This is a genomic window from Pyrococcus woesei, from assembly GCF_050496105.1.
Classification (GTDB): domain Archaea; phylum Methanobacteriota_B; class Thermococci; order Thermococcales; family Thermococcaceae; genus Pyrococcus; species Pyrococcus furiosus.
Genome location: NZ_CP179867.1, coordinates 57,672 through 112,916, shown reverse-complemented (window position 1 = coordinate 112,916; position 55,245 = coordinate 57,672). Strand labels below are relative to the sequence as shown.

The following is a 55,245-nucleotide window of genomic DNA, read 5'->3' as shown; positions in this document are numbered from 1 at the left end:
GGCTTTTATCCCCTCCCTATCGGAAGGGGTCTTCCCGCCCGAATAGATAAAGCACATCTTATTTTTCTGAGGAGAAATATGAGTATTGAAGTGGAAGGGCTGTTTCGTAAATAGTTGAGATCGTAAGGTTTATGAGTCATACTTTATTAATGGAGTCTTTCTACCTTGTGCCCGATATGTGGGGTTTGATAAGCCCGAATGGGCACGGGATCCCGAAGATGTGGGGAGTCTCCGTTCCCCCCGAAAGCCAGCCAATGAAAATGGGAGGCTGGAAGGTTGGCCGTAACGACATTACACAAATCACGGCCAACCAGAACGGTTAAAATGGTGGGACTCCTTTAAGATAATGTAGTGGGAATAAAGGAGAATGAAGTGCTGATCTTGAATTTTAAGAGTTAGGTTATGTAAACCAAAAGCATATAAGGCATTGTTTGATGGGTTATCTTTAGGGTAGTGAATATGGAGGGTGAGAAAAAGAAAAAGCCAATTGACCAGTTACCTTGGCAGGAATATGATATAGAAGAATTTAGGCAACGCTTTCCTGCTCTTGCTCGTGAGTTAGAAGAGGATAGAGGGATAGAGATTAGTGGAATTAGGTTAGATGAGTATCAAGTCTTGGAGGAAGAAGAAGAGGAAGGAAAAATAGACTTTTCAGGATACAACCCCACAATAATTGACTTTTTGAGGAGATGTGATACTGACGAGCAGGCTCTTGAGATAATTAACTGGATGGAAGAGCATGGAGAAATAACTCCAGAAATGGCCAAAGAATTAAGGGTAACTTTAGTTCATAAAGGGGTTAGGGCTTTTGGACCAAAAAAAGAGTGGGGATGGTATGAGAGACATGGGAAACACTAGTGTTAGAGGTTTTCAATAACCTGCAAAACCATTCCCTCTATCTTTATGGGTTCAAGCCTTCTTGCAAGCACGATAGCTTTGTCTAGCCTACTTTCACTTTCTGCATGTATTGTGAATAGTGGATCGCCTTCTTTTACCTTGTCTCCCACTTTTACGTGAAGTCTAATTCCAGCCCCTTTATCTTCTGGGGCCCCAGCTTCTCTCGCTATTGCAGTAATCCCTCTGTTGTCGATTGCGGTGACATAACCATTCGTCTGGGCGTGAATTGTATATGTTTTATCTCCTATTGGAATGTCTTCTGGCTTTATGTCAGGATCTCCACCTTGTTCTTCTATAATCTCTCTCATCTTTTGATATGCTTTTCCTTTCTCTAGAATTTCCCTCGCAATGATTTTTCCCTTTCCTTTTGGAGCAGCTCCACCCATTTCCAAAAGTAGCCCAGCGAGTCCTATGGCCTTTTCTACTAAGCTTCCAGGCCCTCTACCTGTCATTAGTGTTTCGAGGGCTTCTTTAGCTTCTAGAGCCGGACCAACTGTATAACCTATGGGCTGGCCTCCGTAAGTAATTGCTACTTCAACGTATTGTCCTAATCTCTTCCCTAACTCTATGAAATCTCTTGCAAGTGATCTAGCCTCCTCCATGCTCTCAACTTTGGCTCCTTTTCCTGTGGGGATGTCAATGAGTATGTATTGACTTCCGATAGCATATTTCTTAGCCATTATACTTGCAAGCATAAGTCCCCTTGGATCCAAACTTAGCCTCCTTTCTACGTGTATCATCAAGTCATCTGCTGGGGCTAAATTTAGGGCACCTCCCCAAACTAGGCAGGCTCCAATTTTTTCCACTATTCTCTTTATTTCTTCAAGAGTCAGTGTAACGTTTGTTAAAACTTCCACCACATCGGCTGTTCCTGCTGCACTTGTAATTGCTCTTGAACTCGTCTTGGGAATTGTTAGGCCTGCAGCCGCCACTATGGGGACAACTATAACATTGGTCTTATTTCCAGGTACGCCGCCAATGCTGTGGATATCCATTATTGGCTTCCTTTCTATGTCCAACATATCTCCAGTTTCTGCCATTGCAATTGTTAAAGCGGCAATTTCCTCCATGTCAAGACCATTTATTTCTATTGCACTAACAAACGCGCTGATTTCGGTATTTCTAAGCTTTCTATCGACGATATCTCTTACAATTGTCTCAATTTCTACCTTTTTCAGTTTCTCTCCTCTCATCTTTTTCTTTATATACTTAACACTTTCAGGAGTTCCTGCAGGGCTTAAAGAAACAATTTCTCCATTTGAAAACTGATGAATTGAGAGAACATCCTTTGATATTCCAATTTCTCCCTTTTCAACAATGTTTCCTATAAAAGCACTTCCATAAATGTATCTCTTCCCGCTTTCAATTTTTACAAGGTCGTTTGGATGGATTCGCCATTGTTCTGCGTCTTCTGGATTTATAAAAATGGCAAGATTTCCTGTTTCTATATCTAAAATTTTAATTTTTCCCCTCATGTAATTCACCTCTCAAATTATGACTTTATCAAGGCAATTAGAAATCTTATGATGTCTTCAACTCTAAATTTCCCTGTTTTCAGGTCATATCTAGTTGAGACTGGAACTTCTGTAATTCTTGCACCTTTTTTCACGGCTTTAATTAACACTTCTGTTTCTACCTCATATCTATCACTGGTGATTTCGGGGACAAATTCTCTTCTTATTGCTCTAAATCCACTTTGGCTGTCCTCAATTCTCTGCTTGGTCTTTAGTCTAATTAAAGTTGTTGTTATAAAGTTGCTTAACTTCCTAGGTAGGGGTCTTTTTCCGGTTTTTATGATCCTTTTTCCTATTACAAAATCGGCCTTACCCTTGATTATGGGTTCTAGAAGTTTTGGTATTTCTTTAGGATTATGCTGGCCGTCTGCGTCCATAAAAACAATAATATCCCCACTTGCATGCCTAAGTCCCTCTCTAAGAGCAGCTCCTTTCCCCATATTTTTATTTAATCTTATTGCTTTGTCTGTATATCTTTTGGCTACTTCATAGGTGGCATCAGAACTACCATCGTCAATCACAATGACTTCATCAACAAAATCTGGTATTCTAGCCAGAACATTTCCTATTCGTTTTTCTTCGTTGTATGCTGGAATTATTACGGACACCTTGTATTTTCCAAACATGGAAAAGAATTTAATTGATGTAGTATAAAGGTTTAGTGGTGAGGGTTAATGAAGATAAAATTAATGGGGGTTTTTGCTCACCTTGCAGGCGCTGAAGAAGTTGAAGTTCGCATTGCTGGAAAAAGGCAGGTTGGGGAAGTTTTGAGGGAAGTGATTCCCAGATTTGATGAAATTAAGGAAAAGATAATAATAATCAATGGAAAAATTGCCAGAGAAGATGCTGAGGTTTCAGATAATGATGTTGTAAAGATAATGCCTGTTCCAAGTGGGGGGTTAGTATGGATTTAGAAAGGGCACTTAATGCTTTCCATTCAATGAAAGTTAACCAATTAACTCCACCTTGCTCTCAAATGCCTATAGTTGAGGAGGATTCTCCAATTATTGATGTTTTAAAGTTACTGAGGACAAGACACCATGTTTGGGTAGTTAACAATAGGAAAGATATGAAGCTGGTTGGGATAATTCGATATCTTGATATAATAGACATTTTCCTTCCTCCAAAAGGGGCAAGATTGGGTGCAGTAAGTTCAGTTTTTAAGTCAATCTTAAGTGGGGCCGAAAAAGCAGGAGACATAATGGAGAGAAATTTCCTGACGATAAATGAAGATGCAACGGTTCTTGAAGCTCTTGAAAAAATGAAAAGATACAAAATCCAAATTTTAGCCTTAATTGATGAAGAGGGGAAACTTAAGGGAGAAATTAGCTTAAGGATTCTAATAAATGAATTTCTCAGGCTAATAAGGGTAGGTGGCGGATAATGGAAGCAGCAACATGGATATTATTTACATTGGGTGTATCTCTTATTCTAGCTAAAATAGGAGACTCCCTAGTTGAAAGATTTGAACTCCCAGGAGTACTGGGAGAGTTATTGGTAGGAATTATTCTCGGAAATTTGGTGTATTTTGGGGTTATTAGTAGTGAATATTTACCAATAACAGCTGGTTCAAGTGAAGTTATAGATTTCATGGCAAAACTTGGAGTAGTGTTTCTGTTATTTTTGGGGGCTCTTGACACGGATCTTAACTTAATAAAAAGAACTGGAATAACGGCTGTTGTATCTACTATTCTGGGAGTTTTCGTTCCACTAATTCTTGGATACCTAGGACTTAGGTGGTTGGGATATGATAATAAAGAAGCATTTGCTGGGGGAGTCCTTCTTACCGCCACTAGTATAGGGTTAACGGTTAGGGTCATGATGGATCTAGGAGTTTTAAGAAGTGAAGTTGGGGCTGCATCATTAAGTGCGAGTGTTATTGATGATTTTCTAAGTATTGCTCTAATAATATTTGCCGTGGGCTCAGGTTCACTCCTGGGACTTGGGATAAAAATCATCATTTTCTTCTTAATTACGGGAGTTGTTGGGTGGTATTTTATTGACCACTATCTAAAATTTGCGGAAAGACTAGGAGTTGAAAAGGGCGTTTTAGGATTTGTTTTGGGAATGATGTTAATATTCTCAGCTTTGGCTGAGGGATGGTTTGCAGCTGCAATTGAAGGAGCATTTATGATGGGGTTAATACTCTCTAAGACTGCTGAAGGTAAGAGGCTTCTAGAGGAAGTGAGAAGCATTGGTTACGGATTCCTTATTCCAATATTCTTCGTCCATACTGGAGCAATGCTGAACTTTAAGGTTTTTGAGAATCTCGAAGCAATTAAGCTGGCTGTGGTTCTTAGTGTAATTGCAATAGTAGGGAAGGTGGCTGGAAGGGGGTTTGGAGCCTGGATAACTGCCTGGGGAAGAGGTAAGGATTTTCTCTTCACTAGGGAAAACTTCAGAATGTCTTTTCAAATGGGAATTGGATCTATTCCAAGAACTGAAGTTGCGTTAGTCGCTCTAATGGTAGCCATTCATGGTGGTGCAATTTCCCCTGATGATGCTCCAAAGTTTATAGCAGCAACTTTGATCTTCATAACAATTTCAGTCCTCATAACTCCTCCATTATTAAAGTGGGCATTCCGAGAAGAAATTTTAGCACAGAAAAAGTTATTACTTGAAAATAGAAAGGAGAAAATAGAGAGTAAAAAGAGAGGAACCCGATGATTGAAAATGGAGTGAGCTGAGTTAATGATGACCGACTTCCCACTGAGGGCCTCTAGAATGTTCAACACTATGGCTCTATTATGTGCATTGATGTATGTAAAATTGTTCGTATTTTTCCTTTTTTCTTGAAAATGTTTGAGGAACACCTTTATATTTTTGAATTTTAGATTCTTTGAGCCTAATCAAATAAACAAAAGGATTTCCACTCTTGTTTACCGAAAGCTTTATATAGGCTATTGCCCAAAAATGTATCGCCAATCACCTAATTTGGAGGGATGAACATGGTTGAGCAAGACCCCTATGAAATTGTTATTAAGCAACTTGAAAGAGCTGCCCAATATATGGAGATAAGTGAAGAAGCTCTTGAGTTCTTAAAGAGACCTCAAAGAATTGTTGAGGTCACAATTCCAGTAGAAATGGATGACGGTTCTGTAAAAGTTTTCACTGGATTTAGAGTACAACACAACTGGGCTAGAGGTCCAACTAAGGGTGGAATTAGATGGCATCCAGAAGAAACCCTTAGCACTGTTAAAGCTCTTGCAGCTTGGATGACATGGAAGACTGCTGTAATGGATCTCCCATATGGTGGAGGTAAGGGTGGAATAATTGTAGATCCAAAGAAGCTCTCCGACAGAGAGAAGGAGAGGCTTGCAAGAGGTTACATTAGAGCAATTTATGATGTTATTAGCCCATATGAAGACATTCCAGCACCCGATGTTTATACAAACCCACAAATAATGGCATGGATGATGGATGAGTACGAGACAATAAGCAGGAGAAAGACACCGGCCTTTGGAATTATCACTGGAAAGCCTCTTAGCATTGGTGGATCACTTGGAAGAATTGAGGCAACTGCAAGAGGTGCAAGTTACACAATTAGAGAGGCTGCAAAGGTTCTTGGATGGGACACCCTCAAGGGCAAGACAATAGCAATCCAGGGTTACGGTAACGCGGGTTATTATCTTGCAAAGATCATGAGTGAAGACTTTGGAATGAAGGTTGTAGCTGTGAGCGACAGCAAGGGTGGAATATACAACCCCGATGGTCTTAATGCTGACGAGGTTCTCAAGTGGAAGAATGAGCATGGAAGCGTTAAAGACTTCCCAGGAGCAACCAACATAACGAATGAGGAGCTACTTGAGCTTGAGGTTGATGTTCTCGCTCCGGCAGCTATAGAAGAAGTGATAACTAAGAAGAACGCAGACAACATTAAGGCTAAGATCGTTGCAGAAGTAGCAAACGGTCCAGTTACTCCAGAAGCTGATGAGATACTATTCGAGAAAGGAATCCTTCAGATCCCAGACTTCCTATGTAATGCTGGTGGAGTTACAGTCAGCTACTTCGAGTGGGTACAGAACATAACTGGATACTACTGGACAATTGAGGAGGTTAGAGAGAGACTCGACAAGAAGATGACAAAAGCATTCTACGACGTCTACAACATAGCAAAGGAGAAGAACATACACATGAGAGATGCAGCTTACGTAGTTGCAGTCCAGAGAGTTTATCAAGCAATGCTTGACCGTGGATGGGTCAAGCACTGATTCCTCTACATTTTTCTATTTCTCTTCTGAATTTTTGGGGCATAGCTTTATATATTCTAGTGCTGATGTTATACCTAGGTGGTTCGAAAAATGATTGATGAGAGAGACAAAATTATACTTGAAATATTGGAAAAAGATGCGAGAACGCCCTTCACTGAGATTGCGAAGAAATTAGGCATTAGTGAGACTGCCGTGAGGAAGAGAGTCAAGGCTCTTGAAGAAAAAGGGATAATTGAAGGTTATACAATAAAAATTAATCCCAAAAAGTTGGGTTACTCCCTAGTAACAATTACTGGAGTTGACACAAAACCTGAAAAACTCTTTGAAGTTGCGGAAAAACTAAAGGAATACGATTTTGTCAAGGAGCTTTATCTTTCCAGCGGAGATCATATGATTATGGCCGTCATATGGGCCAAGGACGGGGAGGATTTAGCGGAGATAATCTCAAATAAAATCGGAAAAATCGAGGGAGTTACTAAAGTTTGTCCAGCTATAATCCTTGAAAAACTTAAGTAAGGCTCAGTTGCGAGGGTACTCCTCATCTTATTTTTCGGCTAGCGAAATTATCTTCATCGCCCATTTTGAAGTAGAGTTAAAAGGTTTAAAAATGCATTCTTTCTTATGTATGGTGGGGAGTTAAAATGCCCGTGTATGAAATAAATGGTATAAAGCCAAAAATTCATCCTACAGCCTACGTTGATGAGAATGCAGTAATTATTGGGGATGTTGTGCTTGAAGAAAAGACGAGTGTATGGCCCTCGGCTGTGTTAAGAGGGGACATTGAGAGGATATACGTCGGGAAGTACTCAAACATTCAAGATAACGTGAGCATTCACACCTCTCACGGATATCCCACCGAGATAGGGGAGTATGTTACAATAGGACATAATGCAGTTGTTCATGGAGCAAAAATCGGAAATTACGTTATAATTGGAATGGGGGCAATAATACTTGATGGTGCAAAAATTGGAAACCATGTAATTATTGGCGCTGGAGCTCTAGTGCCACCAAACAAGGAAATCCCCGACTACAGCTTGGTAATAGGAGTGCCGGGTAAAGTAGTAAGGCAACTCAGCGAAGAAGAAATAGAGTGGACAAAGAAGAATGCAGAGGTATATGTGGAGCTCGCTGAAAAGCATATGAAGGGGAGAAAGAAGATATGATTTACAGAATAATTTCTCATATCCCTTCAATATTTTTCAAACCTGCATATGACTTGTACGAGAGATACCTCCTAGAGAAAGTTAAGGCTGGGGTTATCCCAAAACACGTAGCCATAATTATGGACGGAAATAGAAGATGGGCTCGAAAAAGAGAGAAACCCCCTTGGTATGGGCACTTTTTTGGTTCAAAGAAGCTTGAGGAAATAGTTGAGTGGTGTCATGAGCTGGGGATAAGGATATTAACGGTCTATGCATTTTCAACGGAAAACTTCAAGAGATCAAAGGAGGAAGTCGATAGGCTAATGAAACTCTTCGAAGAGAAATTTAGAGAATTAGTTACGGATAGAAGAGTCCATGAATATGGGATTAGGGTAAATGTTATGGGGAGAAAGGAGCTTCTCCCAAAGAATGTGAGAGAGGCTGCAGAAGAAGCGGAGAGGGTTACAAGGAAATACAACAATTACTTCTTAAACATTGCTTTGGCCTATGGGGGAAGAAGTGAAATTGTGGATGCAATAAAAGATATTGTTAACGATGTATTAGAAGGGAGATTAAAGCTTGAAGATATAAATGAAGAAATTGTGAGGAAGTATTTATATGTACCTAATATGCCAGACCCAGACATTGTTATAAGAACGGGAGGGGAAGTTAGAATAAGCAATTTCTTGCTATATCAAATCGCATATAGTGAACTGTTTTTTGTCGATGTGTACTTCCCAGAATTTAGAAAAATTGACTTTTTAAGAATAATTAGAGAATTTCAAAAGAGAGAAAGGAGATTTGGACGTTAGTCTTTTTCTTCATTCTTACAACCACAGAATTCTGGGAATAATTCCTCTAAAAACTGCAAGACTCTCTCTTTTGGCAGCTTAAACTGTCTTATTTTAATTAACCCCTTTTCCTGGGCTTCTTTGAGAAGCATCTCTGTTACTTCATTTGGGTACATCTCTTCGTAAACTATCTCCTTTATTCCTGCATTTATAAGTAGTTTAAAACAAGTATCGCAAGGGAAATGAGTCACGTATAGGGTAGCTCCTTCTAGGCTTATCCCCTTTCTGGCAGCCATAGCTATAACATTTTGCTCTGCATGAACTGCTCTATGACAATGCCCATTGACCAGTATACATCCCTTATCTATACAGTGATCCATGCTTCTTGGAGCTCCATTGTATCCAGTGGCCAGGATATATCCATCTTTTACTGCAACTGCTCCCACTCTTAACCTGGGACAAGTAGCTCTAAGTGAGACAAGTTTTGCTATGAGCATAAAGTATTCATCCTTTGTAGGTCGAATTTTTTTGATTTTCTCGGCTTTCTCCTTGTCGAGAAATATTTCAATGCTCATGTTTAAGCATAATTAAAGCAAATTAAAAATATTTTCCTAAATCTCTAAGCTTCTGTACATCTCAACTATTGCCATTATTTTTGCTATTCTTTCGTCATAGCTGGGGTGAGTACTTACAAAAGCCCAATATTGTCTCTGTTCTTCTTTTCTTTCGACGGAAGGTCTAATTGTTGGTAGTGGCAACCTTCCGCTAATAGTTTCTTCATAGTACTTTAGCTCCTCTAAAGCAGTTTTGAGGGCGTACGGAACTTCAGCTATTCTTAGAGCGACATGATCAGCTTTAAATTCTCTACTCCTAAAGAACTTATTTAGAAGCAGCACATAGGCAAGATAAACCAAACCAGCCAAGAATTTTATATGTTTACTCTCTATAAGAGCCATCGTTAGTATTGTTGTTCCACCCATAATGTATTTGTAGTATTTTGCTAGAGGAAATATCACTGTATCCCCATTCTTCAAGTGTCCAATTTCATGGGCAGCGACTGCTAATACCTCGTCCTCGTTAAGAATATCTAGCAAACCTGCTGAGATTACTATGGAGTTTTCAAAGGAATACGCTGCTGGAAGAGGATTATCTTCAATATAAATGTTTGGCATTGGTATTTTTGCACGATTTGCCATTCTAGCTATTCCATCATATAACCAAGGAATATCCTCCCATTGAATTTTTGAATACCTTTTTACAGGTAAATTAATTTTTAGGGAGATCTTATACATGAGAAATGCTAACAGGAGTGACAGCATGGTAATAAATAATCCCCTGAGAACTCCAAATGTCACAAGATTTATGACAATATGGAGCAAGAATATTGCCCATAATAATAACATATTATTCACTTCTTGTTGATTTTTGAGAGATAGGCAAATGTTGCTTCTCTAAAGTTCATCATAAGGGACTCAATAATCTTTTCAACAACTTTTCTTTCGAATTCTTCTCTTGTTGTAGTTATTGAGTATACGTATCTAATTCCACCCTTTCCCTTTTCCATTCTCCTCTTTAGGAGGCCTCTTTCACACAATCTATTCATTAATATACTCACAGTGGAGCGTCTAATTTCTGGATACTTTGTTTTCATGTACTCATAAACCTCTCCTGCCGTTGCTTCTTTAATTTCCCACATGTACTCCATAATCTCTGCTTCCATTGTAGGGAGAATCGATTTTATGCCTTTTTGATTTAGCTTAAATTCCACAGGTTCCATTTTTCATCCCTCACCTGCAGTTATCATTAGTTGTACAATCTTTTATTATTTTCTATCTTTCTCTAGCACTTCTTCAATTTCCTCAAGCTTAAATGCAATTTTTCTTGTCAACTTTGTTATTTCTCTTTCTAACCTGTCAATATCGAGATAGAGCTTGAAGAGTAACAGATAACTTCCTCCAATTCCCAGGACAAAGAGGGCATCAAGTCCTCTACCAAGGCCAAGTAAGTCTTTTATTTCCATGGATATCTTGACGGGTTCAAGAGCTATTATGAATAATATCCCAATAAAAAACAACCAAGTAACCAAGTCAAAAATTTCGAAATGTTTCTTGTAGTATTGATAAACAACCACTCCCGCCATCCAAATCAAAAATAGTATGGCAATTAGCTGGATAGCATACATTTTACTCACCTCCCTATTTCCTAAATATTTCAACAAATAAGTTAAAGGCTATCTTTATCCCTTCAAGCACGTTTGTTCCCTTTTTCTTTGAATATTCTGTGTATATTGCCTTTATAGGAACTTCCACAATTCTACATTTGTTTTTTGCAGCCTTCACTATTATTTCACTAGAGACTGCGTATCTGTCACATGTAATTTTTATCCTTTCTGCACAACTTCTAGAAAATGCTCTAAGGCCGCTCTGCGTGTCAGAGACATACTTTCCAGAAAATATTGCAGTGATTACATCAAGACCAATGTTCCCAATCTTCTTTACAAATGGCATTTGAGAGGTATCCCCCTTCAACCTACTCCCTATTGCCAGCTCGGCTTTTCCTTCTACCACGGGTTTCATGACTTTTAAAGCATCTTCGACAAGATGTTGACCATCTGCATCAAAAGTTACTATTATTTTTGCTCCTTTCTTTATAGCATACTCTATTCCAGTTCCAAGAGCTCCTCCAAGTCCCCTGTTAATTAGATGGGTTAAAACACGTACTCCCTTACTCTTTGCGATCTCTTCCGTTCTATCTTCACTTCCATCATTGACCACGATTATCCTTTCCCTGGGAAAAATCGCCAAAAGTTCGTCTAAGACCTTTCCTATAGTTTTTTCTTCATTGTATGCGGGGACAACTACGTAAGTGCCCAGGAGGTTGGAGAGAATGTTTTCAAGCTCTATAAGAGAGTTCCCCTCATATCTAATTCCTTGGAATTCGATGAAATATTCTCCTATTTTTGGAAGGCCTTCGTCTTTTCCGATTTTAATTCCTAATCGCCTCAAAAGGTTTATTATCTCTGGGTTGTCTGAAAGTAATTTGATTTCTCTCAGAATCATGCCTCCCACCAATGCCAAACCTTTATAAATCAGCCAATTTTTAAAGTTTTAGACGCGATAAAGAGGTTTAATGGGGTGAGAGTTATGACTTCTCGTGACGCTCAACTTTATGAATTAAAGAAAAAGATTGATGAGCTGAAAAAAATAAGAGGGAGGGGTACAGAGCTTATCTCTCTCTACATTCCAGCGGGATATGACTTAAGTAAAGTTATGCAACAGCTTAGAGAGGAATACAGCACGGCTCAGAACATAAAATCAAAAACAACAAGGAAAAATGTGCTAGGAGCTCTTGAAAGGGCAATGCAACATCTCAAGCTTTACAAGCAAACACCAGAGAACGGATTAGCTCTGTTTGTTGGAAACGTGAGCGAAATGGAAGGAGTTACTGACATAAGGCTTTGGGCAATAATTCCTCCTGAGCCGTTAAACGTAAGACTTTATCGATGTGATCAAACGTTTGTTACGGAACCTCTTGAAGAGATGCTGAGAGTAAAGGAGGCCTACGGATTAATAACAGTGGAAAAAAATGAAGCTACAATAGGAATTTTAAGGGGAAAGAGAATAGAAGTTCTAGATGAATTAACTTCGAATGTTCCAGGAAAGACAAGAGCTGGAGGTCAGTCAGCTCGAAGATATGAGCGAATTAGAGAGCAGGAAACCCACGAGTTCATGAAGAGAATTGGAGAGCATGCAAATAGGATATTCCTTCCTCTGTTAGAAAGTGGAGAGCTAAAGGGAATAATTGTAGGAGGACCAGGACCAACTAAAGAAGAGTTTGTAGAGGGGGATTATCTCCATCACGAGCTCAAGAAGAAAATAATAGGCATTGTAGATATAAGTTATCACGGAGAATATGGATTAAGAGAGTTGGTAGCAAAAGCTGCAGATATTTTAAGGGATCATGAAGTCATAAGAGAGAGAAATCTTGTCAATGAATTCCTAAAGCACATAGTAAAGGATACTGGCCTAGCTACCTACGGTGAGAGAGAAGTAAGAAAGGCCCTTGAGCTTGGAGCTGTGGATACGCTCCTTATCAGTGAAGGCTATGACAAGGTTAGGGTTCACGTCAAGTGTAATAATTGTGGATGGGAAGAGCTGAAGACAATGAGTGAGGAGGAGTACGAGGCATACAAAAAGAGAATACAAACATGTCCAAAGTGTGGAAGCCAGAATCTTACCTTCGAAAAATGGGAGGTAGCAGAAGAGTTAATAAAAATAGCAGAGGAAGCAGGGTCAAATGTTGAAATTATATCTCTCGACACTGAGGAAGGCCAACAGTTTTATAGGGCCTTTGGAGGTCTTGGGGCAATCCTAAGGTTTAGGATTCAAGGGGTTTGATATGGGAAGATCTTTAGGCTCGTAGTCTTGGAGCCTTCCCTCCAAGTATTCTTCGTATCCATGGAGATCTAGTAGGCCGTGGCCGCTTAAGTTGAACAAGATGACAATTTCTTTTCCTTCTCTCTTAGCCTCGATGGCTTTGTCTATTGTGGCCTTTATTGCATGGGCACTTTCTGGAGCTGGAACAATACCTTCAAGCTTAGCAAATAACGCTGCAGCTTCAAAAACTTCTGTTTGATGGTAAGCTATTGGCTTAACGATTCCATTGTTAACGAGTACACTTAAAGTAGGTGCAACTCCGTGATATCTTAATCCTCCAGCATGTATGGGGGGAACATGGTATCTATGCCCAAGAGTATGCATCTTTAACTTAGGGGTTAGCTCTCCAGAATCCCCAAAATCGTAAGTGTAGACTCCTCTAGTCATTGAAGGAGCAGCTTTTGGCTCTACTGCTATAAATTCGTATTCATTGTCTCCGTCAAGGACTTCTTTTACAAAGGGATAAGCAAGACCGGCAAAGTTGCTTCCTCCACCAACACATCCTATTATAACATCGGGCTCCTCAAACTCTTCCATTTGCTGCTTTGCTTCAAGTCCAATTACCGTTTGATGCATTAGTACGTGGTTTAGAACACTTCCTAGGGAGTATCTTGCCTTTTCATCTTTTAGTACATCTTCTATTGCCTCACTAATTGCAATACCTAAGCTTCCTGGGTGGTTTGGATTTTCACTTAGGAATCTTTTTCCTATTTCAGTATTCTCGCTGGGACTTGGGAATACCTCTGCTCCATAAATCCTCATTAAAACTTTTCTATATGGCTTCTGCTCGTAACTTGCTCTTGCCATATATACTCTAACCTTAATGCCCATCAAGGCTCCAGCCAAGCTCAATGCAGTTCCCCATTGACCAGCTCCAGTTTCAGTAACTAGCCTCTCTATTCCTTCCTTCTTTGCATAATATGCCTGAGCTAAGGCAGTATTGATTTTGTGGCTTCCTGTAACTGTTGCTCCCTCAAACTTGAAGTAAATCCTTGCAGGAGTATTTAGGTATTTTTCGAGGTTTGTAGCTCTGAAAAGAGGTGTAGGCCTCCCTATTTTAGAATACATCTTTCTAACTTCTTCGGGAATTTTTATGTATCTCTTTGTGCTCATTTCCTGCTTAACTAGTTCTTTCGCAAATATCCTCTCCAACTTCTTGGGGTCTACGGGTTCATTTGTCTCTGGATCCAATGGGGGAGCTAAGGGTTCCGGTAAATCGGGGAGTATATTATACCATCTCCTAGGTATTCTACCGTCTGGAAGAACTACCTTCATCTAAACTCCCTCCTAGAATTGGAGGCATGCAGTTGAAACAAGTTCACGATTCTACCAAAAACGACCACCCATAGACATCAAGAAATAACCAAAAGGAGAGAAATAATAAAAGTTTGGATAGGTAGACCTATCTAGACACGATGTAAGAAACCCCTGCAGCAGCTAATGTCAAAACCTCCATAATTTTGTATGCATCCTCTACAGTGTTTGCGGTGAATCGAATTGTTTTTCCATCTATTCTTTCAACACCTGGGAGAAGATCTGCAACTTCTGCATATGCACTATTGAGGAATCTTATCTCAACGTCAACTGGAGTTTCTATTTTAAAGGCCCTTAACTCTTTGTTGTTTAACTTTTCAACAGCTCTCTTAATCCCTGCTTTTAGCTCTTTCTCTATTGCTTCCATAGAGGGGCTCAGGGCCGAATACCTCCCACTAGCCTTTTTGAGGGGGATAAACTCAGCCCAGGGGACGTATTTTAAATCTTCTTTTAACGCCTCATCTCCTGCAACAAGCCCTATTGGCACTCCCCACTCTCCGAGCACCATGGAATTTAAAAGGAACTCACTAACTTCAATGCCGCTAATGATTATCTTGTCAATTGTGGCTCCACTGTAGGTGTGGTCAAAGGTTGCAAAACTCGTCCCGGCTTTGGCATGGTAACCCAAGAAGATTGCAATATCTGAGCCTTTTCCAAATGCCACCATACTTAAAGGCCTGGGAAATCCTCTAACTATGGAAACATAACTTGGCATTTCCTCAGGTATTATATTCACCATAGGGCCGTGAGAATCTGCTATTACTATCTCCTCAAATCCTTCCTCGTGTAACTTTTCTGCAGCAATTTTTGCAATTTTTGTGGCGATTTTTCGGGCCTCATTATATAGGGCTCCCTTTACAAATAGATGCTCCCTACTAACGATGTAGGGAAGCCCCTCTAAATCTATAGATATGAAGGCCTTCATGATATTTCACCGAAATAAATTATCTCTGTCCATTTTTATGTTTATCTTAGCGTTAAGGCATCTTCTATAATCTTAGCGTGGTCAAAAGCCAGCTTTGCTTTTATTTTTTCAATTTCTTCAATTGGGATTAGGTGAACTTTCTTTGCATCATCTCCAGCCTTTGGTTCTCCCAGGCCAATGGCCAAAAACGCAACCGTTATTGTATGACCCCTGGGATCTCGATTGGGATCTGAATAAACTCCTACAACTCTCAACAACTTAACATCTAATCCAGTTTCTTCTTTTGCTTCTCTTATTGCTGCTTCTTCCACCTTCTCCCCATACTCAACAAAGCCTCCTGGGAGTGCCAAATATCCCTTGTATGGGTCGTTTTTCCTCTCTATGAGGACAATGTTGCCATTGTGAATAATCACTATGTCTACTGTAACTCCAATGCACTTGTGTGCCTCTACTTTAAGCCCATAATCTTTTGCTATTTTTTCAACTTCCTCTCTAAATTTTGAAATATCATATTCCTTTGGAGCCTTCACAAGGAGCACATACCTATCCATTTTAATCACCGCTCAGCCAAGTCCCTCCCAATCATCAAATCAGCCAATCGAGGCTTCATCATTGCTCCTCTAAATACTTCTCTAGTCCTAACTTCAAAAACTTTGCAGTTTCATCCAGTGTAAATTCAATGGCCTTTTGTAAGTTATATCTTCTAGCACTATAAGCGAGAAGAGCTAAGAAGCAGTCGCCAGCACCAGTTGGGTCTTTAACATCGATTTGTTTTGGTATAAATTTAATTTTCTCACCTTTTGTTATTACTACTCCTTCTTTTGACCCATCCGTAATAGCTAAAATTTCTGGAGTTCCTGGGTTTTTTATCATTGAGTATTCTTCCTTTGAAGCATGAACAACAAACGCGTTTTCCAAAAATTTCCCTTCAATTCTTTTCAATGTTACAACTCTATCAAGCTGTCTAACGAATCCTTGGATATCTAAGGATGGTCTTTCAAACATATAAACATTTTTAGGTTTTATTTCGTTCGCGACCGGATTTATGATTACCTCTTTCTCACTGACTGTCTCAAGCTCCTCGTAAGTGAATTTATCTCCCTTAGAGACTACTTTAATCTCCCTTCTGTCCCCAGAATATAGGAGCTCAAAAGTTGTGGTTGAGCTTCCTTCAAATGGCACAACTTTGGTGAAGCTTTCTATATTTTCAATCCACTCTTTAGGGTATTCTGGCCCTATTTTTGTATATATCGTTACCTTCGCAAATTTCGATAATACTAGTCCAGAATAATATGCCCCTCCCCCAGGCTTTCTATTCCCATTAACTATATCGATTGTCAAGTTTCCTATTACTCCAATCCTCATGTCTACTCTTATTTGGCATTAGGTAAATTTAAAAGGATTCTTTTTAACACCACATCATGCCTTACCTGATAATTGAGCATTTAGAAAAGATAAGTGAGTGGTTACTGCTTGAGTATAGACACACTGCTCAGTGGTGGGGGGATAAGCTAATATTTACCAATGTTAAAGAGCCAGAAGAACGAAAGATTCTGGCCGAGATTGGTAGTGTTGTTGCTGAAAGCGTGACAAAGTTACCTTTTGACAAGTCCAAGCTAATCATTCTTGATCCATTTGCAGAAGAGGAACTAAAGCCTGAAGATATTGAAGAAGACTCCTTGATTGTAGTTGGAGGAATACTGGGGGATTTTGAATTTACAGGAAAAACTAAGGAATTCATAACATCTAAAATTGAAGGTGCAAAGGCGAGGCACATAGGAAGTGTGCAGTTCTCAATTGACGGAGCTTCAATAATTGCAAAGCTAATTTCTGAGGGGAAAAGACTTGAAGAGATAGAGTATGTAGAGAGTCCGACAATAAAGCTTGACGAGTTTAGTGAGATAACTTTGCACTATGCTGTTCCAAAAGTGAATGGGAAGCTTCTCCTGACTCCCGGATTAATAGAGCTCCAGAAAAAAGAGCTAGGATACATGGAAGAAGATGTTGAAGATGAAGAGTTAGAAAAACTCTTTGGAGGGAGTTAGCCGTTTCTTTTACATATTAAGCTTCCCCTGGGAACTTTTAACTCTCTAGCTACAGCTGGACACTTTGCTTTGAGCAGGAAGAATATTCTTTCATCTTTAACCTCACTTAAGGTTTCAAAATTTCCCTGTCCTTTCGCTATAATGACATCAGAATTCTCGTAAACTTCTCTAAATTCCTGGGAAACCTCATTTAAAGGTACTCCCACTATTTGAGTCCCAATAGATACTACCTTCCCCAAAGCTTCAAAACCATCTCGAATTAAATCTTCAACTGTTACGTCATTTATTATTGGCTTTTCCTTTCCAGCAATGTATATCTCAGCATTAGATGTTCTCTTTATTTCCTCTATTAAAATCTTGTCAAACAAATGCTCACCTACATTGTCTGTAAGGTATAGAATTTGTTTTGCTTTTCTCACTTCTTTTATTAACTCATCTCTTTCATCGATGTACAAGGGTTTATCTAGCATCTCCTCTATTTGTTTTTCAAGGTCTTCTGGGGAAAATCCAACGGCAAAATCTATCACATTTCCTAAAATTGCCAGCTTTATTGCCGTTTCTATGTCGATCTTTATCTTTGCCTTAAGAGTATCTACAACGATTTTTGCCTTTTTTCTGGATAGTTCCTTGTATTTCTTAAAGGGATCCTCACTTCCAAAGAATTTGTAGAGCTCTACAAAAATTCTACTACCAGCAATTGCTGGAATTGCTTTTTCATGATATTCATTAGCAATTAGCTTTGATGCGAGTATCATCCCTTGCTTTCTAAAATTTAAGTCTTCTGTTGCCATCTCGGCTATTCTTTGGCATTGATTTGCTATACATGCTAAGCATTCATACTGCACCTTCATTATTATCACCGAAAACATTTTTTTGTTGGGGAATCCTTCCTATTTGGGGGAGCAAAATGTTTGCAGGTAAAGTTCCACCAGAGGTACTTAAAGAAATCGTTTTTAAAAACTTGAACGTGGAAAAGGCTCATAGGCTAATAATTGGCCCAGGAGTTGGAATAGATGCTGCTGCTTTAGATTTTGGGGATTACGTAGTAGTTGCTTCAACTGATCCAATCACAGGTGCTGAGGAGAGAATTGGATTTTATGCTGTTCATGTAAATGCCAATGACGTGGCAACATTTGGAGCTAAACCTAAGTGGTTTCTTGTTAACATATTACTTCCAGAGGGAAGTGATGAGTCTACTTTAAGGGAAATCATGGATGAAATAAGAGAAGTAGCCTCTTCGCTGGACGTTTCAATAATTGGGGGACATACTGAGGTTACTCCAGGATTGAAGAAGCCAATAGTTGTTGGAACTATGCTGGGAGAAGTGGAAAAAGATAAGCTGGTAATTCCAAATCCCAGGCCAGGAGATGCTATAATATTAACTAAAGGAGTTGGAATTGAGGGGACTTCTATAATTGCTCATGAGAGGGAAAAAGAGCTGAGAAGTATATTTGGAAAAGAGTTTGTTGAGAGGGCCAAATCATACATCAATGAAATAAGTGTGGTTAAGGAAGCTTTAATAGCTAGAGAATTTGCAACTGCAATGCACGATCCTACAGAGGGAGGAGTTGCAAATGGGCTTCATGAGATGGCAGACATAAATGATTTGGGGTTTAGAGTTTTCAAGAATAAGTTGATAATTAGAGAAGAGACAAAGAGGATTTGCACATTTTATGACATTGACCCGCTGTCTCTGATAAGTTCTGGGGCTTTACTTATCTCTGTTCCCAGGGACAGCGCTCAGTTGGTTGTTCAAAAATTGCAAAGTAATGGAATAAAAGCAAGTATAATAGGAGAATTTTTAGCTGAGAAGAAGAGGGTCATAATAGAAAATGGTGTTGAGAGACCTCTTAGGCGTCCTGAGACTGACGAGCTTTGGAAGGTTGTGTAGTTTCTCTTTCTTCGATTTCTTTCCAAGCTTCTAGCAATGCTGAGAACAATCCTATTGATATGGGGCCCAGAAGAATGCCTACAGCACCAAAGGCCATTATTCCTCCAAATATTCCAACTAGAGCTACGACAGAGCTGACACTGGCTCTATTCCTGACTAATCTTGGTTTTATAAAATAATCTGGGAAGGGAGAAACTGTTAGAATTCCGTATAGTGCGAATAGTATCGCCAGCATTATTGATTTTTGCCATAGAATTATAGCTCCTACAATCCACATTATCCATCCTCCAAGGACTGGAAGTAGCTCTAGAATCATGCATAGTATACCTGCTGCTATTGATCCACCTACGTTACTTATGTCAAAAATATAAAATCCTAGTGCGAGGAATATTGCTTTAGCCGCACTAAAGAATAACCACGTTTTTAAAATGGCATCAAGTGTGTCCCTAGTTTTTTCTATTAGTTTCTTACCTAACTCATTGTTAGAGGAGGGCAGGAGGGTATAGATTTCTTTGCTCAGAAAGTCGGCATTAAGGAGAGAAGAGTAAAATACTGCTAGGAACACTATTAGCTGTAGGGCCAATTTGGGGAGAGAAAGTGTGTATTGTAAGAGAATACTCCTTAATTTTTCTGGAAAACTTTGGGCCAGAGCATCAAACAAGGCACCTAAAAAGCTTGGCATATTAAGGCCACTTAACCAAATAAAGAACCTATCAAGGTACAAGTATAGATTTTTTAAAGTATCCGTTATCCAAAGCGTGACTCCAATTAGAAAGAGAGTTGATAATACCGCAACAATTGCAAGAACTATTAATGTGGCCTTTTTCTCTCCAACTTTTTTGCTGAGTTTTCTTTGGAAGGGATATGCAATGTATGTCCCAGCTAGTCCAAATACTATTGGAGTAATTAGGTACTTAATCGTTTCCCAAACTAAAAATAATATCAAGAGAACTACTGCAATCCAAAATATTTTTTCCCTTTCCACACTCACCACTTCCAAATATATTTGAGTATTATTTCACCTACCTGTGGTTTATTGAAAACAAAGAGTCTCCCCTTATGATCTAAGAGAAAGTTCTTTCCCAAAACTATGTAGCCATCTTTTACTTTATAGATTGTACTTTTCTCTAGCTCAACTTCTATTGGCGCTTTGATATCTTCAAGCTCTTTCTCAATTTTGGACTTAACAGACTCACTAATGAACTTTAGTGGTTTAAGCTCAGCTTCTTCACCTTTAACTTCTGAAGAATCTAAGTAAATTCCCCAGAATTCTTTTGCACATTCAAAAGGATAGACGTACTCACTCCCGTATTCTGGGGAATAGAGCTCATAGATTAGTGCCAGAAGTACTTTTCTGCCATCTCCTCCATACACATGAATCTCTATGTTGTGCTTGTCGTCTTTAAATCCATTCTCAAAGACTTCTAGCTTCTCTTCGCACAACATACTACTCACCTTCTAATGTACTTGTAAACGTATTCTTGGGGGAGATACAGTGCTGAACTTCCCCTAATTTCAAAGTTTGATGGTTTTACGTCAAATATTACTATGTTTGCAGATTTAAGGTTTGCTAATTTTTTTGTCTCTTCTATCGCGTACTGCAAATCTCCTATGTCATCAATGAGGGTTCCATTGACTTCATATGCAAACCAAGCTCTCCCATCTGCATACTCTTTAACTTTAGTTTCGTTGAGGTTTCTTCCTTCCATGACTACATCTAGAAACGTCTTAAAGTAAACATCTATTTGCTTTTGTATAATTTCTCTCTCTTCAGGTTTTAATCCTCTCCAATCGGCTCCCATATCCTTATATGGCCCGGTTTTAAAGACTTCTACTTCTATTCCATTCATCTCATAGTATTTTTGAGCATTAAAATGAACGTAAATTACTCCAATGCTCCCGACCTGGGCATAGGGATCAGCGATTATTTTATCGGCTCCACATGCTATATAGTAGCCCCCAGATGTTGCGTAGCCACTAATGTATGCAACAATTGGTTTTATGTAAGCGAGTTCCTTTACCTCCTTGTATATAGCTCTGACTGGTCCTATATATCCTCCTGGGCTATCAATCCAGAGAAGAACTCCCCTTATTGATGGATCTGACTTTATAACCTCAAGTTTCTTAACTACCTCCAGCGCCATGTTTTCGTCTATTAATCCAAATATTGGGACTATTGCTAAACTTCCGTTAGCTGTTTCATTTTGTTTTTGAATATACGCTCTTAGATATTCAATTTCTTTCTTTAATTCCTCTATTTTTAGCTGCAGAGTTGTATAGTTTGTTGTTATATTTGTCTGGGATGGCAGAATTTTTTGTAGTTTATATGTAGTTGACTGGAGCTCCCCAACTTGAAGATACAAAAGCGCATTTGCTGCTATTGAAAAACTTAAGACTAGAGCTAAGATAAACGATATGTATTTCCACACACCCTCTGGCATCTTCTTTTCCCCTAATCCACTCTAACAAAATCAAAGTTTATAAGTTTGCAAGGTGTTGGTCATGTAATTGTGTGTCCTATGCAAAAATTTTTAAACACTCATGTGAAGAGAGAGACAGAAAAATTTTTGCAAAATTAGGAGGTGATGCTCATGCCTAAGAAAGAGAGGAAAGTTGAGGGAGAAGAGGTTATTAGAGTTCCTCTACCAGAAGGAAACCAGTTATTTGGGGTAGTAGAACAAGCCTTAGGGGCAGGATGGATGGACGTTAGATGTGAGGATGGGAAAGTTAGAAGATGCAGAATCCCAGGTAGACTAAGGAGAAGAGTGTGGATTAAAGTTGGTGACCTTGTAATTGTTGAACCATGGCCTGTGCAGAGTGACAAAAGAGGTGACATAGTTTACAGATATACCCAAACACAAGTGGAATGGTTACTTAGAAAAGGAAAGATCAGTCAGGAATTTCTCACAGGTGGCTCTCTGCTGCTAGAGTGATGGGACATGGAATGGCTAGATAAAGAAATTGCAGAAGTTCTTGGGTTAACTGAGAGGAGAGAGAAGGATAGTGAGCTCTTTAAAGTATTTAGTGAAGTATTTGACAGAACTACAGTAGAGACCATTAGCTATTTTTACAGAAGGGGGAAGATAGAACGTCTCTATGGAGTTCTAAGTACGGGAAAAGAAGCTAATGTGTTTGCTGGATTCGACTCAAAAGGAAACAGAATTGCCGTTAAAATATATCGGACTTACACTACCGAATTTAGAAGGATCTGGGAGTATTTGGCAGCAGATCCAAGAGTGGGCTACCTACCTAAAGACATTAGAAAGTTGGTGTTTGTTTGGACAAGAAGAGAGTTTAAAAATCTGCAAAGAGCCATGAAGTATGCAGTAAGAGCACCAGAGCCAATAGCGTTTAGAAATAATGTTCTTATAATGGAATACATTGGAGATGATCGACCAGCTCCCAGGTTAAAGGACATTGAGAAAGATTTGGAGCTTAAAGACTTTGAAGAGCTCTACGATTTTGCTATGGGGAGTATAGAGAAATTGTGGAAAAGAGGGGATATGGTTCATGGAGATCTGAGTGAATACAACATCCTTATCTGGAACGAACCTGTAATTATAGATTGGTCCCAAGCAACTGTAAAGAGAAATAGAATGAGCTTGACCCTCCTTTACAGAGATATTAGAAATATCACTAATTACTTCGGTAGAAAGGGTGTTAGCGTGGAAAATCCTGAGGAGAAATTCAGAGAGTTGGCGGGTGATGAGTTATGGGAGAGGACTTTGAGAAACTTATGAAAAAATTTGAGAAGGTTAGTAAAGATGGTGAGATTATTAAAGAGGAAGAGGATGAAGAGTGGGAAGAATTCTTCAAGCAAGAAGAATATGTTAAGATTCCAAAGGAGAGAATTGGTGTCCTTATAGGCAAAAAGGGGCAAACAAAAAGAGAAATTGAGAAAAGAACAAAGACAAAGATTGAAGTCGATAGTGAGACTGGTGAAGTCTGGATAACCTCTACAAAAGAAACTACTGATCCCCTGGCTGTTTGGAAGGCGAGAGACATTGTACTAGCTATAGGGAGAGGATTCTCGCCTGAGAGAGCTTTTAGACTACTAAATGAGGGCGAATACTTGGAGATAATTAACCTTACTGACATAATAATAGGAAATGAGAAAAATGCTCTCCCAAGGGTTAGAGGCAGGATAATAGGAAGAAAAGGACGGACAAGGGAAATAATAGAAGAGATGAGTGGGGCGAGTATTAGTGTATACGGAAAGACAGTTGCCATAATTGGGAATCCAATTCAGATCGAAATAGCAAGAACGGCAATAGAAAAGCTTGCAAGAGGCTCTCCCCACGGCACTGTGTATAGGTATTTAGAAAGAAGGAAGAAAGACCTTGAACTTGAAGGATCAATGTATTATGAAAACTTGTGAGGTGAGCATATGGCTGAAGCAAGGGATTTATTTAAGGAGTTTAAAGTTCAGAGTGTAAGTGAATTCTTCAGAAGAAATGCAGCAATGTTAGGATACACTGGAAGCATAAGGTCGCTAACTACAGTCATTCACGAGGCCGTTACAAATTCCCTTGACGCATGTGAAGAGGCAGGAATTCTCCCTTATGTTAGAGTGGAAATTGAAGAGCTTGGAAAGGAGCATTATAAAGTCATAGTTGAGGATAATGGACCAGGAATTCCAGAAGATTACATTCCTCATGTCTTTGGAAAAATGCTCGCCGGAACAAAGGCTCATAGAAACATTCAGAGCAGGGGACAGCAGGGAATTGGTATAAGTGGTGCTGTAATGTTTGCTCAAATTACAAGTGGAAAGGCTACCAGGGTAATAACCTCCACGGGTGACGATGAAATTGTTGAAGCTTGGGTGAAGATTGACGTTCAGAAAAATGAAGGTAAAATTGTGAAGAAGATAAAGCATCCAAATCCCAAAAGGTGGAGAGGAACAAGGATAGAGCTTGAAGTTAAGAACGTTAAATATGTTCGCTCAAAGCAGGGTGTTTATTGGTATCTAAAGTTAACTGCGATTGCAAATCCTCACGCTCATATAGAATTGGTTGAGCCGGACGGGAAGTTAATAGTCTTTCCCAGGTCGAGTGAGGACATTCCAGAACCACCAGTGGAAATGAAACCTCATCCTAAGGGTGTAATGACGGACGATGTATATACAATGGCCCATAGAAGTAAGAGGAGCACTGTAAGGAGATTCCTAGTAAGTGAATTTTCAAGAATAAGTGACAAAAAAGTTGACGAGCTGGTACTGTACATAGCTGCTTTGAGGCTAATAAACAGAGAGGTTACAGATCAAAACCTCAAGTCTCAACTCATTGAAAGGCTTGCTAATGGGGAGGTAGAGAAAGTTCTCAAGTCTTTTGGGAGAAAGTGGAAGAAAGTCGTTGAGGAAGTCGAGAAGATAATGGAGAAGCCTCCAGAGAAACTAACCTGGCATGAGGCGGAAGAAATAGTTGAGGCATTTAAGCTAATGAAATTCCTGGCTCCTCCTACCTATGGACTGAGGCCAATAGGGGAGGAAAACATAGAGAAAGGACTTTCATCAATTCTCAGGCCAGAGTTTGTAACGGCAGTGACAAGACCACCAAAGGTATATTCGGGTGGAATTCCCTTCCAGGTAGAGGTGGGAATAGCATATGGAGGGGAAATTACTAACTCAGAAATTTTGAGATATGCTAACAGGGTGCCGTTGCTGTTTGATGCGGGTTCATGTGTAATAACTTCAGCAGTCAGAAGCATAGACTGGAGGAGATATAGGGTAGAGTCCTTTGATAACGCTCCGCTTGTTGTCCTCGTTAATGTTGTAAGTGTTCACGTGCCCTATACTAGCACTGGCAAGCAGAGCATTGCGAGCATTGATGAGATTTACAATGAAATTAGGTTGGCTTTAATGGAAGCTGCTAGAAGGCTTGCAGCATATCTTGGTGGGAAATATAGGAGGTTATATCAGATTAGGAGAAAGAAAATCTTCGAAAAATACCTTCCTGAGATTGCAAGGTCACTTCACATTTTAACTGGCGAGCCTGAGGAGAAAATCAAGGAATATTTCCTTAGGTTGATAGAAAGCAAAATCACCGTTGCACAAGAGGGGGTGAGCGAAGTTGAAGTTGAAGAGGGGGAAGCCTAAAGAAAAATTCTCATATGATCCTCAAAAGGTATTAAAAAAGCTTGAGGATCTTGCTTATAAGATACTAGAGGAGGTTAAAGCAGGCAAGAATCCATACTTCGATGTTCCAACAAGGGGGTTAAGTAATGTCTACTTTGATGAAGAGGCCAGATTGATTAAGCTAGGAGATAAGCTATCAAGGAGATACTTCCTCAACGTTGCCCATGCAAGGAAGTTTATGCAGACGTTGATCTTGATGGCCTATGTAAAAAGGTTAGTTTCAGAAGGGAAACATGCGAGCTTAAGAGAAGCCTATTATGCGAACAAGCACACTATTCCGGGTACTCATGAAAATACATTTGAAGATCAGAGTGAAAGCGATCCAATTATAGAGGATCTCGAGAGAATGCTTGGAGTACTCAGAGAGGAGATGCACATCACTGCAGATAGACGTGGATATGTTTATGGAGATATTGTAATTAAGGATGGGGAAGATGAATTTAACGCATCAAAGCTTGGAATGGGTGGTTGGGCAGTTCCTGGGACTGTAGAGCACATTCAGTTCCCAGAGATAAACGTTGATTATGTTCTAGTTGTTGAGACTGCAGCAATGGCTGATAGATTGATAGAAGAAAAGTATCCAAAGAGGGAAAGAGCACTGATAATTGCGACCCAGGGACAGGCTTCAAGGGGTGTAAGAAGGCTAATTCACAGGCTTCACTATGAAGAGGGGTTGCCGATAATTGTCTTCACGGATGGAGATCCCTACGGTTGGTACATATATTCAACAATAAAGCAGGGATCCATAAACTTAGCTTATCTCAGCGAAAAGCTAGCAACTCCAGATGCAAAATTCGTTGGAATGACTATGGATGACATAAAAGAATACGGCCTTGAGCATGTTACAGAGAAGCTCAAAGGAATACCTCCAGACAAGAAAGGAGGACCAACTGGAGACTACAAGAGGTTAATTGAGGAACTCAACTATCCATGGTTCCAAAACAAGGAGTGGCAGAGACAATTAAAGCTTGCTCTTAAGTGGGGAGTGAGAATAGAGCAACAGGCATTGGCAAACAAATCTCTAGAGTTTGTCGCAAAGGAGTATCTGCCTGAGAAAATTAGAGAAGGTAAACTGCTACCGTGATGGAGTATGCCAACGACTGAAGAGCTTATAGCAAGAATAAACAAAATACTCGATGACATAGCGATAGATACCCCTGGGTTATTTGAAGATTTTGATGTTCCAAAACTTATTTTTACCTTTAAGAGTAGATTAGAGACCTTGAAAGAGCTTGAAGAAGAACTTGAAAGAAGAGTTGGTGAACTGGGGCCTACTCCAATTATAAAAGACAAGAAATCCAAGGATCCTCATCTATCCTGGGTATATAGGAAAAGACACTACAGAGTTTTGACACTTGAGAGGCTAAAGTCTGCTATTACTGCACACAAGATAGCTCTCTCAATACTGGAGGCTAACTACATACTTAAGATCAACAGATCTGAAATCTCCTTAGAAGCGCTAAAAAAGGAGAATTTATCTAAGATTAAGGCTATAGAGAAAGACATCAAGCTTGGTAGGGTGGAAATACTCCCCTATTTGGCTTATTCCGGAGATGTGTTGAGGATTCTTGGACAACGTGGAATAGAGGTTAGAGAGCATTTTAAGTTCATAAAGAGTAAGCTCAGAGAGGAGGGAGTTGTTAGAAAAGAAAAATTTAGAATAGAGGTGGAATATCTGGAAAATGGAAGATTAAAAAAAGAAAAGGTGGAATTGCCAGTGGATTCTGACATAGAAGGAGAGTTGCGTAAAAGGTATGGAAGGAGATTTAGATGGAGAGTTTTAAGCTATGTAAAAACAATGGGAGTCCTGATAAATAATCACTACACCGTGGATAACTTGGCCTTAGCCTATGGAACCCTAAATCCAAGAGAAGGGGCAAAACTACTAGCTCTTGATCTTTTCAGGTACTATTTCCTAACTTCTGAAAAAGAGAGAGAAAACCTAGGCCTATATCCTGGTCTGAGGAGTTGTATTGACTGTCACTATTCTTTATTTGATCTCCCTTTTAGAGATAGAAAAGACTTTAAAACGGGATTTGGGAGTATGTTGCTCATAAGAAAATGTGAAGCTGAGAAGTTGCTCGTAAAAAAGAAAAGTGACATATCAAGGATACCAAACTACATCCTTGGAGGTATATTACTTTATGGTGCCTCACCGTTTACAGAAGAAGAAGTCACCGAAATTTTGGGTATAGATTTGGAAGAACTCAAAGCTGGGATAAGAAAGTTTGTCGTTTCTGGTCTCCATAAAGTTGTTTTTGCAGATGTTAGTAAGTTTGAAAAATTCATGCCAAAGAGTGACAAAGCTAGAAAGTTTTTAGAGCTCCTTCAGGGGTGAGAGAATGAGAGTTGAGATAACCGCGAGAAATGTAAAGGAGCTCTTGAAAAAAATTGATGAGACTCTTAATGAAGATGTTACCGAGGTTTACATAAACTTAAGACCCACTAAGGAAGTTGTTGTAAGAATACTTGAGAATGCTCCGAACGTTAAAGTTATTGGATGCCCTCCCAGCCTTTATCCTATGGTGTCGAAGAAGGTTATTCGAGCACTTGAGCAACTTGGAATAAAAATTATCCCCATTGAAAAAGGAAGAGGCAGGCCAAAAAAGTACTCGCCAAAAGTAATACAACTCATAAATAAAATGAGAGAAGAAGGAAAAAGCCCCAGGGAGATTAGTAAGGCCCTCGGGATTCCAATAAGAACACTATACTATCTTATTGAAGTTTCTGGAGGTAAAAAAGGTGGATCTTAGGAAGATTATATATTTTTCTTTGGGTATCCTAGTTTTGGGTCTCATAACTGGAATTTATTACAAAAGAGTTGATCACATATATAGATGTACCGCTTGGATTCTAGGACTCTTGGCAATTATCTTGCTTCAAAGGAAGCGCTTTTCCTTTGGGTCAAAGGTCCTAGATGCCCTACTATCTCCATTTTATTCAGAAGATATTATGGCAATTTTAGCTCTTTTTGGAGCTGTTCATGTTTCTCTAGTTAATCTTCCTTTCACAACAATAGACTTGTTTCATAAAGAGTGGAGAAATGCAGATATAATAAGTCACTTTTTGGGTGGATTAGTCCTTTGGCTAATAATTGCAAAGGTCTTGTATGAGCTCAAGCTTTCAAATAAGGAAGTGCTCTTTTATTCAATAGTGATATTCTACACACTTGCAGTAGGATGGGAAAGTATAGAAAAGCTTAGTGAGTCCCAAATTTCTTTCATTACAGAATCCCTGGGAAATAAAATTAGGGATATTATTGCTGATACTCTTGGGCTATTTACGGGAATAATGATGGTAAAAAAGGGAAAAGTCAACTCTTTCCGGCTATCTTGACGTTTTCAAATTTTATGTATGGGGTAATGACGTTAGTCATTCCTACTAGAGTTCTCTGTTCCTTACTAACTTCTGTAGCCTTTTTGAGCAATTCATAGATATTCCCAGCTATTAAGAACACTGTTGATCCAACAATTTCACCATTTTCAATTATGTAAGCAGGATTTGCCGTTACTGCAAAGTTGCCATTATCTGGATTGCTTGAATGTGCTCCTTGAACGCCATCTACTAAATAACCATGTTTAATTTCCCCGATGATCTCTTCAAGGCTCCTCTTACCATTCTCGATGATAGGAACGTGAAGACCAATAGTTATTCCACCCCCGCTCCAATCTCTTACTCCATGTCCTGTGCTTTCAGTTCCGTGGACTTTTGCCCAGTAGTTGTCCCAGATGAATCCCTTAAATTCACCATCTTTGATAATCTCATACCTTCTTGTTGGTATTCCTTCCCCATCAGCGATTATTTTGGTGATGCTTAACTCGTGGAACGGGTCGTCGTAAAGGGTAATTACTTCACTTGTAATTCTTTCTCCCACTTTATCTGCAAGAGGAGTTGTGCCTTTAACCAATCTTTCTCCACTAAACGCTGGGAATAGGGCATAGTTAAGCAATCCTGATATTGCCCAGGGGCCAAATATTAGGGTTGTTTCTTCATTTTTTGCTTGTTTAAAGTTATAAGCCCACTGGACTTTTTTGACTCCGTTCTTTACTGTTTCTTCGATGTTCAAGTTGAGGTTGTCCTTGGCGTCAAATTCAAAGATTCCTGGGGTTACAATACCTTCTTTTCTTCCTACGAACTCAAAAAATGCATAGGCAACTCCAAGTTCTTGGGTAACGTTTATGCCATGGGAGTTCACTATAGTAATTTCATTCCATGAAGTTCCAATGCTTCCCCCCGCAACGGTTAAATTTTTATCAAGTTCCCTTGCTAACTTTATTCCCTCCACTGCCATGTTAACTAATTCATCGGAAGAGGCGGACTTTAAATCTTCACTAATCTTTGGTTTTTCTCTGTATTTCCCTGGTTGAGGGAGAGATGACCACTTTTCATCGGGAGCGTTAAGCTTTGCCATCTTAGCAGCAGTTTCAATTCCTTTCTTGATCTCTTCTTTGTCTATTGTATCAAGTAAAACTATTCCAATTCTTTTGTCCTTTATACCTCTAATTATTGTTAGAATGTCCTCTCTTACGCCTCCACCAAAGACTTCATTAAGCTGAATATCAACGCTGAAATCCTTTCCTACTCTTGTTACAATCTCTAGTTCATCAAAAAATTTCTCTCCATACCTAATTAGTTCTTCCATTTCTTACCCTCCTCATCCAATAATAATTCCTCCGTCAAATCTCATGTGAGGACCTCCAGAGCTCACAAATGCAATTTGTCCCTTTCCACAGAATCCTGTTTCTATTCCAAAGTCTTTTCCTACTGCAGTTATTTTCTTTAATGCTTCAATAGCAACTCCAGTAATTGATGTGTCTCTTATAGGTTCTGCAATTTCTCCGTTCCTAATTACATAGCCCTCCTGGATACCCACTTGGAAGGCAGAATTTAACTGAGCTTGTCCTCCTCTGAAGTCAACTACATAATATCCGAACTTTATATCCTCAATCATCTCTTCAAAACTCCAATCCCCTGGCTCAAACACAGTATTTCTCATCCTAATTATTGGGGGATACTTGTAGCTTTCAGCTCTTGCATGCCCGTTTGGCTCCATATTCCATTTTGCTGCATATTCTCTGTTTAGCATTATCTCCTTTAGGATGCCATTTTCTATTATGTGAATGTCCTTTACTGGAACTCCTTCATCATCGTACTTGTCATTTCCAAATCCACCTTCTACAATTCTCTCGCTCATTGTTACGAATTCTGGTGCTATTTGCTTTCCAATTAACTCTCTAAATGGAGAGTTTATTGTTAAGTCTGCTTCAGCTAAGTGTCCAAGCGCCTCATGAGCGATTATTCCGACAACTATTGGGCCAGCTACTATGGGCCATTCTCCTCTTTTAGGTGGCACTCCGTTAAGCTGAGCATGTAATTTTCTGAGTAACCTCTCTGCAACCTTTTCATTTGGCTCCTTTTCTGTCATGAGTTCCCAGCCATAATCTACCGCTCCGATACTATCTCTCGCCATTGCTAGCTTTCCTTCCTTCTTTCCAGTGACATAAACTCCTTGGTATAGATAGTTGTAGTCCCACTCTATATGAGTTCCTTCGTTTGTGAGGAGTATTTTTTGGCCTCCACCATCTTCGTATCTCACGTTTACGCTCTTTACGGATTTATCTTCCTTAAGGAGTTTTTCTAATTCTTTCAAGTGATTAACTTTTTCTTCAATATCTACTTCCCTGGGTTTGATCTTCATTTTACTTTCTACAAAATCTTCTACTGGCTTTATCTCTGCGAGTGTAATTTTTTCTTTTTTTGTCTCGGCACTTGCCTTTGCTAACTTATATGCTTCCTTTATCGCATCTTGGAGTTTGTCTAAATTGCTCGTAGAAGCAAATCCCCATGCTCCATTTGCTAGGACTCTTACTGCTACTCCCATATTCAATTTTTCAGTAAAATTGGTGAATACTCCGTCTTTTAAAGTAAGTCTTGTCTTTTTGAGGTTTTCATAACGCAGTTCTATATACTCAGCTTTAATATTTTCTTCAGCCCAACGAAGTACTTTTTCTAGAACTTCCATACTAATCACCATATTTTTACGTTTGTCAAATAATTTAGCATTCTGAAATTATAAAAATTTTTTGGATGTATGGGTAAAAACTAAAATCTCAAAGAATGCTCAAAGAATCAATAGATCGATATTCTCTTTACGCCTTCTAATTTTGATAGTTCGTTAATTAAATCTCCTGGGATGGGTTTTTCAGTAATTATTGTAAGTGTTGCCTCTGGATAAAGTTCAGGATCTTCGGCAACAACCTGTACAATGTTTATCTCTCTTTCTGCTATCTTTTGAGCGATTTTAGCCAGAATTCCAATAGCTCTAGGTTCAGGTTCTATTTCTATGACACCATATCCCACGTGCTTTCCTACATATTTCATATGTACTGTAGGTTCAAGGTTCATGTAGATATCTCTAAGTTCTGGTGTTTTGAGTATCATTGCTACGGTCTCTTTAACAACTCTCCTGTCAACGTTTAATGCTTTTGCTATTTTAGTATAGGGAACTTCAATTTCACCAGCTTTAATTTTCATGTCCTCTGAGACTCTTAGCCCATACCTCAGCAAGGTTTTTGCTATTAACTTTCTAACTGGATATTCATCAAAATAATGTTCAATCTTCCCCCACATGAGCCTCCCTCCAACAAAGTTCAACATTATACTTTTAGGTACATTATTATTAAAAATGTTTCCATGTCATCAAATATACCTTTGGGTAGAGATATAAACCTTTGCTTCCACGGAAGGTATATAAACACTCCACGATAAAGCTAACTTGGAGGTGAACGGAATGGCATTTGTTCCACCTCAGGCTGGGTACGACAGAGCAATTACAGTTTTTAGTCCAGATGGAAGATTATTCCAAGTAAATTATGCAAGGGAAGCAGTAAAAAGAGGAGCTACAGCTGTGGGAGTTAAGTGTGGCGAGGGTGTTGTCTTAGCTGTTGAGAAAAGGATAACGAGCAGGTTAATTGAACCTGACAGTTATGAGAAGATCTTTCAAATTGATGATCACATCGCTGCAGCTTCAAGTGGTATTATAGCCGATGCGAGAGTTCTAGTTAACAGAGCAAGATTAGAAGCTCAAATTTATAGACTAACATATGGTGAACCAGCACCAGTTTCAGTTATAGTCAAAAAAATCTGTGACCTTAAGCAGATGCATACTCAGTATGGAGGCGTAAGGCCATTTGGAGCAGCGCTTTTAATGGCGGGTATAAATGACAGACCAGAGCTTTATGAGACAGATCCAAGTGGTGCATATTTTGCTTGGAAAGCTGTAGCTATAGGAAGTGGAAGGAACACAGCAATGGCAATTTTCGAAGAAAAATATAGAGATGACATGAATTTAGAAGATGCAATAAAGCTGGCTTTGATGGCACTGGCAAAGACAATGGAAAATCCTAGTGCAGATAATATAGAAGTGGCTGTAATAACTGTAAAGGACAAAAAGTTTAGAAAACTTACTAGGGATGAAATAGAAAAGTACCTGTCGGAAGTGCTAAAAGAAGTTGAAGAGGAAGAAGTCAAGGAAAAGGAAGAGGATTATTCGGAGCTGGATAGCAACTACTGACTTTTCTCTAATTTTTATTTGGAGGTGGTGGGAATGCCAATTAGTGTTGATAAGGCTGTGATCGCAAGATTAAAAATTCATGGAGAAGTTTTTGAAATATTGGTCGATCCTTATCTTGCTAGAGACTTTAGAGAAGGTAAGGATGTTCCAATAGAAGAAATTTTAGCAACTCCATATGTGTTTAAGGATGCTCACAAGGGCGATAAAGCTAGTGAGCATGAAATGGAGAAAATTTTTGGAACAAGTGATCCTTATGAAGTAGCTAAGATAATTTTAAGAAAAGGGGAAATCCAGCTCACTGCTCAACAGAGAAGAGAGATGCTTGAGGAAAAGAAGAGGCAAATAGCTACTATAATTCATAGAAATGCAGTAGATCCAAGAACTGGATATCCACATCCAGTAGAGAGAATTCTTAGGGCTATGGAAGAAGTGGGAGTGAGAGTGGATATATTCAAAGATGCGGAAGCCCAAGTTCAAGATGTTATAAAAGCAATTCGACAAGTTCTCCCGCTTAGAATTGAGACAAAGGTAATAGCAGTTAAGATCCCAGGGGAGTACGTGGGTAAAGCCTATGGTGAAGTAAGAAAGTTTGGAACAATTAAGAAGGAGGAGTGGGGCAGTGATGGTTCTTGGATGTTCTTAATTGAAATCCCAGGTGGAGTTGAGGAGGAGTTTTACGAGAAGCTAAATGCCCTTACAAAGAGCAGTGCTCAAACTAAACTAATAGAGAGGAAGGGGTTATGAGGAGAATTTTTGTTCAAAATAGAGAATTAGTAGTACCTGGAACGCTATTGGCCCAAGGGCCTTATAAAAATGGGAGAGGAACTTTCAAAGAAGGTTCAAGGATATACTCAACGGTAATAGGACTTGTAGACATAAAGGGAAACACAATCAGAGTTATCCCCTTAGAGGGGCCCTATATACCTGAAGTTGGGGATAATGTACTTGGGAAAATTGTCGACGTTAAATTCTCAAGCTGGACCGTTGACATAGGTTCTCCCTATTCTGCAACTTTGAAAATTCAGGACTATACAGATGAAAAAATAGACCTCCTGAGGACAGATCTAAGGAAATTCTTTGATATAGGGGATATTATTTACGCCAAGGTAAAGGGAATTAATGAGGTCAATAACATAGAGCTAACGACAAAGGGCATGCCATTTAATGGGGGGCCTCTTAGGGGAGGACAAATAATCAAGATTACATCATCAAAGGTTCCAAGAGTAATAGGAAAGGGAGGATCAATGATTAATATGATCAAAAAGCTAACTCAGAGCAGAATTATAGTTGGCCAAAACGGCTGGATTTGGATAAGTAGTAAAAATCCTGAGCTAGAGAAGCTCGCCATAGAGGCAATACTCAAGATAGAGCGAGAAAGCCACACAAGAGGGTTGACTGATAGAATAAAAAATATGCTTCTTTCAAAATTGCAAGAATTAAAGGAACGGGGAGTTATAGAAGAAATTCCCTCCCTAGAGGAGGAAACACAGGAAGAAACGGTGATGGAAAATGATGTTGAAGCCAGAGGGCCTTAAACTAATTGATGAGAATGGTAGAAGGCTTGATGGTAGAAAAAAGTATGAGCTCAGGCCTATTAAAATGAAAGTCGGTGTCTTAAAGAATGCAAATGGGTCTGCATACATTGAGTGGGGAAAAAATAAGATAATTGCCGCTGTTTATGGGCCTAGAGAAATTCATCCGAAGCATCTTCAAAGACCTGATAGGGCCATACTAAGAGTTAGATACAATATGGCTCCTTTTAGCGTAGAAGAAAGGAAAAAGCCAGGTCCGGACAGAAGAAGTATTGAGATAAGCAAGGTAATCAGAGGAGCTCTTGAACCTGCATTAATTCTTGAAATGTTTCCAAGAACTGCAATCGATGTGTTTATAGAAGTTCTTCAGGCTGATGCTGGAACTAGAGTTGCAGGAATAACTGCAGCATCTCTTGCACTCGCTGATGCGGGGATACCAATGAGAGATCTCGTTGCAGCGTGTAGTGCTGGAAAAATTGAGGGAGAAATAGTGCTTGATCTAAATAAGGAAGAAGATAACTACGGTGAGGCAGATGTACCAGTAGCTATTATGCCTATAAAGAATGACATAACCCTTCTTCAGATGGACGGTTATCTAACAAAGGAAGAGTTCATAGAAGCAGTAAAATTAGCAATAAAGGGAGCAAAGGCTGTTTATCAAAAACAGAGGGAAGCTCTTAAAGAAAAATACCTTAAAATAGCCCAGGAGGTTGAGGGAAGTGAGCAATGACGAGATTGTTGCTGGAATAATGAGGGATTATATTCTAAATCTCCTTAAAGAGAAAAAAAGAATTGATGATAGAGGATTTGAAGATTATAGGCCTATAGAAGTTGAAGTTGGAGTAATAGAGAAGGCAGAAGGATCCGCACTTGTGAAACTTGGAAATACTCAAGTTTTAGTTGGGATAAAGGCAACGCTCGGAGAGCCTTTCCCAGATACCCCAAACATGGGTGTCATGACAACTAACGTGGAGCTAGTACCTCTTGCCTCTCCAACATTTGAGCCTGGGCCTCCTGATGAAAGGGCAATTGAACTTGCAAGAGTTATTGACAGAGGGATAAGGGAAAGCAGAGCATTGAATTTGGAGAAAATGGTTATAGCTCCGGGCAAGATTGTGAGAGTCGTCTTTATCGATGTCCATGTCCTAGACCACGACGGCAACCTTATGGATGCCATTGGAATCGGAGCTATAGCTGCTTTGTTAAATGCAAGAGTTCCAAAAGTTTTGTATAATGAAGAAACTGGAGAAGTTGAGATCCTTGAGGAGAAAGAGCCCTTGCCTGTAGAAAAAATACCAATTCCAGTGACCTTTGCTAAGATTGGAAACTACTTGGTTGTTGATCCAACTTTAGAGGAAGAGCAGATTATGGATGGCAGACTTACAATAACCACTGACGAAACAGGCCACATATCTGCAGTCCAAAAAAGCGAGGGAGGAGCCTTTAAATTAGAGGAAGTTATGTATGCTGTTGAAACAGCTTTCAAAAAGGCCGAAGAGATCAGAAAAATAATATTAAATGCTCTAGAGAAGGCAAATAACTCTGAGGAATAAATGGAAATATTTATAAACTTAACTTCTTCCTTTCATTTCGACCTTTAGAGCCCGGGTAGCCTAGCCTGGTGGGGCGGGGGACTTGTAATCCCCAGGTCGCGGGTTCAAATCCCGCCCCGGGCTCCAATGGGGCCGTAGGGTAGCTTGGCCCATCCTGCGGGCTTTGGGAGCCCGTGACCCGGGTTCAAATCCCGGCGGCCCCACCAAAAGTAATTTCGGGTGTTATCTATGTACTTTGATCATTTTCCAACATTTGGGGGATATATATTTAGCATGGTCCTCTACTATACATTGATTCCTGCAGTTCTTCTAGTAACTCTAAGAATTAAGTGGAATTACATAGTAAGGAGGTACTGGAGATCTGTTCTAAAAGCATTTATAATAGCGATTTTCATATCCTCATTAATAACCTCCCTCCTTCAGTTTAAGCTGACAAATGATTACCTTTACGTATACTCTTTGACAAGAACAGGGGTCTGTTTAACATCTTCCTGCCTAATCTCTGAAATGGAAAGAAATAGAGATTACCATTTTAATATAACAGCAATAAAATCGTACGGAATGCCAAGAGCTGGACTTATGATGGCATTTAGATTAGTTGATAGAAAATACAACCCCTCAAAGGGTAGATTTGAAAGCGTGAATTCGGTAGTTATCATAAGATCCCTAGCCCCTATTCCCGCCGTTGAAGTTTGGGACTATAAAGTTGATCCTAAGGATTCCCATAGAATTATAGGTTTGAGGAAATTCTACATATACTATCCATATAGCCCAGCAACTTTCTTAACTAAGGCCTATGACTTTGAGTTCACAATGTTCTTGTGGGGTATGAGGGGAGGAGCTGCTTAACTTGACCGAAAATCTTATATATCCTCTCGAGCGAGAAAACTCCGACAATGCCCCGGTGGCTCAGCCTGGTAGAGCGGCCGCTTGGTAAGCGGCAGGTCCCGGGTTCAAAGCCCGGCCGGGGCTCCATGTTTTTAATAATGTTTATTAAGGTTGAGTAAAGCTTATATACTAGAGACTAAAGGGCTGGTGTAGATGACATTTGTAAAAACTTTTTGGGGGGCAATTCTCCGTGGCGGGGAAAAAGGAATTTAGCATATTTGATCATGTGTTAGTACCTGAACATAGAGTACTTAGTGAAGAGGAAAAGAAAGCATTGCTAGAAAAGTACAAAATTACCTTAGCTCAATTACCTCAAATCAAAGCTAGCGATCCTGCTGTAAAAGCTTTGGGAGCTAAGCCGGGAGATGTTATCGAAATTAAAAGGAAAAGTCCAACTGCGGGTGTCTACTACTACTATAGGGTTGTTGTTGAAGACTAAAGTTCTGAAGGGGTGAGAAAATGAGAGGTCCGACTGTTGTAGATGTTACTCCCGACGATCTTTGGATTGTAATGGAGAGCTATTGGCAAGAGAAAGGGCTTGTGAGACAGCATCTTGACTCATACAATGCCTTTATTGAGAGAGGACTTCAAGAGGTGGTAAATGAGTTTGGTGGAATAAAGCCGGATATTCCAGACTTTGAAGTAAAGTTCGGTAAGATTAGAGTAGGAGAACCCGAGTTTCAAGAACCTCATGGTCAAAGAAAGCCCCTTTATCCAATGGATGCAAGAATAAGAAACCTAACCTACGCCGCACCACTCTACCTAGAAATGATTCCAGTTATAAAAGGAGTTGAGCAAGATCCAGTAGAGGTTAGAATTGGAGAACTTCCAATAATGCTAAAATCTAAAGTTTGTAGGCTGTACGGACTTAGCGATGAAGAATTAATAAAGCTTGGAGAGGATCCCAAGGATCCAGGTGGTTACTTCATAATCAACGGTTCTGAAAGAGTTATAGTCTCTATTGAAGACATAGCTCCCAATAGGACTTTGGTAGAGAAGGACGAAAGGCAAGAAAAGTACATAGCAAAGGTCTTTTCTTATAGACATGGGTATAGGGCTTTAGTTGCTGTTGAGAGAAGAAAGGATGGAATTCTTTACGTTGATATACCTAACGTACCTAAGCCTGTTAAATTCGTTTATGTGATGAGAGCTCTTGGGCTGGAGAGAGATAAGGATATCGTTGAGGCAGTAGGTAATGATCCAGAAGTTCAACAAATTATGTTTGATAACCTTGAGGATGCCAGCGATATAACTACCCAACAAGAGGCTCTTGAATTCATAGGTAAGCTTGTAGCTCCTGGGCAGGCCAGAGAATACAGACTTAAGAGGGCAGAATATGTAATTGATAACAACTTGTTGCCTCACATGGGTGTTTCTCCAGAGGATAGAATAAAGAAGGCTTACTACCTGGGAATGATGGCTCTTAAGGTCATCGAGCTCTCCCTCGGAAGAAGACCTGAAGATGACAAAGATCATTATGCAAATAAGAGGCTAAGGCTGGCTGGAGATCTTCTAAAGGACTTGTTCCGTGTAGCATTTTCTCAACTTGTTAAAGACATACAATATCAAATGACCAAGACATACCAAAGAAAAGGGGACAAATATACTTTTGGAAACATCCATAGATTTATTAGGAACTCCATAAGGCCAGACGTTCTCACCGAGAGAATTGAACATGCTCTTGCAACTGGAGCTTGGCCTGGTGGGAGAACGGGTGTCAGTCAGTTGCTAGATAGAACTAACTACATGTCTACATTATCCCACCTTAGAAGAGTCACGTCTCCACTAGACAGAGAACAGCCCCACTTCGAGGCTAGAGACCTTCACGGAACTCACTGGGGAAGAATTTGTCCAACGGAGACTCCTGAAGGTCCAAACTGTGGTCTTGTGAAGAATTTAGCATTGATGGCTCAAATAACAACAGCCGTTCCTGAAGAGGAGATTAGGGAGTACTTAATGTCTTTGGGAATAGTTCCAATTGAAGTTAGAAGACCAGATCCAACATTGTGGAGAGTTTACCTTAATGGTGTCCTCATCGGAACAATAGAGGATGGAAAAGCTTTAGTTCAGAGAATTAGGCAAGACAGAAGAAGTGGAAAGATCAGCGATGTTATCAATGTGGCATACTATGAGGACGTTAAAGAAGTCTACGTTAACAGCGACGATGGTAGGGTTAGAAGGCCTCTAATCATTGTTGAAAATGGCGTTCCTAAACTAACTAAAGAGCATGTTCAAGCAGTTAAAGAAGGAAGGCTCAAGTGGAGTGACTTAATTAAAATGGGAATTATCGAATACCTTGACGCAGAAGAGGAGGAAAACGCATATGTTGCAATGTGGCCCTGGGAAGTTACTGAAGAGCACACTCACTTAGAATTAATGCCTGCAGCCATTCTTGGCCTACCGGCTTCCCTTGTTCCCTATCCTGAACACAACGCAGCTCCAAGAAACACGTATGGAGCAGGTATGGCCAAGCAGAGCCTTGGACTTGGATGGGCAAACTTTAGAATTAGGGTAGATACTAGAGGTCACTTACTTCATTATCCACAGATTCCACTGGTGAACTCAAGAATAATGAAAGCAGTAGGATATGAGGATAGGCCTGCTGGTCAGAACTTCGTGGTTGCAGTCTTGGCTTACCAAGGTTATAACATGGAGGATGCTATCATAATAAACAAGGCCTCCATAGAGAGAGGACTCGCCAGATCAACTTTCTTCAGAACGTATGAAGCTGAGGAGAAGAAATACCTTGGAGGTCAGACTGACAAGTTTGAAATTCCGGATCCTACTGTAAGAGGTTACAGAGGAGAAAAGTACTATAGAAACCTTGATGAAGATGGTCTCATATTCCCAGAATCAAAAGTCGAGGGGAAGGACGTTTTAGTAGGAAGAACTTCTCCACCAAGGTTCCTTGAAGAGAGAGGTCTTGGAACTGTGTCTCTTCAGGAGAGAAGAGAGACTAGTGTGGCTGTAAGGCCGAGTGAGAAGGGAGTTGTTGATAAAGTAATAATAACCGAGACGGGAGATGGAACTAAGTTAGTTAAGGTTACTGTGAGAGACTTGAGAATCCCAGAACTCGGAGACAAATTCGCTTCAAGACATGGGCAGAAAGGTGTCATTGGACTTATTGTGCCCCAGGAGGACATGCCTTGGACCGAGAGTGGAATTGTACCCGATCTCATAGTTAATCCACACGGTATACCATCAAGAATGACCGTGGGTCAGCTAATTGAAGCTATAGGTGGTAAGGTTGCTTCACTTAAGGGAAGGAGAGTTGATGGAACAGCATTTATCGGAGAACCAGAAGAGAAGCTAAGAAAAGAGCTAGAAGAGCTTGGATTCAAGCATACGGGTAGAGAAATAATGTATGATGGTATAACAGGGAAGAGATTAGAGGCTGATATATTCATTGGTGTGATCTACTATCAGAGGCTCCACCACATGGTTGCAGATAAGATACATGCACGTTCAAGAGGTCCTGTCCAAGTTCTAACTAAGCAACCGACGGAAGGTAGAGCAAGAGAGGGTGGTCTAAGATTTGGAGAAATGGAGAGAGACGTTCTTGTTGGCCATGGAGCTGCCATGTTACTAATAGAGCGTTTACTTGAGGAGAGCGATAAGACTGAAGTATGGGTATGTGAGAACTGTGGACACATAGCACTAGAGGACAAGAGAAGAAGAAGAGTCTACTGTCCTGTTTGTGGAGAAGAAGAAAGAATTAGCAAAGTAGAGATGAGCTACGCGTTCAAATTGTTGCTTGATGAGTTGAAGGCCATGGTTATTAGACCTAAGTTAAACCTCTCAGAGAGGGTGTGAACCATGCAATCCATGAAAAAAGTTATTGGAAGTATTGAGTTTGGCATCCTCTCTCCTCAAGAAATTAGAAAAATGAGTGCTGTGGAAGTCACAGTACCAGATACTTACGATGACGATGGTTATCCAATAGAAGGCGGAGTAATGGACAAAAGAATGGGGGTAATAGACCCAGGACTTAGATGTGAAACGTGTGGAGGAAGGGCAGGAGAATGTCCAGGACACTTTGGTCACATTGAACTTGCTCGTCCTGTTATTCACGTAGGATTTGCAAAGACGATCTATAGAATCTTGGAAAGTACATGTAGAGAATGTGGAAGAATAAAACTCACAGATGAGGAAATCGAAGAGTACATGAAGAAAATTGAACTAGCGAGAAATAGAAGAAGTGAATTTAATGAAATTATTAAAGAGATTCACAAAAAGGCAAAAGAGAGAATGGTATGTCCTCACTGTGGAGCTCCTCAGTATCCTATAAAATTCGAAAAACCAACAATCTACTGGGAAATTAGAAAAGATGAGCAAGGAAATGAATATAGGCACAGATTGATGCCAACTGAAGTTAGAGATTGGTTAGAAAAAATACCTGACAAGGATTTACCCCTCCTGGGACTTGACCCAGAAAAATCAAGACCAGAGTGGATGGTTCTCACAGTTTTGCCTGTTCCCCCAGTAACTGCTAGACCTTCTATAACTTTGGAGACCGGTATAAGAGCTGAAGATGACTTAACTCATAAACTTGTTGACATAATAAGGATAAATAACAGGCTAAAGCAGAATATAGAAGCTGGAGCTCCTCAGTTGATTATTGAGGATCTCTGGGATCTCTTGCAGTATCACGTTACAACTTACATTAACAATGAAGCTCCAGGAGTTCCTCCTGCCAAGCACAAGAGTGGTAGGCCATTAAAAACTCTAGCTCAGAGACTTAAAGGAAAAGAAGGTAGATTTAGAGGAAACCTGAGCGGTAAGAGAGTCAACTTCTCAGCTAGAACAGTTATCAGTCCAGACCCAATGATAAGCATAAACGAAGTTGGAGTGCCAGTTGAAGTCGCAATGGAATTAACAGTTCCAGAAAAGGTCACTGAATTTAATATTGAGAGACTAAGGAAAATGGTCCTTAATGGCCCAGACAAATATCCCGGAGCTAACTACGTGATAGACCCCGAGGGTAGAAGAAGGAGAATCATGGATAGCAACAAGGAAACTCTCGCCAATCAACTGGACATAGGATGGACAGTTGAGAGGCATCTAATGGATGGAGATATAGTGCTGTTTAACAGACAGCCATCATTACACAGAATGAGCATTATGGCTCACAGAGTAAGGGTCATGCCCTACAGAACATTCCGTCTCAACTTGGCTGTATGTCCACCATACAATGCTGATTTTGATGGAGATGAGATGAATCTGCACGTTCCACAAACGGAGGAAGCTCAAGCTGAGGCTAGGATTCTAATGGAAGTTCAAAACCACATAATCTCTCCAAGATATGGTGGTCCAATAATTGGTGGAATTCAAGATCACATCTCTGGAGGCTATCTGTTAACTAGGGAGGGCGCATACTTCACGAGAGACGAAGTTGAGCAAATGTTGATGTTCGCTGGTGTAGATATAACAGAACTCCCAGAACCCGATAAGTATGACGAGAATGGAAATCCACTGTGGAGTGGGAAGACAATATTCTCTCTCTTACTTCCAGAAGACCTGACAGTGTGGTATAGGAATAAGCTGTGTGACGAGCCCGAGCGTTGTGAAGCTCTTGAGAAGCTGATAGAAGAGAAGTTAATGCCAGATCCGGAGGAAGTAAGAAAGCTTGCTTACGATGGATTCGTGTACATTCAGAATGGAAAGCTCTTAAGTGGAGCTATTGACAAGAAGGCCTATGGTAGAGAGGATGGAATTATCCTTGACTTGATTGTGAGAGAATATGGCGTAGAGAGAGCCAGACAATTCCTTGATCAAGTTACAAAGCTAACAATATGGGTAATTACCCACAAAGGATTTACAACGGGCATAGATGACGAAGACCTTCCAGAAGAAGCTAGGGATAGAATAAGAGAGATAATCAGAGAAGCCGAAGAAAGGGTTAACAAGCTTATAGAGGCATATAAGAGAGGTGAGCTGGAACCTCTCCCAGGAAAGAGCCTTGAAGATACCCTGGAGAGCTTGATAATGGCAGTTCTTGCCGAGGCTAGAGATAATGCAGGTGCCGTTGCAGAGAAGTACCTGGGTATGGACAACCATACTGTAATAATGGCAAAGACTGGAGCTAGAGGTAAAATCCTGAACATTACCCAGATGGCTGCTCTGCTCGGTCAACAGTCAATTAGAGGAAAGAGACTCTATAGAGGATTCAGAGGTAGAGTGCTAAGTCACTTTAAGCCCGGGGATCTTGGGGCAAGAGCGAAAGGTTTCGTTGTAAACTCTTACAAGAGCGGTTTAACACCTCAAGAGTACTTCTTCCACGCAATGGGTGGTAGAGAGGGTCTCGTAGATACCGCAGTTAGAACAGCCCAGAGCGGTTACATGCAGAGAAGACTAATTAACGCTCTACAAGACCTAAAGGTTGAGTATGATGGTACAGTTAGAAGTCCAGAAGGAATCATTGTTCAGTTCAAGTACGGTGAGGATGGAGTTGATCCAATGAAGAGTTGGAGAGGCAAGACAGTTGATGTAGATAGAATTATTGTGAGGACTCTCTTAAAGATGAGAGGAAATAACAAGGCGAAGGTGTGAGGTGGTTTCTATGGTCTCTCTTTCTACTATTAAATCTTTAATTGAAAAGAAGGGAGCAAATCTTCCTGAAAATGTGAAATCTGAACTTTATGAGAAGCTTAAGAAGTATAACGAGAAGTACAAATTAACGAAGGCTGAAATTGAGGCAATCATTGATGATGTTGTAAAAGAATATGAAAGGGCATTAGTTGAACCTGGGGAGCCAGTTGGTACTGTTGCTGCCCAGTCTATTGGAGAACCTTCAACCCAGATGACTCTCAACACTTTCCACTATGCAGGTGTTGCTGAAATTAACGTTACTTTAGGTTTGCCAAGAATTATAGAAATCGTGGATGCTAGGAAAAATCCATCAACCCCCATGATGACTGTATACTTAGATGAGGAACACAGATATGACAGGGCAAAGGCCGAGGAAGTGGCTAGAAGAATTGAAGGAACAACTTTAGAAAATCTTGCCAGATCAACAACTTTGGACTTAATAAACTTTGAATTTATAGTTGAAATTGATCCTGAGAGGCTCGAGAGAAGTGGACTTACTATGGAAAAAGTAGTCAAAAAGCTAGAAAGTTCATTCAAGAGCGCTGAGTTTGAGGTTGATGGGTATACCCTAATTGTAAGGCCAAAGAAGGCAGATAAGATTTCTGACCTCAGAAGATTTGCCGAAAAGATTAAAAAGCACCGTCTTAAGGGTCTCTCGGGCGTCGGTAAAACAATAGTGAGGAAAGAGGGAGACGAGTACGTAATATACACTGAAGGCTCCAACTTTAAGCAAGTCTTAAAAGTCCCGGGTGTAGATCCGACAAGAACTAGGACAAATAACATACACGAAATTGCAGAGGTGCTTGGAATAGAGGCCGCAAGAAATGCAATAATTGATGAAATAGTGAGTACAATGCAGGAACAAGGTCTAGAAGTAGATATAAGGCACATCATGCTCGTTGCAGACATGATGACTTTAGATGGGATAGTGAGGCCAATTGGTAGACATGGAGTTGTTGGAGAGAAGAGTAGTGTACTTGCAAGAGCTGCCTTCGAGATTACTGTCCAGCACTTATTTGAGGCTGCTGAAAAAGGTGAAGTTGACAACTTAAACGGTGTAATTGAAAACGTCTTAATCGGGCAGCCCGTTCCAGTGGGAACGGGCATGGTTAAGTTAACTATGAAACTACCACTAAGACCACAGAAAGAAAAGGAGGAGGTGTGATAGATGGATTTAGCATTTGAGCTTAGAAAAGCTATGGAAACTGGAAAAGTTGTCCTCGGTTCTAATGAAACAATTAGGTTAGCAAAGACTGGAGGAGCAAAGCTAATTATAGTGGCAAAGAATGCTCCCAAGGAAATAAAGGATGACATCTACTACTACGCAAAGCTCAGTGACATCCCAGTTTATGAGTTTGAAGGAACAAGTGTTGAACTTGGAACCCTTTTAGGAAAGCCATTTGTGGTGGCATCCCTTGCAATTGTTGACCCAGGAGAAAGCAAGATTCTAGCAATAGCCAAGAGGTGAGTTGAGAAATGCCACTAAAATTAACGACTGACCAAATAAAGTACATAGCTCTTTTCGAGAGCTTTACGGGAGCTACAGTGCTGGATTGTTTAATTGATCAAGAGAGGAATAAGCTAATTTATGTCATAAAGAAGGGGGAAATGGGTTTAGCCTTAGGAAGAGGGGGAATAAACGTAAGAAGGATAGAGGGATTAATTGGAAAGGAAATCGATTTAGTTGAACATTCAGAGAACCCAGAGGAATTCATAAAGAACATCTACAGAACAATGGGCGTAAAGGTTAAAAAAGTCCATATAACTGAAAAGAGAGACGGTAAGAAAGTTGCCCTCCTTGATGTTAACCCACGTGATAAGCCGAGAGCAATCGGAAGAGGGGGACGTAACATTAATATTGTTAAACAGTTAATGGAAAGACACCATGGGATTGAAGATGTAATAATAATTTGAGGGTGAGATCATGCCTGGTAAGAAAGCTCCAAATGGTGAATTTGCTGGTAGAAAACTCAAGCTCAAGAGAAAGAAGTTTAGGTGGAGCGATATCAGATACAAGAGAAGAGTCCTCAGGCTAAAGGAAAAGAGCGATCCACTTGAAGGTGCTCCTCAGGCTAGAGGAATTGTACTAGAGAAGATTGCAGTTGAGGCAAAGCAGCCGAACTCTGGAATGAGAAAGGCTGTAAGAGTGCAGCTAATCAAGAACGGTAAAGTAGTAACAGCATTCTGTCCTGGTGATGGTGCAATTAAGTTCATAGACGAACACGACGAGGTTATTATTGAGGGTATCGGTGGTCCAAAGGGTGGTTCAATGGGTGACATCCCAGGAATTAGATACAAGGTAGTCAAAGTCAACAGAGTTTCCCTAAAGGAATTAGTGAAGGGTAGAAAAGAAAAGCCCAGGAGGTGAAGAGGTATGGCAAAGCCACTAAACGAGAGATTCTTTATTCCTCATGAAATAAAAGTCATGGGAAGATGGTCAACAGAGGACGTTGAGGTTAGAGATCCCTCTCTTAAGCCCTACATAAACCTTGAGCCAAGACTTCTCCCCCACACCCATGGAAGACATGCGAAGAAGCACTTTGGGAAGGCCAATGTTCACATTGTCGAGAGGTTAATAAACAAGATAATGAGAAGTGGTGGAAGCCACTACAAGGTGGCAGGACACTTCATGAGAAGAGAGCACAGATCCCTCAACAGCAAAAAGGTTAAGGCTTATGAAGTCGTTAAAGAGGCCTTTAAGATAATCGAGCAAAGAACAGGGAAGAATCCAATTCAAGTTCTAGTATGGGCAATTGAAAATGCTGCGCCGAGAGAAGATACTACAAGCGTAATGTTCGGTGGTATAAGATACCACGTTGCAGTAGATATCTCTCCAATGAGAAGGCTAGATGTTGCACTTAGAAACATAGCCCTCGGAGCTTCAGCAAAGTGTTATAGAAACAAGATGAGCTTTGCTGAAGCTTTAGCAGAGGAAATAATTCTTGCAGCTAACAAGGATCCAAAGAGCTACGCATACAGTAAGAAGCTTGAAATCGAGAGAATTGCCGAATCTTCACGTTAGCTCTTCTCTTGTCTTTTCCACATAAAATTCTTATACCTTCTCCCCTTAAGTATAATTGGGGATGTAAATGAAGATACTCTATCCAACAGATTTTTCTGAAGTTTCTCAAAAGGCATTAACCGAATGTGTTCCGAGCATTATTTTAGGAATTGGAGAGGGTAGTGAGTTAATATTGCTTCATGTAGTTGACATAACGGCCTCAGAGATCGGAGCTCTTGAATTAGCTGAAGTAGATAAAGAAGAGTTGAACAATTTGGCTAGTCAGCTTAGAGAGAAGGGTATTAAGGTAAAACCAATCGTGAGAATTGGTATTCCCTCTTTAGAAATTTCAGAAGTGGCAAAGGAGGAAAACGTGGATCTTATTATAATCCCCTCAAAGGGAGAGAACATATTAAGGCAGATGCTTTTGGGTAGTACTGCTTCAAACTTAGCGAGAATAACTCACAAACCAGTTTTACTCCTTAGATATGAGGTTGAAAACGGGGAAATTAAATCTCTCCAAGACTGTTCTAGAATATTCGAGAAGCCACTAGTAGCTTTAGACCTCTCTAAATGCTCAGAAAAAATTATTGAAACTATTAAAGATCTTCCAGGTGTTAGGGAGGCTGTTCTCTTCCACGTTGTTGATTATGGAAAGGTTGAGGAGTTAGAAAATAACATCAAAAACGCTAAGGAAAAGCTATCTAAATATGGCAAACTTTTACCATGGAAAACAAAAATAGAAGTGCAGGCTGGAATAGCCTCTAAAGGAATAATAGGTGCGGCCATAGATAATAATGTTACACTTGTTGTTATTGGGAAGAAGGGAAGAAGTGTACTAAAGGATCTACTTCTTGGAAGCACTGCTGAAAGAGTAATTAGAGATTGCAAATTGCCTACCCTCTTAATTCCATGTGAATGAGAGGTGATTTTTGTGGGATTTAGATACAAACAAGTCATCGTAGCTAGGAGTGATCTTAAACTAAGTAAAGGGAAGCTGGCAGTTCAAGTGGCTCATGGTGCCGTTACTGCGGCCTTTGAGGCATACAAAAAGAAGAGAGAGTGGTTCGAAGCATGGTTCAGGGAGGGGCAGAAAAAAGTTGTTGTCAAGGCCCAAAACGAGGAAGAGTTATTTAAACTGAAAAGTGAAGCCGAAAAGCTAGGTCTTCCTACAGCTTTAATAAGAGATGCAGGGCTAACTGAAATTCCTCCAGGAACAATAACAGTTTTAGCCATAGGGCCTGGGCCAGAGGAAGTTGTAGATAAGGTGACAGGACATTTAAAACTTCTATAGGTAGAAGAGTATGAGTGATCCTGTTGGAGGGCTGAAGTACTTGACAACTTCTCCTGGGATAGGTGGGAAAATTAAGGTATATCCCGAAGATTTCATAGTTAAAGAGGTTATTCCAAAGTCCATTTTTAAAGCTGGGAAATGCAAAATATATATTTTAAAGAAGAAAAATTGGGAAACCATGGCCGCAATAAAGGAGATTGCAAAACGAGTAGGAGTTCATTATTCGGAAATTGGCTTTGCAGGAACCAAAGATCGACATGCTGTGACTTACCAGTATATTAGCATTTGTAGAGATGTTAACTTGGAAGAGGTGAAAATTAGAGATATTGAGCTCAAGTTCGTTGGATATGGAAGACCTCTAAAGCTTGGCTTTCTCCTGGGGAACTTCTTTAAGATTAGGGTTAGAGAATCCAATCCCTCACTGTTGCCAAGTGTAATTGAAGAAGCCAAAGAAAAGGGAGGCTTTCCAAATTATTTTGGCATACAAAGGTTTGGTGAAAAGAGGAGTGTAAATCATGTTGTTGGCAAGCTACTTCTCTTGGGAAAATATGAAGAGGCTGCGGAAGTATTTTTGGGATTCCCAGGAAAAGGAATGGAAGGAGATGAAGCTAGAAGAAAATTTCTGGAGACTAAGGATGTTGATCTTGCTCTTAGGGAGTTTCCAAACTTCTTGAGATATGAGAGAGCAATGCTCTACAGATACAAAGAAACAGGTAGCTGGAAGAAAGCATTTTTAGTTCTTCCTCGACCGATACTGAGGATATTTATTCACTCCTTCCAGTCCTATCTCTTTAACCTTTATCTTTCTAGGAGAATTGAAGAGGGACTTCCTTTAAATAAAGCTCTCCCAGGTGATATAGTTATTCAAGTAAAGAAAGGCATACCCTTGAGAAAGAGAACGTATAGAGTCACCGAGAATAACGTTGATTTTGTTAATAGAAAAATTAAAGAAGGTGAGGCGATGGTTTCTGGCCCTATTTTTGGCTATATGTACAGAAAAGGAAAGGGAATTCCTGGAAGATTGGAGGAAGAGATTTTAGAAGAAGCGGGAGTCAAACTTGAATACTTTAAGAAGCTTCCAAAACCAATGAGGGAGCCTGGGGGAAGAAGGGAATTACTGATAAGGCCAATGAAATTTGCATACAAAGTTGAGGATAGGGATGTTATCTTTAGGTTTTTCCTTCCTAAAGGAGTTTACGCAACAAGCGTTTTAAGGGAGATAATGAAAAACTAATCCAGTTCTATTCCCTTAACCTTGTCACTCACATAACCCTCCAGGATCTCAACTTTTACCTCTCTTTTCTCTCCTGTCAAATCGGCCATTAAACTTACAGCTCTCTGGTAATCCCAAAGTCTTCTTTTTGCTTCCTCTGTAACCTTGTATGCCATGACAATTATTTCTTTTTCCATGCTTTTACTTGCCATTTCTATTACTTTTTGAGCGTCAAGTTCAGTGAATACACCCTTCTTCTTTACAAGCATAATCATTCACCTAGGTTTTCTTATCTTTGCAATATAAAACGCTTCCGTATCATTATCTTGGGGATGTATTCTAAGGGTCTTCTTAAGTTCATCAGAATACTTTTTGCCCTCCCACTCCAACACCGGTTCAGTTGATTTTAATGGGAGGTTAATCTTCTCAAGTTTTGCGTCAGTTTTCTGGAGCAAGAAATCCACCACTTCCTCGTTTTCTAGAGGATCCACTGTACATGTGGAGTACACTAAGACTCCCCCCGGCTTTAGAGCTTTGTATGCCGCAAGTATTAGTCTCTTTTGGAGCTTTGAGTGATAGTAAACTTTCCCCATGCTCCAAGTTCGTGCAAACTTGAAGTTCTTCCTTATCATCCCAACGGAGGAGCATGGAGCATCTAATAAGATTTTATCAAATGTGTTTTCATATCTTCTAAAGTATGCTCCATCTTTGACAGTCACTTTTGCAATTAGAACTCCAGCCTTATTGAGGTTTGATATCAGTATGTTTGCCCTGTCTCTTTTTGCATCATTTGCAATTATACAACCTTCATTGTTCATGTACTGGGCTATCTGGGTTGTTTTGCTCCCAGGTGCTGCAGCCATATCTAGAACTAATTCTCCAGGTTGTGGATCTAGGACGACGGGAGGTATCATTGAACTTGCTTCCTGGGGAATTATAAGGCCCAGCGAGTATTCAATTAGCTCTCCGAAGTTTACTTCATATCTCTTTATGAAGAACCCCTCTCCTTTAGTCCATGGTATTGGTTCTAGTTCAAACTTCTCTTCTAGTAAGCTTTTAATCTCGTTTAGATGGCCTTTCAACGTGTTTATCCTTATACTAGGGCGGAGGGGTTTATACAGATACTTCCAAAAGTCTTCGCTTTCGTCAAGTTTTGAGTATCTCTCCACTAATTTTTCGTTTATTTTTCTGAATTCTTCTAAATACTCCACTTTTACACCTCCATCATATGTCTGGAACTAGCTGAGCCATCCATCTTCCATCTGGTAGTCTCTCTATTTTCATGTCGTGATATGTTATTGCCTTGACTTCTTCCTTTGGCTCGTGTTTCTCTGGATCAAATTTTTCTCCGTAGGCCTTTCCCCTTAATATATATTTTCCGTCTTTCTGCTCTATTTTTACTTTAAAGTCTCCAAAAACAAGTCCCTCTATGTCGTGGAGGTATAATAGTTCCTCTAAAAATGAATATAGCAAGCTTTCTAAATCCTCTCCCTCTACTTCAATATCTATTTCCACTTTTTTCTCAATCTTTCTAACATTTACAATTACATCAAAGAGAGCTAATGCCACAGCTTCGAAAGCCTCCTCAAGTGTGTCTCCATAGCCCCTAATTCCTATATCAGCCGTATGTTCATAGTGTTCCCACTGTCTCATTTTTCATCCCCCTAAGTTAAAATTATAAACTGACTTTAATGATTTCTCTCCATGATAGTTGATGGAGATCTTCACATTCATTCTCACTATTCTAAAGCAGTTTCCAAGCTCATGACCTTCCCAATAATTGCTGAAAATGCAAAACTTAAGGGTCTCAACTTAGTAGGGACGGGGGATAGTCTAAACCCTCACTGGGAAAAGGAGTTATTAAAACACTCAAAGCCTATTGATGATGGTACTTTTGAAGTTAACGGGGTTAAGTTCATACTAACCTGTGAGGTTGAGGATAAAAGAAGAGTTCACCATCTTCTTATATTCCCAACATTGTCCCAGGTGAGAGAGTTTAGGGAGAAAGTAAAGATATACTCCACAAATATTGAGAGTGAGGGTAGGCCTAACTTAAATTTAACAGCCGAAGAAATTGCTGAAATGGCAAATGAGTTAGATATTTTAATAGGCCCCGCTCATGCCTTCACACCTTGGACAAGCTTGTATAAGGAATATGATTCGTTGAAAGATGCATATGGAGATGCGAAAATAGATTTTCTGGAGTTAGGACTTTCAGCGGATAGTGACATGGCTGACATGATAAAGGCTCACCATTCAATTCCATACTTGAGCAATTCCGATGCTCATTCCCCGAACCCCCATAGATTGGGAAGGGAGTTTAACAGATTTGAAGTTAAAGATGTGACTTTTGAGGAAATTAGAAAAGCAATAAAGGGGGTAGGTGGGAGAAAGATCATGTTAAATGCTGGTTTAGATCCAAGGCTTGGGAAATATCATTTAACTGCCTGCAGTAGGTGTTATACAAAATACACACTTCAAGATGCGGTTTCCCTCAGTTGGAAGTGTCCCAAGTGTGGAGGAATTATCAAAAAGGGGGTAAGAGACAGAATTCTTGAGTTGGCAGATACGAGTGAAAAACCAAAAGATAGGCCTCCATATGTTAGGTTAGCTCCTTTGGCTGAGATTATAGCTATGGTACTTGGGAAGGGAATTGAAAGTAAGGCTGTTAAGCTTCTATGGAATAGATTCCTTAGGGAATTTGGAAGTGAAATAAGAGTGCTGATAGATTTGCCAATAGAATCAATAGCTAGTGTTCATGAAGGAGTTGCGAAGGCGATATGGGCATATAGGAATAACAAACTCATTATAGTCCCAGGAGGGGGAGGTAAGTACGGAGAGATAAGGATCCCAGAAGAAATTCTAAAGGCTAAAATTGAAGATTTGAATAGTATTGAGATATCGGGAGGAGAAGCCGAGTTGCCGAAACCTAAGCAGAGGACCCTGCTTCAATATATTAAAAATAAAGAGGTAAATTAAATGCTCATTATCCCTAAGATTTCTCTGTTTTCTAGGTTTATAATCTTAATTTCTCTTTCCCTTGTGTTGAGAATTGCAAAGCTTTTAATTCCTGTTATATACCCACAAACTTCCCCTGGGTTTACAATCAGAGTTCTTCCAACTTCTTGAATTCCATATTTGTGAGTATGGCCCCTAATTACAATATCGTACATTTGACTTCTTGCGAAAGCCTCTACAACCCTTTCGTCAGTTCCGTGCAAGAGTACTACTTTTAGCCCGTCTATGTCAAGGGTTAGTATTTCATCTTTTATTCCAAGCTTCTCTTCAAGCATTTTTCTTTCTCCATCGTTGTTTCCAAAAACTCCTTTCAAAGGTGCACTTAGTTTCGATAGTTCTCTTGCCACAAATGGGGCTACATAATCTCCTGCATGCAAAACTAAATCAACCCCCTCTTCATTGAAGTACTCCACGGCAAGCTTTATTGCTTCCAAATTGTCGTGAGTATCACTCATTATTCCGACTTTCATTTTTCCTCACCCTACCAGGCTTTCCTAACTACTCTAACTTCTCCCTTTTCACCAACTCCTCCCTTAACTTCAAAAACTTTACCAAAGAATTGCTCTACAACCCAAACATTTGTAATTAAATGCTTTGTTATCTCTGCAACCTTAATCTTTCCTCCACTTATTGCTAGGAAGGGAATTATTTGGTCTCCAAGGAACTTATCCACACAGGCCTTGGTTTTTACCTGGGATAAAAGCTCTTGGGCTGCTTCCCTTCCTACTTCTTCGGCTGGTTTCCCCTTTTTGCCTAGAGCATCTCCACCTAATCTTAGGCACTCGGTTTCAGCCCATACAACTATTCCACTTCCTGGGCCTAAGGAGTGTGAAACCTCCTTTTTTATTTCAATTGGAACTCCAAGAACCTTTAGTTCTTCCATGGCGGCTTTTGCCTGTCTCTCAGCTACATGGGCTGGTAAATTAGTTGCATGACTTATTCCCGAGACCTTGTATATATTTTCGAACTCTTCCGCTATTAGCTCCTTTCTCTCTATCCAGGGTTTCACGTAACCCGCTACTATCCCTCCTCCTTTTGGATAGTGTCCCCTTCTAAGAAGTTTTATCTCTCCCTCAATTCCAATTTTCCTTAGGGCGAACATTGTGACATTTATAAGATAATCCACAGGTGGACTCCAGGAGACGTCTGTTCCCCCTGTTATTTTGAATTCTACAGTATCTTTTGCAAATACCATTGCGGGAAGGAGGGCCTGGAGAACAAGGGTTATGCTACCCGCAGTTCCTATGTCTACCCTTATTTCCCCTCCTTTTAGCTCCCCTGGGATGAAAGTTACTTCTCTAGACCCTACTTCAGCTCCTTCGACTTTAGCATTTGCTAGTTTTTTCAAAGCTAAAATTGCGTTTAGATGTTGTGGTCTAAGTCCAGGGTTTGGTCTGTTTGCTCGAATGTTTATAATCTTCACGGGTTCTCCAGTTATGGCTGAGAGTGCTATGGAGGTTCTCAAGATCTGTCCTCCACCCTCGCCATAACTTCCGTCTATTATTATCATGGCGTGCCCCCAGTGATGATAGTAGCAGCTTCCTTTAAAAGTGATACTTCATCTTTGCCCTTCTCGGTGAGTTTTAATTTTTCAAATAAGTTTTTTATTAATTCTACGCCAAGAAACGTTTTGTAGTCTGGAGGAAATATCCGCACTATCTCGGTTGGAGGAGTTATTCCCAGGTTTGTTTCTAGGACTTTAAGGAAAGTTTCATCATCTAAGGGAGGCAAGTTAATTCTAATTGGAAACTTTAACCCAGCATATCTTTCGGGATGTCTGGTGTCAACAATTAGTGTGAAATTTATTGGAATTGTTATTCTTTTTCCTTCCAATATAGTTCTCACTTCTCCTCTCTTTTTTAGTTTGAGCAATGTCTTTACAAGGTCTTCTGGAGGCTCTGTAAGGATCAAAAATCCACCAGTAGCTCTCAAAAAGAGGGGAGCTATATAGATACTTTCCTCCACTTTCTTAAATGAGAAGTCTTCCAAGCTATCTAGATAAAAATCCCAATGAATTATTGGAGGCTTTATTAAAACCTTATCAAAGTAAGAGCCTCTGTATTCGTGGAGTTCTTCATCAAATATTCTTATTATTAGGTCTTCTTTTTCAAGGAACCTTGGAATTAGCACTGTTCCCTCTACTATTGCTTTCAGAAGATTTGGAATTTCGAGCTCCGCCATGTTAAAAATAATGGTATCTTCCATGAGCTCAAGTAGTCTAAGTTTTTTCACGTACTTTTCAGGTAAATCTACCTTAGAAAAGTTGAAAGTAATCTTTTCTTGGACATCTTCAAATATCTCTCTTTTTTCTTTCTGGAGGCTTTCAAAAAGCTCTCTAGATATCGCAGTTATCTGATATAACTTATCTATACCATCTGTATACAATACTCCATTAGAAACTAACCTAAGTCCTAGTCGTCCTAACATGGCAGATAACTCTTCTTCGCTTCTTGTAGTTATTGCCTTTTTATCTTTAACATCTTCATATCCTCTTTGAATTACAATGAAATCTGAAGGATGAATGTTATTCTCCTTCAGAAAAGCTTCAAGAACTTCAATGGCAAGCTTTTCATTTAAGGCATAGACTTTAATGAAATCGATAGTTCCGTCTTTCCTCATACCAGCCATTACTACAAAATCTCTTCTTTCTTTTGGTTTTGTGATATTATTAATACTCTCGCTCATATTAGCTCTCCTCAAATTATCTACGTAGTTTCTCCTTAAAAGTCTCGCCCAAAATCCTTATATAATGAGAAAATAACACTTAGATGATCATCTAAATGGGGGGAGGAAGATGGTGGACTATGAGCTTTTAAAAAAGGTAGTAGAGGCTCCGGGAGTTTCAGGATATGAGTTCATGGGAATTAGAGATGTCGTTATTGAAGAGATAAAGGACTATGTGGATGAAGTAAATGTAGACAAACTCGGAAACGTTATTGCTCACAAGAAAGGGGAAGGTCCAAAAGTAATGATAGCGGCCCATATGGATCAAATTGGACTGATGGTCACGCATATAGAAAAGAATGGATTTCTCAGAGTTGCTCCAATAGGAGGAATAGATCCAAGGACATTAATTGCTCAGAGGTTTAAAGTTTGGATAGACAAAGGAAAGTTTATCTACGGAGTTGGAGGTAGTGTTCCTCCACACATACAGAAGCCTGAAGATAGGAAGAAAGCTCCAGATTGGGATCAGATATTCATAGACATTGGAGCAGAGAGCAAGGAAGAGGCCGAGGAGTTGGGAGTAAAAATAGGAACAATAGTAACCTGGGATGGGAGACTTGAG

General features: G+C 39.9%; 62 protein-coding genes and 3 tRNA genes (1 of these 65 cut by a window edge). 41 read left to right on the top strand and 24 right to left on the bottom strand.

Features of this window, described 5'->3' with window-relative positions; translation table 11 throughout:
- The first annotated feature begins 459 nt into the window (after window positions 1–459).
- Complete coding sequence (locus ACMFNG_RS00660) at window positions 460–858, top strand: DUF2095 domain-containing protein (RefSeq protein ID WP_014835602.1); 399 nt, start codon at window positions 460–462, stop codon at window positions 856–858.
- Between the two features lie 2 nt (window positions 859–860).
- Here ACMFNG_RS00660 and ACMFNG_RS00655 read toward each other — a convergent pair whose 3' ends face one another.
- A complete protein-coding gene (locus tag ACMFNG_RS00655) occupies window positions 861–2,372 on the bottom strand; it encodes an AMP phosphorylase (RefSeq protein ID WP_011012753.1) in 1,512 nt (503 codons plus the stop codon).
- A 17-nt stretch (window positions 2,373–2,389) separates the two neighbouring features.
- Window positions 2,390–3,037: a glycosyltransferase family 2 protein gene (locus ACMFNG_RS00650; protein WP_011012752.1), complete on the bottom strand. Its 648-nt coding sequence runs from the start codon at window positions 3,035–3,037 to the stop codon at window positions 2,390–2,392.
- A 48-nt stretch (window positions 3,038–3,085) separates the two neighbouring features.
- Between ACMFNG_RS00650 and ACMFNG_RS00645 the strand changes: the two genes are divergently transcribed.
- The 7 genes from ACMFNG_RS00645 to uppS all read left to right on the top strand — a co-directional run bounded on the left by ACMFNG_RS00645 (window position 3,086) and on the right by uppS (window position 8,576).
- The gene (locus ACMFNG_RS00645; protein ID WP_011012751.1) at window positions 3,086–3,325 is read left to right on the top strand and encodes a MoaD/ThiS family protein; all 240 of its coding nucleotides are present in this window, start codon (window positions 3,086–3,088) and stop codon (window positions 3,323–3,325) included.
- On the top strand, window positions 3,316–3,795 hold the full coding sequence (locus tag ACMFNG_RS00640; RefSeq protein ID WP_011012750.1) for a CBS domain-containing protein: 480 nt from the start codon (window positions 3,316–3,318) through the stop codon (window positions 3,793–3,795). The genes ACMFNG_RS00645 and ACMFNG_RS00640 overlap by 10 nt, the downstream gene beginning before the upstream one ends.
- Complete coding sequence (locus tag ACMFNG_RS00635; protein WP_430515179.1) at window positions 3,795–5,078, top strand: cation:proton antiporter; 1,284 nt, start codon at window positions 3,795–3,797, stop codon at window positions 5,076–5,078. Before ACMFNG_RS00640 ends, ACMFNG_RS00635 begins: the two co-directional genes overlap by 1 nt.
- A 281-nt stretch (window positions 5,079–5,359) precedes the next feature.
- Window positions 5,360–6,622: a glutamate dehydrogenase gene (gene gdhA, locus ACMFNG_RS00630; RefSeq protein WP_011012748.1), complete on the top strand. Its 1,263-nt coding sequence runs from the start codon at window positions 5,360–5,362 to the stop codon at window positions 6,620–6,622.
- Window positions 6,623–6,712: 90 nt separating this feature from the next.
- The gene (lrpA, locus tag ACMFNG_RS00625) at window positions 6,713–7,138 is read left to right on the top strand and encodes an HTH-type transcriptional regulator LrpA (RefSeq protein ID WP_011012747.1); all 426 of its coding nucleotides are present in this window, start codon (window positions 6,713–6,715) and stop codon (window positions 7,136–7,138) included.
- 125 nt (window positions 7,139–7,263) lie between these two features.
- Complete coding sequence (locus ACMFNG_RS00620) at window positions 7,264–7,785, top strand: gamma carbonic anhydrase family protein (RefSeq protein ID WP_011012746.1); 522 nt, start codon at window positions 7,264–7,266, stop codon at window positions 7,783–7,785.
- Window positions 7,782–8,576 (top strand): polyprenyl diphosphate synthase, encoded by a 795-nt coding sequence (gene uppS / locus ACMFNG_RS00615; protein WP_011012745.1) that lies wholly within the window; start codon window positions 7,782–7,784, stop codon window positions 8,574–8,576. Before ACMFNG_RS00620 ends, uppS begins: the two co-directional genes overlap by 4 nt.
- Here uppS and ACMFNG_RS00610 read toward each other — a convergent pair.
- Genes ACMFNG_RS00610 through ACMFNG_RS00590 form a run of 5 tightly spaced genes read right to left on the bottom strand, consistent with a single transcriptional unit; the run spans window position 8,573 to window position 11,614 of the window.
- Window positions 8,573–9,130 carry a deoxycytidylate deaminase gene (locus tag ACMFNG_RS00610; RefSeq protein ID WP_011012744.1) on the bottom strand — a complete coding sequence of 186 codons (558 nt, stop codon included), beginning with the start codon at window positions 9,128–9,130 and terminating at the stop codon, window positions 8,573–8,575. The genes uppS and ACMFNG_RS00610 overlap by 4 nt on opposite strands.
- Window positions 9,131–9,166: 36 nt before the next feature.
- Window positions 9,167–9,958 (bottom strand): M48 family metallopeptidase, encoded by a 792-nt coding sequence (locus ACMFNG_RS00605; protein ID WP_011012743.1) that lies wholly within the window; start codon window positions 9,956–9,958, stop codon window positions 9,167–9,169.
- Window positions 9,959–9,963: 5 nt separating this feature from the next.
- Window positions 9,964–10,332, bottom strand: a complete 369-nt coding sequence (locus ACMFNG_RS00600) for a BlaI/MecI/CopY family transcriptional regulator (RefSeq protein WP_011012742.1) — start codon at window positions 10,330–10,332, stop codon at window positions 9,964–9,966.
- 45 nt (window positions 10,333–10,377) lie between these two features.
- Window positions 10,378–10,737, bottom strand: a complete 360-nt coding sequence (locus ACMFNG_RS00595; RefSeq protein WP_011012741.1) for a DUF2304 domain-containing protein — start codon at window positions 10,735–10,737, stop codon at window positions 10,378–10,380.
- 13 nt (window positions 10,738–10,750) lie between these two features.
- Window positions 10,751–11,614, bottom strand: a complete 864-nt coding sequence (locus tag ACMFNG_RS00590; protein ID WP_014835449.1) for a glycosyltransferase family 2 protein — start codon at window positions 11,612–11,614, stop codon at window positions 10,751–10,753.
- Window positions 11,615–11,698: 84 nt separating this feature from the next.
- On the opposite strand from ACMFNG_RS00590, the gene prf1 reads away from it, so the two are divergent.
- A complete protein-coding gene (gene prf1, locus ACMFNG_RS00585; RefSeq protein ID WP_014835448.1) occupies window positions 11,699–12,952 on the top strand; it encodes a peptide chain release factor aRF-1 in 1,254 nt (417 codons plus the stop codon).
- Here prf1 and ACMFNG_RS00580 read toward each other — a convergent pair.
- The 4 genes from ACMFNG_RS00580 to ACMFNG_RS00565 form a co-directional block, all read right to left on the bottom strand.
- A complete protein-coding gene (locus ACMFNG_RS00580) occupies window positions 12,926–14,266 on the bottom strand; it encodes a TrpB-like pyridoxal phosphate-dependent enzyme (protein ID WP_011012738.1) in 1,341 nt (446 codons plus the stop codon). The genes prf1 and ACMFNG_RS00580 overlap by 27 nt on opposite strands.
- A 127-nt stretch (window positions 14,267–14,393) precedes the next feature.
- A complete protein-coding gene (locus ACMFNG_RS00575; RefSeq protein ID WP_011012737.1) occupies window positions 14,394–15,230 on the bottom strand; it encodes a M55 family metallopeptidase in 837 nt (278 codons plus the stop codon).
- A 41-nt stretch (window positions 15,231–15,271) separates the two neighbouring features.
- Window positions 15,272–15,781, bottom strand: coding sequence for an NUDIX domain-containing protein (locus tag ACMFNG_RS00570; protein ID WP_011012736.1), 510 nt, complete (start codon window positions 15,779–15,781; stop codon window positions 15,272–15,274).
- A gap of 58 nt (window positions 15,782–15,839) precedes the next feature.
- On the bottom strand, window positions 15,840–16,595 hold the full coding sequence (locus ACMFNG_RS00565) for a PfkB family carbohydrate kinase (RefSeq protein WP_014835447.1): 756 nt from the start codon (window positions 16,593–16,595) through the stop codon (window positions 15,840–15,842).
- Between the two features lie 56 nt (window positions 16,596–16,651).
- Here ACMFNG_RS00565 and ACMFNG_RS00560 point away from each other — a divergent pair, with 56 nt between their 5' ends.
- On the top strand, window positions 16,652–17,275 hold the full coding sequence (locus tag ACMFNG_RS00560; RefSeq protein WP_011012734.1) for a hypothetical protein: 624 nt from the start codon (window positions 16,652–16,654) through the stop codon (window positions 17,273–17,275).
- Here the strand turns inward: ACMFNG_RS00560 and ACMFNG_RS00555 are convergent.
- The gene (locus tag ACMFNG_RS00555) at window positions 17,272–18,126 is read right to left on the bottom strand and encodes a damage-control phosphatase (protein ID WP_014835446.1); all 855 of its coding nucleotides are present in this window, start codon (window positions 18,124–18,126) and stop codon (window positions 17,272–17,274) included. The two genes, ACMFNG_RS00560 and ACMFNG_RS00555, sit on opposite strands and share 4 nt — an antisense overlap.
- 56 nt (window positions 18,127–18,182) lie before the next feature.
- Here ACMFNG_RS00555 and ACMFNG_RS00550 point away from each other — a divergent pair, with 56 nt between their 5' ends.
- On the top strand, window positions 18,183–19,166 hold the full coding sequence (locus ACMFNG_RS00550) for an AIR synthase family protein (protein ID WP_014835445.1): 984 nt from the start codon (window positions 18,183–18,185) through the stop codon (window positions 19,164–19,166).
- Here the strand turns inward: ACMFNG_RS00550 and ACMFNG_RS00545 are convergent.
- The 3 genes from ACMFNG_RS00545 to sppA are packed head-to-tail and all read right to left on the bottom strand — an operon-like array spanning window position 19,126 to window position 21,607.
- Window positions 19,126–20,151 carry an AI-2E family transporter gene (locus ACMFNG_RS00545; RefSeq protein ID WP_011012731.1) on the bottom strand — a complete coding sequence of 342 codons (1,026 nt, stop codon included), beginning with the start codon at window positions 20,149–20,151 and terminating at the stop codon, window positions 19,126–19,128. The two genes, ACMFNG_RS00550 and ACMFNG_RS00545, sit on opposite strands and share 41 nt — an antisense overlap.
- Before the next feature lie 2 nt (window positions 20,152–20,153).
- Window positions 20,154–20,612 (bottom strand): PH1570 family protein, encoded by a 459-nt coding sequence (locus ACMFNG_RS00540; RefSeq protein WP_014835444.1) that lies wholly within the window; start codon window positions 20,610–20,612, stop codon window positions 20,154–20,156.
- A gap of 5 nt (window positions 20,613–20,617) precedes the next feature.
- Window positions 20,618–21,607, bottom strand: a complete 990-nt coding sequence (gene sppA, locus ACMFNG_RS00535; protein ID WP_011012729.1) for a signal peptide peptidase SppA — start codon at window positions 21,605–21,607, stop codon at window positions 20,618–20,620.
- Between the two features lie 150 nt (window positions 21,608–21,757).
- Between sppA and eif1A the strand changes: the two genes are divergently transcribed.
- Genes eif1A through ACMFNG_RS00495 form a run of 8 tightly spaced genes read left to right on the top strand, consistent with a single transcriptional unit; the run spans window position 21,758 to window position 28,635 of the window.
- Window positions 21,758–22,099: a translation initiation factor eIF-1A gene (gene eif1A, locus ACMFNG_RS00530; RefSeq protein WP_011012728.1), complete on the top strand. Its 342-nt coding sequence runs from the start codon at window positions 21,758–21,760 to the stop codon at window positions 22,097–22,099.
- Between the two features lie 6 nt (window positions 22,100–22,105).
- Complete coding sequence (locus ACMFNG_RS00525; protein WP_011012727.1) at window positions 22,106–22,906, top strand: serine protein kinase RIO; 801 nt, start codon at window positions 22,106–22,108, stop codon at window positions 22,904–22,906.
- Window positions 22,879–23,544, top strand: coding sequence for a KH domain-containing protein (locus tag ACMFNG_RS00520; protein ID WP_011012726.1), 666 nt, complete (start codon window positions 22,879–22,881; stop codon window positions 23,542–23,544). Before ACMFNG_RS00525 ends, ACMFNG_RS00520 begins: the two co-directional genes overlap by 28 nt.
- Window positions 23,545–23,553: 9 nt before the next feature.
- Entirely contained in the window at window positions 23,554–25,260 is a 1,707-nt protein-coding gene (gene top6B, locus ACMFNG_RS00515) for a DNA topoisomerase VI subunit B (RefSeq protein ID WP_011012725.1), read from the top strand.
- Window positions 25,235–26,383 carry a DNA topoisomerase IV subunit A gene (locus ACMFNG_RS00510; protein WP_011012724.1) on the top strand — a complete coding sequence of 383 codons (1,149 nt, stop codon included), beginning with the start codon at window positions 25,235–25,237 and terminating at the stop codon, window positions 26,381–26,383. The genes top6B and ACMFNG_RS00510 overlap by 26 nt, the downstream gene beginning before the upstream one ends.
- Before the next feature lie 6 nt (window positions 26,384–26,389).
- Window positions 26,390–27,637: a DUF530 family protein gene (locus ACMFNG_RS00505; RefSeq protein ID WP_011012723.1), complete on the top strand. Its 1,248-nt coding sequence runs from the start codon at window positions 26,390–26,392 to the stop codon at window positions 27,635–27,637.
- Window positions 27,638–27,641: 4 nt separating this feature from the next.
- Complete coding sequence (locus ACMFNG_RS00500; protein ID WP_011012722.1) at window positions 27,642–28,052, top strand: DUF1699 family protein; 411 nt, start codon at window positions 27,642–27,644, stop codon at window positions 28,050–28,052.
- Window positions 28,042–28,635, top strand: coding sequence for a hypothetical protein (locus tag ACMFNG_RS00495; protein ID WP_011012721.1), 594 nt, complete (start codon window positions 28,042–28,044; stop codon window positions 28,633–28,635). The genes ACMFNG_RS00500 and ACMFNG_RS00495 overlap by 11 nt, the downstream gene beginning before the upstream one ends.
- Here ACMFNG_RS00495 and ACMFNG_RS00490 read toward each other — a convergent pair.
- The 3 genes from ACMFNG_RS00490 to ACMFNG_RS00480 form a co-directional block, all read right to left on the bottom strand.
- Entirely contained in the window at window positions 28,613–29,941 is a 1,329-nt protein-coding gene (locus ACMFNG_RS00490) for a TldD/PmbA family protein (RefSeq protein ID WP_011012720.1), read from the bottom strand. The genes ACMFNG_RS00495 and ACMFNG_RS00490 overlap by 23 nt on opposite strands.
- A 12-nt stretch (window positions 29,942–29,953) precedes the next feature.
- The gene (locus ACMFNG_RS00485) at window positions 29,954–31,321 is read right to left on the bottom strand and encodes a TldD/PmbA family protein (protein WP_011012719.1); all 1,368 of its coding nucleotides are present in this window, start codon (window positions 31,319–31,321) and stop codon (window positions 29,954–29,956) included.
- Between the two features lie 107 nt (window positions 31,322–31,428).
- Window positions 31,429–31,929 carry a hypothetical protein gene (locus tag ACMFNG_RS00480; protein WP_014835443.1) on the bottom strand — a complete coding sequence of 167 codons (501 nt, stop codon included), beginning with the start codon at window positions 31,927–31,929 and terminating at the stop codon, window positions 31,429–31,431.
- A 160-nt stretch (window positions 31,930–32,089) separates the two neighbouring features.
- Here ACMFNG_RS00480 and psmA point away from each other — a divergent pair, with 160 nt between their 5' ends.
- The 20 genes from psmA (at window position 32,090) to truD (ending at window position 48,962) form a co-directional block, all read left to right on the top strand.
- The gene (gene psmA / locus ACMFNG_RS00475) at window positions 32,090–32,872 is read left to right on the top strand and encodes an archaeal proteasome endopeptidase complex subunit alpha (RefSeq protein WP_011012717.1); all 783 of its coding nucleotides are present in this window, start codon (window positions 32,090–32,092) and stop codon (window positions 32,870–32,872) included.
- 33 nt (window positions 32,873–32,905) lie between these two features.
- Complete coding sequence (locus ACMFNG_RS00470; protein ID WP_011012716.1) at window positions 32,906–33,616, top strand: ribosome assembly factor SBDS; 711 nt, start codon at window positions 32,906–32,908, stop codon at window positions 33,614–33,616.
- A complete protein-coding gene (gene rrp4, locus ACMFNG_RS00465; protein ID WP_011012715.1) occupies window positions 33,613–34,407 on the top strand; it encodes an exosome complex RNA-binding protein Rrp4 in 795 nt (264 codons plus the stop codon). The genes ACMFNG_RS00470 and rrp4 overlap by 4 nt, the downstream gene beginning before the upstream one ends.
- Window positions 34,382–35,134, top strand: coding sequence for an exosome complex exonuclease Rrp41 (gene rrp41, locus ACMFNG_RS00460; RefSeq protein ID WP_011012714.1), 753 nt, complete (start codon window positions 34,382–34,384; stop codon window positions 35,132–35,134). The genes rrp4 and rrp41 overlap by 26 nt, the downstream gene beginning before the upstream one ends.
- Window positions 35,124–35,957, top strand: a complete 834-nt coding sequence (rrp42, locus tag ACMFNG_RS00455) for an exosome complex protein Rrp42 (protein WP_014835442.1) — start codon at window positions 35,124–35,126, stop codon at window positions 35,955–35,957. Before rrp41 ends, rrp42 begins: the two co-directional genes overlap by 11 nt.
- Window positions 35,958–36,006: 49 nt before the next feature.
- Window positions 36,007–36,083, top strand: a tRNA-Thr gene (locus ACMFNG_RS00450).
- Window positions 36,084–36,085: 2 nt separating this feature from the next.
- Window positions 36,086–36,163, top strand: a tRNA-Pro gene (locus tag ACMFNG_RS00445).
- A gap of 22 nt (window positions 36,164–36,185) precedes the next feature.
- A complete protein-coding gene (locus ACMFNG_RS00440; protein WP_014835441.1) occupies window positions 36,186–36,806 on the top strand; it encodes a hypothetical protein in 621 nt (206 codons plus the stop codon).
- A gap of 49 nt (window positions 36,807–36,855) precedes the next feature.
- Window positions 36,856–36,932: transfer RNA gene (locus ACMFNG_RS00435), tRNA-Thr, on the top strand.
- Window positions 36,933–37,035: 103 nt separating this feature from the next.
- Window positions 37,036–37,284 (top strand): DNA-directed RNA polymerase subunit H, encoded by a 249-nt coding sequence (locus tag ACMFNG_RS00430; protein WP_011012711.1) that lies wholly within the window; start codon window positions 37,036–37,038, stop codon window positions 37,282–37,284.
- A gap of 20 nt (window positions 37,285–37,304) precedes the next feature.
- Window positions 37,305–40,658, top strand: a complete 3,354-nt coding sequence (locus ACMFNG_RS00425) for a DNA-directed RNA polymerase subunit B (RefSeq protein ID WP_011012710.1) — start codon at window positions 37,305–37,307, stop codon at window positions 40,656–40,658.
- A 3-nt stretch (window positions 40,659–40,661) separates the two neighbouring features.
- On the top strand, window positions 40,662–43,394 hold the full coding sequence (locus tag ACMFNG_RS00420; protein ID WP_014835440.1) for a DNA-directed RNA polymerase subunit A': 2,733 nt from the start codon (window positions 40,662–40,664) through the stop codon (window positions 43,392–43,394).
- A gap of 10 nt (window positions 43,395–43,404) precedes the next feature.
- Window positions 43,405–44,598, top strand: coding sequence for a DNA-directed RNA polymerase subunit A'' (gene rpoA2, locus ACMFNG_RS00415; protein ID WP_011012708.1), 1,194 nt, complete (start codon window positions 43,405–43,407; stop codon window positions 44,596–44,598).
- Between the two features lie 3 nt (window positions 44,599–44,601).
- A complete protein-coding gene (locus ACMFNG_RS00410) occupies window positions 44,602–44,901 on the top strand; it encodes a 50S ribosomal protein L30e (RefSeq protein WP_011012707.1) in 300 nt (99 codons plus the stop codon).
- 8 nt (window positions 44,902–44,909) lie between these two features.
- Window positions 44,910–45,347, top strand: a complete 438-nt coding sequence (locus tag ACMFNG_RS00405; RefSeq protein WP_011012706.1) for a NusA-like transcription termination signal-binding factor — start codon at window positions 44,910–44,912, stop codon at window positions 45,345–45,347.
- A 10-nt stretch (window positions 45,348–45,357) separates the two neighbouring features.
- Window positions 45,358–45,801: a 30S ribosomal protein S12 gene (locus ACMFNG_RS00400; protein ID WP_010867743.1), complete on the top strand. Its 444-nt coding sequence runs from the start codon at window positions 45,358–45,360 to the stop codon at window positions 45,799–45,801.
- Between the two features lie 6 nt (window positions 45,802–45,807).
- Entirely contained in the window at window positions 45,808–46,455 is a 648-nt protein-coding gene (rpsG, locus tag ACMFNG_RS00395) for a 30S ribosomal protein S7 (protein ID WP_011012705.1), read from the top strand.
- A gap of 67 nt (window positions 46,456–46,522) precedes the next feature.
- A complete protein-coding gene (locus ACMFNG_RS00390; RefSeq protein WP_011012704.1) occupies window positions 46,523–47,356 on the top strand; it encodes a universal stress protein in 834 nt (277 codons plus the stop codon).
- A 12-nt stretch (window positions 47,357–47,368) separates the two neighbouring features.
- Window positions 47,369–47,728, top strand: coding sequence for a peptidyl-tRNA hydrolase Pth2 (gene pth2 / locus ACMFNG_RS00385; RefSeq protein WP_011012703.1), 360 nt, complete (start codon window positions 47,369–47,371; stop codon window positions 47,726–47,728).
- Window positions 47,729–47,738: 10 nt separating this feature from the next.
- Window positions 47,739–48,962, top strand: coding sequence for a tRNA pseudouridine(13) synthase TruD (gene truD, locus ACMFNG_RS00380; protein ID WP_011012702.1), 1,224 nt, complete (start codon window positions 47,739–47,741; stop codon window positions 48,960–48,962).
- Here the strand turns inward: truD and ACMFNG_RS00375 are convergent.
- The 3 genes from ACMFNG_RS00375 to ACMFNG_RS00365 are packed head-to-tail and all read right to left on the bottom strand — an operon-like array spanning window position 48,959 to window position 50,594.
- Complete coding sequence (locus ACMFNG_RS00375; protein ID WP_011012701.1) at window positions 48,959–49,210, bottom strand: hypothetical protein; 252 nt, start codon at window positions 49,208–49,210, stop codon at window positions 48,959–48,961. The two genes, truD and ACMFNG_RS00375, sit on opposite strands and share 4 nt — an antisense overlap.
- A 6-nt stretch (window positions 49,211–49,216) precedes the next feature.
- Complete coding sequence (locus ACMFNG_RS00370; RefSeq protein WP_011012700.1) at window positions 49,217–50,152, bottom strand: tRNA (cytosine(49)-C(5))-methyltransferase; 936 nt, start codon at window positions 50,150–50,152, stop codon at window positions 49,217–49,219.
- 13 nt (window positions 50,153–50,165) lie between these two features.
- Window positions 50,166–50,594 carry an archease gene (locus ACMFNG_RS00365; RefSeq protein WP_011012699.1) on the bottom strand — a complete coding sequence of 143 codons (429 nt, stop codon included), beginning with the start codon at window positions 50,592–50,594 and terminating at the stop codon, window positions 50,166–50,168.
- A 51-nt stretch (window positions 50,595–50,645) separates the two neighbouring features.
- Between ACMFNG_RS00365 and ACMFNG_RS00360 the strand changes: the two genes are divergently transcribed.
- Window positions 50,646–51,920, top strand: coding sequence for a TIGR00375 family protein (locus tag ACMFNG_RS00360; RefSeq protein WP_011012698.1), 1,275 nt, complete (start codon window positions 50,646–50,648; stop codon window positions 51,918–51,920).
- Here ACMFNG_RS00360 and ACMFNG_RS00355 read toward each other — a convergent pair.
- The 3 genes from ACMFNG_RS00355 to ACMFNG_RS00345 are packed head-to-tail and all read right to left on the bottom strand — an operon-like array spanning window position 51,917 to window position 54,644.
- Window positions 51,917–52,429, bottom strand: a complete 513-nt coding sequence (locus ACMFNG_RS00355) for a metallophosphoesterase (RefSeq protein ID WP_011012697.1) — start codon at window positions 52,427–52,429, stop codon at window positions 51,917–51,919. The genes ACMFNG_RS00360 and ACMFNG_RS00355 overlap by 4 nt on opposite strands.
- A gap of 11 nt (window positions 52,430–52,440) precedes the next feature.
- Entirely contained in the window at window positions 52,441–53,469 is a 1,029-nt protein-coding gene (rtcA, locus tag ACMFNG_RS00350) for an RNA 3'-terminal phosphate cyclase (protein ID WP_011012696.1), read from the bottom strand.
- Entirely contained in the window at window positions 53,466–54,644 is a 1,179-nt protein-coding gene (locus ACMFNG_RS00345; protein WP_011012695.1) for a hypothetical protein, read from the bottom strand. The genes rtcA and ACMFNG_RS00345 overlap by 4 nt, the downstream gene beginning before the upstream one ends.
- Window positions 54,645–54,753: 109 nt before the next feature.
- On the opposite strand from ACMFNG_RS00345, the gene ACMFNG_RS00340 reads away from it, so the two are divergent.
- Window positions 54,754–55,245, top strand: partial view of a M42 family metallopeptidase gene (locus ACMFNG_RS00340; protein WP_011012694.1) — the 5' end (the start) only. 555 nt of this gene lie beyond the right edge of the window; 492 of the gene's 1,047 nt are visible here — the first part of the coding sequence; the start codon lies at window positions 54,754–54,756; the stop codon falls past the right edge of the window.

Bases quoted from the DNA above. Each gene is read 5' to 3' on its own strand.
- ACMFNG_RS00660 (WP_014835602.1), top strand. From the start codon at position 460: ATGGAGGGTGAGAAAAAGAAAAAGCCAATTGACCAGTTACCTTGGCAG.
- ACMFNG_RS00655 (WP_011012753.1), bottom strand. From the start codon at position 2,372: ATGAGGGGAAAAATTAAAATTTTAGATATAGAAACAGGAAATCTTGCC.
- ACMFNG_RS00650 (WP_011012752.1), bottom strand. From the start codon at position 3,037: ATGTTTGGAAAATACAAGGTGTCCGTAATAATTCCAGCATACAACGAA.
- ACMFNG_RS00645 (WP_011012751.1), top strand. From the start codon at position 3,086: ATGAAGATAAAATTAATGGGGGTTTTTGCTCACCTTGCAGGCGCTGAA.
- ACMFNG_RS00640 (WP_011012750.1), top strand. From the start codon at position 3,316: ATGGATTTAGAAAGGGCACTTAATGCTTTCCATTCAATGAAAGTTAAC.
- ACMFNG_RS00635 (WP_430515179.1), top strand. From the start codon at position 3,795: ATGGAAGCAGCAACATGGATATTATTTACATTGGGTGTATCTCTTATT.
- gdhA (WP_011012748.1), top strand. From the start codon at position 5,360: ATGGTTGAGCAAGACCCCTATGAAATTGTTATTAAGCAACTTGAAAGA.
- lrpA (WP_011012747.1), top strand. From the start codon at position 6,713: ATGATTGATGAGAGAGACAAAATTATACTTGAAATATTGGAAAAAGAT.
- ACMFNG_RS00620 (WP_011012746.1), top strand. From the start codon at position 7,264: ATGCCCGTGTATGAAATAAATGGTATAAAGCCAAAAATTCATCCTACA.
- uppS (WP_011012745.1), top strand. From the start codon at position 7,782: ATGATTTACAGAATAATTTCTCATATCCCTTCAATATTTTTCAAACCT.
- ACMFNG_RS00610 (WP_011012744.1), bottom strand. From the start codon at position 9,130: ATGAGCATTGAAATATTTCTCGACAAGGAGAAAGCCGAGAAAATCAAA.
- ACMFNG_RS00605 (WP_011012743.1), bottom strand. From the start codon at position 9,958: ATGTTATTATTATGGGCAATATTCTTGCTCCATATTGTCATAAATCTT.
- ACMFNG_RS00600 (WP_011012742.1), bottom strand. From the start codon at position 10,332: ATGGAACCTGTGGAATTTAAGCTAAATCAAAAAGGCATAAAATCGATT.
- ACMFNG_RS00595 (WP_011012741.1), bottom strand. From the start codon at position 10,737: ATGTATGCTATCCAGCTAATTGCCATACTATTTTTGATTTGGATGGCG.
- ACMFNG_RS00590 (WP_014835449.1), bottom strand. From the start codon at position 11,614: ATGATTCTGAGAGAAATCAAATTACTTTCAGACAACCCAGAGATAATA.
- prf1 (WP_014835448.1), top strand. From the start codon at position 11,699: ATGACTTCTCGTGACGCTCAACTTTATGAATTAAAGAAAAAGATTGAT.
- ACMFNG_RS00580 (WP_011012738.1), bottom strand. From the start codon at position 14,266: ATGAAGGTAGTTCTTCCAGACGGTAGAATACCTAGGAGATGGTATAAT.
- ACMFNG_RS00575 (WP_011012737.1), bottom strand. From the start codon at position 15,230: ATGAAGGCCTTCATATCTATAGATTTAGAGGGGCTTCCCTACATCGTT.
- ACMFNG_RS00570 (WP_011012736.1), bottom strand. From the start codon at position 15,781: ATGGATAGGTATGTGCTCCTTGTGAAGGCTCCAAAGGAATATGATATT.
- ACMFNG_RS00565 (WP_014835447.1), bottom strand. From the start codon at position 16,595: ATGAGGATTGGAGTAATAGGAAACTTGACAATCGATATAGTTAATGGG.
- ACMFNG_RS00560 (WP_011012734.1), top strand. From the start codon at position 16,652: ATGCCTTACCTGATAATTGAGCATTTAGAAAAGATAAGTGAGTGGTTA.
- ACMFNG_RS00555 (WP_014835446.1), bottom strand. From the start codon at position 18,126: ATGAAGGTGCAGTATGAATGCTTAGCATGTATAGCAAATCAATGCCAA.
- ACMFNG_RS00550 (WP_014835445.1), top strand. From the start codon at position 18,183: ATGTTTGCAGGTAAAGTTCCACCAGAGGTACTTAAAGAAATCGTTTTT.
- ACMFNG_RS00540 (WP_014835444.1), bottom strand. From the start codon at position 20,612: ATGTTGTGCGAAGAGAAGCTAGAAGTCTTTGAGAATGGATTTAAAGAC.
- sppA (WP_011012729.1), bottom strand. From the start codon at position 21,607: ATGCCAGAGGGTGTGTGGAAATACATATCGTTTATCTTAGCTCTAGTC.
- eif1A (WP_011012728.1), top strand. From the start codon at position 21,758: ATGCCTAAGAAAGAGAGGAAAGTTGAGGGAGAAGAGGTTATTAGAGTT.
- ACMFNG_RS00525 (WP_011012727.1), top strand. From the start codon at position 22,106: ATGGAATGGCTAGATAAAGAAATTGCAGAAGTTCTTGGGTTAACTGAG.
- ACMFNG_RS00520 (WP_011012726.1), top strand. From the start codon at position 22,879: ATGGGAGAGGACTTTGAGAAACTTATGAAAAAATTTGAGAAGGTTAGT.
- top6B (WP_011012725.1), top strand. From the start codon at position 23,554: ATGGCTGAAGCAAGGGATTTATTTAAGGAGTTTAAAGTTCAGAGTGTA.
- ACMFNG_RS00505 (WP_011012723.1), top strand. From the start codon at position 26,390: ATGCCAACGACTGAAGAGCTTATAGCAAGAATAAACAAAATACTCGAT.
- ACMFNG_RS00500 (WP_011012722.1), top strand. From the start codon at position 27,642: ATGAGAGTTGAGATAACCGCGAGAAATGTAAAGGAGCTCTTGAAAAAA.
- ACMFNG_RS00490 (WP_011012720.1), bottom strand. From the start codon at position 29,941: ATGGAAGAACTAATTAGGTATGGAGAGAAATTTTTTGATGAACTAGAG.
- ACMFNG_RS00485 (WP_011012719.1), bottom strand. From the start codon at position 31,321: ATGGAAGTTCTAGAAAAAGTACTTCGTTGGGCTGAAGAAAATATTAAA.
- ACMFNG_RS00480 (WP_014835443.1), bottom strand. From the start codon at position 31,929: ATGTGGGGGAAGATTGAACATTATTTTGATGAATATCCAGTTAGAAAG.
- psmA (WP_011012717.1), top strand. From the start codon at position 32,090: ATGGCATTTGTTCCACCTCAGGCTGGGTACGACAGAGCAATTACAGTT.
- ACMFNG_RS00470 (WP_011012716.1), top strand. From the start codon at position 32,906: ATGCCAATTAGTGTTGATAAGGCTGTGATCGCAAGATTAAAAATTCAT.
- rrp4 (WP_011012715.1), top strand. From the start codon at position 33,613: ATGAGGAGAATTTTTGTTCAAAATAGAGAATTAGTAGTACCTGGAACG.
- rrp41 (WP_011012714.1), top strand. From the start codon at position 34,382: ATGATGTTGAAGCCAGAGGGCCTTAAACTAATTGATGAGAATGGTAGA.
- ACMFNG_RS00440 (WP_014835441.1), top strand. From the start codon at position 36,186: ATGTACTTTGATCATTTTCCAACATTTGGGGGATATATATTTAGCATG.
- ACMFNG_RS00425 (WP_011012710.1), top strand. From the start codon at position 37,305: ATGAGAGGTCCGACTGTTGTAGATGTTACTCCCGACGATCTTTGGATT.
- ACMFNG_RS00420 (WP_014835440.1), top strand. From the start codon at position 40,662: ATGCAATCCATGAAAAAAGTTATTGGAAGTATTGAGTTTGGCATCCTC.
- rpoA2 (WP_011012708.1), top strand. From the start codon at position 43,405: ATGGTCTCTCTTTCTACTATTAAATCTTTAATTGAAAAGAAGGGAGCA.
- ACMFNG_RS00410 (WP_011012707.1), top strand. From the start codon at position 44,602: ATGGATTTAGCATTTGAGCTTAGAAAAGCTATGGAAACTGGAAAAGTT.
- ACMFNG_RS00405 (WP_011012706.1), top strand. From the start codon at position 44,910: ATGCCACTAAAATTAACGACTGACCAAATAAAGTACATAGCTCTTTTC.
- ACMFNG_RS00400 (WP_010867743.1), top strand. From the start codon at position 45,358: ATGCCTGGTAAGAAAGCTCCAAATGGTGAATTTGCTGGTAGAAAACTC.
- rpsG (WP_011012705.1), top strand. From the start codon at position 45,808: ATGGCAAAGCCACTAAACGAGAGATTCTTTATTCCTCATGAAATAAAA.
- ACMFNG_RS00390 (WP_011012704.1), top strand. From the start codon at position 46,523: ATGAAGATACTCTATCCAACAGATTTTTCTGAAGTTTCTCAAAAGGCA.
- truD (WP_011012702.1), top strand. From the start codon at position 47,739: ATGAGTGATCCTGTTGGAGGGCTGAAGTACTTGACAACTTCTCCTGGG.
- ACMFNG_RS00375 (WP_011012701.1), bottom strand. From the start codon at position 49,210: ATGCTTGTAAAGAAGAAGGGTGTATTCACTGAACTTGACGCTCAAAAA.
- ACMFNG_RS00365 (WP_011012699.1), bottom strand. From the start codon at position 50,594: ATGAGACAGTGGGAACACTATGAACATACGGCTGATATAGGAATTAGG.
- ACMFNG_RS00360 (WP_011012698.1), top strand. From the start codon at position 50,646: ATGATAGTTGATGGAGATCTTCACATTCATTCTCACTATTCTAAAGCA.
- ACMFNG_RS00355 (WP_011012697.1), bottom strand. From the start codon at position 52,429: ATGAAAGTCGGAATAATGAGTGATACTCACGACAATTTGGAAGCAATA.
- rtcA (WP_011012696.1), bottom strand. From the start codon at position 53,469: ATGATAATAATAGACGGAAGTTATGGCGAGGGTGGAGGACAGATCTTG.
- ACMFNG_RS00345 (WP_011012695.1), bottom strand. From the start codon at position 54,644: ATGAGCGAGAGTATTAATAATATCACAAAACCAAAAGAAAGAAGAGAT.